Origin of the sequence: Bacillus sp. N12A5 (genome assembly GCF_026790125.1) — a bacterium.
Taxonomy (GTDB): domain Bacteria; phylum Bacillota; class Bacilli; order Bacillales; family Bacillaceae; genus Bacillus.
Genome location: NZ_JALAMR010000008.1, coordinates 342,756 through 400,426, shown reverse-complemented (window position 1 = coordinate 400,426; position 57,671 = coordinate 342,756). Strand labels below are relative to the sequence as shown.

General features: G+C 43.4%; 58 protein-coding genes (2 of these 58 cut by a window edge). 14 read left to right on the top strand and 44 right to left on the bottom strand.

Annotation, left to right across the window (positions count from 1 at the left end):
* The 6 genes from sacC to levR form a co-directional block, all read right to left on the bottom strand.
* Positions 1-1,911 carry the 5' portion of a levanase gene (sacC, locus tag MOC09_RS11365; RefSeq protein WP_268370535.1) on the bottom strand. It extends 123 nt beyond the left edge of the window, so the window shows 1,911 of its 2,034 coding nt (coding positions 1-1,911); its start codon is at positions 1,909-1,911; its stop codon lies off the left edge, out of view.
* 152 nt (positions 1,912-2,063) lie between these two features.
* Positions 2,064-2,891, bottom strand: coding sequence for a PTS fructose transporter subunit IID (levG, locus tag MOC09_RS11360; RefSeq protein WP_014114571.1), 828 nt, complete (start codon positions 2,889-2,891; stop codon positions 2,064-2,066).
* 21 nt (positions 2,892-2,912) lie between these two features.
* Positions 2,913-3,722, bottom strand: coding sequence for a PTS fructose transporter subunit IIC (levF, locus tag MOC09_RS11355; protein WP_268358282.1), 810 nt, complete (start codon positions 3,720-3,722; stop codon positions 2,913-2,915).
* Positions 3,723-3,738: 16 nt separating this feature from the next.
* Complete coding sequence (levE, locus tag MOC09_RS11350) at positions 3,739-4,227, bottom strand: PTS fructose transporter subunit IIB (protein ID WP_268358283.1); 489 nt, start codon at positions 4,225-4,227, stop codon at positions 3,739-3,741.
* Positions 4,227-4,667, bottom strand: a complete 441-nt coding sequence (gene levD, locus MOC09_RS11345; protein ID WP_268358285.1) for a PTS fructose transporter subunit IIA — start codon at positions 4,665-4,667, stop codon at positions 4,227-4,229. Before levD ends, levE begins: the two co-directional genes overlap by 1 nt.
* Before the next feature lie 190 nt (positions 4,668-4,857).
* Positions 4,858-7,662 (bottom strand): transcriptional regulator LevR, encoded by a 2,805-nt coding sequence (gene levR, locus MOC09_RS11340; protein ID WP_268358286.1) that lies wholly within the window; start codon positions 7,660-7,662, stop codon positions 4,858-4,860.
* Positions 7,663-8,285: 623 nt separating this feature from the next.
* On the opposite strand from levR, the gene MOC09_RS11335 reads away from it, so the two are divergent.
* On the top strand, positions 8,286-9,674 hold the full coding sequence (locus MOC09_RS11335) for an amino acid permease (RefSeq protein ID WP_268358288.1): 1,389 nt from the start codon (positions 8,286-8,288) through the stop codon (positions 9,672-9,674).
* A gap of 71 nt (positions 9,675-9,745) precedes the next feature.
* Here the strand turns inward: MOC09_RS11335 and MOC09_RS11330 are convergent, their stop codons facing one another.
* Complete coding sequence (locus MOC09_RS11330) at positions 9,746-10,378, bottom strand: LysE family transporter (RefSeq protein WP_268358291.1); 633 nt, start codon at positions 10,376-10,378, stop codon at positions 9,746-9,748.
* A 153-nt stretch (positions 10,379-10,531) separates the two neighbouring features.
* Between MOC09_RS11330 and MOC09_RS11325 the strand changes: the two genes are divergently transcribed.
* The 5 genes from MOC09_RS11325 (at position 10,532) to MOC09_RS11305 (ending at position 15,374) form a co-directional block, all read left to right on the top strand.
* On the top strand, positions 10,532-11,359 hold the full coding sequence (locus MOC09_RS11325) for a TrmB family transcriptional regulator (RefSeq protein ID WP_268358292.1): 828 nt from the start codon (positions 10,532-10,534) through the stop codon (positions 11,357-11,359).
* Positions 11,360-11,560: 201 nt separating this feature from the next.
* The gene (gene sigV / locus MOC09_RS11320; RefSeq protein WP_268358293.1) at positions 11,561-12,061 is read left to right on the top strand and encodes an RNA polymerase sigma factor SigV; all 501 of its coding nucleotides are present in this window, start codon (positions 11,561-11,563) and stop codon (positions 12,059-12,061) included.
* The gene (rsiV, locus tag MOC09_RS11315) at positions 12,061-12,918 is read left to right on the top strand and encodes an anti-sigma-V factor RsiV (protein WP_268358294.1); all 858 of its coding nucleotides are present in this window, start codon (positions 12,061-12,063) and stop codon (positions 12,916-12,918) included. The genes sigV and rsiV overlap by 1 nt, the downstream gene beginning before the upstream one ends.
* Positions 12,919-13,026: 108 nt before the next feature.
* The gene (locus MOC09_RS11310; protein WP_268370533.1) at positions 13,027-14,940 is read left to right on the top strand and encodes an acyltransferase family protein; all 1,914 of its coding nucleotides are present in this window, start codon (positions 13,027-13,029) and stop codon (positions 14,938-14,940) included.
* A gap of 146 nt (positions 14,941-15,086) precedes the next feature.
* A complete protein-coding gene (locus MOC09_RS11305; protein WP_268358296.1) occupies positions 15,087-15,374 on the top strand; it encodes a YrhK family protein in 288 nt (95 codons plus the stop codon).
* Between the two features lie 271 nt (positions 15,375-15,645).
* On the opposite strand, the gene cypB is transcribed toward MOC09_RS11305, so the two are convergent.
* The 7 genes from cypB to MOC09_RS11270 form a co-directional block, all read right to left on the bottom strand.
* Positions 15,646-18,807 carry a bifunctional cytochrome P450/NADPH--P450 reductase CypB gene (gene cypB / locus MOC09_RS11300; RefSeq protein WP_268370531.1) on the bottom strand — a complete coding sequence of 1,054 codons (3,162 nt, stop codon included), beginning with the start codon at positions 18,805-18,807 and terminating at the stop codon, positions 15,646-15,648.
* 15 nt (positions 18,808-18,822) lie between these two features.
* Positions 18,823-19,413: a TetR/AcrR family transcriptional regulator gene (locus tag MOC09_RS11295; RefSeq protein WP_268358298.1), complete on the bottom strand. Its 591-nt coding sequence runs from the start codon at positions 19,411-19,413 to the stop codon at positions 18,823-18,825.
* A gap of 223 nt (positions 19,414-19,636) precedes the next feature.
* Positions 19,637-20,179 (bottom strand): class I SAM-dependent methyltransferase, encoded by a 543-nt coding sequence (locus MOC09_RS11290; protein WP_268289310.1) that lies wholly within the window; start codon positions 20,177-20,179, stop codon positions 19,637-19,639.
* A gap of 187 nt (positions 20,180-20,366) precedes the next feature.
* On the bottom strand, positions 20,367-20,525 hold the full coding sequence (locus MOC09_RS11285) for a hypothetical protein (RefSeq protein ID WP_268289309.1): 159 nt from the start codon (positions 20,523-20,525) through the stop codon (positions 20,367-20,369).
* 156 nt (positions 20,526-20,681) lie between these two features.
* Positions 20,682-20,831, bottom strand: coding sequence for a YrzI family small protein (locus MOC09_RS11280; protein ID WP_003237348.1), 150 nt, complete (start codon positions 20,829-20,831; stop codon positions 20,682-20,684).
* Positions 20,832-21,219: 388 nt separating this feature from the next.
* Positions 21,220-22,020 (bottom strand): formate/nitrite transporter family protein, encoded by an 801-nt coding sequence (locus MOC09_RS11275; protein WP_268358300.1) that lies wholly within the window; start codon positions 22,018-22,020, stop codon positions 21,220-21,222.
* 260 nt (positions 22,021-22,280) lie between these two features.
* Entirely contained in the window at positions 22,281-22,649 is a 369-nt protein-coding gene (locus tag MOC09_RS11270) for a DUF2294 domain-containing protein (RefSeq protein ID WP_268358302.1), read from the bottom strand.
* A 315-nt stretch (positions 22,650-22,964) separates the two neighbouring features.
* On the opposite strand from MOC09_RS11270, the gene fdhF reads away from it, so the two are divergent.
* Positions 22,965-25,907, top strand: a complete 2,943-nt coding sequence (fdhF, locus tag MOC09_RS11265; protein WP_268370529.1) for a formate dehydrogenase subunit alpha — start codon at positions 22,965-22,967, stop codon at positions 25,905-25,907.
* An 18-nt stretch (positions 25,908-25,925) separates the two neighbouring features.
* Positions 25,926-26,408, top strand: coding sequence for a DUF1641 domain-containing protein (locus MOC09_RS11260; RefSeq protein WP_268358306.1), 483 nt, complete (start codon positions 25,926-25,928; stop codon positions 26,406-26,408).
* A 336-nt stretch (positions 26,409-26,744) separates the two neighbouring features.
* Here the strand turns inward: MOC09_RS11260 and MOC09_RS11255 are convergent, their stop codons facing one another.
* From MOC09_RS11255 to MOC09_RS11220, 8 genes are all read right to left on the bottom strand, one after another.
* Entirely contained in the window at positions 26,745-27,368 is a 624-nt protein-coding gene (locus tag MOC09_RS11255; RefSeq protein ID WP_268370555.1) for an FMN-binding negative transcriptional regulator, read from the bottom strand.
* Positions 27,369-27,396: 28 nt separating this feature from the next.
* A complete protein-coding gene (locus MOC09_RS11250; RefSeq protein ID WP_268362093.1) occupies positions 27,397-27,915 on the bottom strand; it encodes a GNAT family N-acetyltransferase in 519 nt (172 codons plus the stop codon).
* Positions 27,916-27,941: 26 nt separating this feature from the next.
* Positions 27,942-28,394, bottom strand: coding sequence for a MarR family transcriptional regulator (locus tag MOC09_RS11245; protein WP_268370527.1), 453 nt, complete (start codon positions 28,392-28,394; stop codon positions 27,942-27,944).
* 200 nt (positions 28,395-28,594) lie between these two features.
* Positions 28,595-28,825, bottom strand: coding sequence for a YrhC family protein (locus MOC09_RS11240; RefSeq protein ID WP_268362088.1), 231 nt, complete (start codon positions 28,823-28,825; stop codon positions 28,595-28,597).
* An 82-nt stretch (positions 28,826-28,907) separates the two neighbouring features.
* Positions 28,908-30,047, bottom strand: a complete 1,140-nt coding sequence (locus MOC09_RS11235) for a bifunctional cystathionine gamma-lyase/homocysteine desulfhydrase (RefSeq protein WP_268370525.1) — start codon at positions 30,045-30,047, stop codon at positions 28,908-28,910.
* A 1-nt stretch (position 30,048) separates the two neighbouring features.
* Positions 30,049-30,972: an O-acetylserine dependent cystathionine beta-synthase gene (locus tag MOC09_RS11230; protein ID WP_268362084.1), complete on the bottom strand. Its 924-nt coding sequence runs from the start codon at positions 30,970-30,972 to the stop codon at positions 30,049-30,051.
* Between the two features lie 61 nt (positions 30,973-31,033).
* Entirely contained in the window at positions 31,034-31,729 is a 696-nt protein-coding gene (gene mtnN, locus MOC09_RS11225; RefSeq protein WP_268362083.1) for a 5'-methylthioadenosine/S-adenosylhomocysteine nucleosidase, read from the bottom strand.
* A gap of 20 nt (positions 31,730-31,749) precedes the next feature.
* Positions 31,750-32,391 (bottom strand): class I SAM-dependent DNA methyltransferase, encoded by a 642-nt coding sequence (locus MOC09_RS11220; RefSeq protein ID WP_268362082.1) that lies wholly within the window; start codon positions 32,389-32,391, stop codon positions 31,750-31,752.
* A 191-nt stretch (positions 32,392-32,582) separates the two neighbouring features.
* Here MOC09_RS11220 and MOC09_RS11215 point away from each other — a divergent pair, with 191 nt between their 5' ends.
* Positions 32,583-32,786, top strand: a complete 204-nt coding sequence (locus tag MOC09_RS11215; protein WP_003225924.1) for a YrzA family protein — start codon at positions 32,583-32,585, stop codon at positions 32,784-32,786.
* Between the two features lie 37 nt (positions 32,787-32,823).
* Here MOC09_RS11215 and MOC09_RS11210 read toward each other — a convergent pair whose 3' ends face one another.
* From MOC09_RS11210 to MOC09_RS11150, 13 genes are all read right to left on the bottom strand, one after another.
* Complete coding sequence (locus tag MOC09_RS11210; RefSeq protein ID WP_268362080.1) at positions 32,824-33,537, bottom strand: YrrS family protein; 714 nt, start codon at positions 33,535-33,537, stop codon at positions 32,824-32,826.
* A 64-nt stretch (positions 33,538-33,601) separates the two neighbouring features.
* Entirely contained in the window at positions 33,602-35,356 is a 1,755-nt protein-coding gene (locus MOC09_RS11205) for a peptidoglycan D,D-transpeptidase FtsI family protein (RefSeq protein ID WP_268362078.1), read from the bottom strand.
* A 53-nt stretch (positions 35,357-35,409) separates the two neighbouring features.
* A complete protein-coding gene (gene greA / locus MOC09_RS11200; RefSeq protein ID WP_004399078.1) occupies positions 35,410-35,883 on the bottom strand; it encodes a transcription elongation factor GreA in 474 nt (157 codons plus the stop codon).
* A gap of 250 nt (positions 35,884-36,133) precedes the next feature.
* On the bottom strand, positions 36,134-36,769 hold the full coding sequence (udk, locus tag MOC09_RS11195) for a uridine kinase (RefSeq protein WP_003225916.1): 636 nt from the start codon (positions 36,767-36,769) through the stop codon (positions 36,134-36,136).
* Positions 36,770-36,775: 6 nt separating this feature from the next.
* Positions 36,776-38,044, bottom strand: a complete 1,269-nt coding sequence (locus MOC09_RS11190) for a peptidase U32 family protein (RefSeq protein WP_268362076.1) — start codon at positions 38,042-38,044, stop codon at positions 36,776-36,778.
* A gap of 18 nt (positions 38,045-38,062) precedes the next feature.
* On the bottom strand, positions 38,063-38,992 hold the full coding sequence (locus MOC09_RS11185; protein WP_268362075.1) for a peptidase U32 family protein: 930 nt from the start codon (positions 38,990-38,992) through the stop codon (positions 38,063-38,065).
* 5 nt (positions 38,993-38,997) lie between these two features.
* Positions 38,998-39,651, bottom strand: coding sequence for an O-methyltransferase (locus tag MOC09_RS11180; RefSeq protein ID WP_268370523.1), 654 nt, complete (start codon positions 39,649-39,651; stop codon positions 38,998-39,000).
* A 152-nt stretch (positions 39,652-39,803) separates the two neighbouring features.
* A complete protein-coding gene (mltG, locus tag MOC09_RS11175) occupies positions 39,804-40,886 on the bottom strand; it encodes an endolytic transglycosylase MltG (RefSeq protein WP_268362074.1) in 1,083 nt (360 codons plus the stop codon).
* Between the two features lie 137 nt (positions 40,887-41,023).
* Positions 41,024-41,305: a DUF1292 domain-containing protein gene (locus MOC09_RS11170; protein WP_003246199.1), complete on the bottom strand. Its 282-nt coding sequence runs from the start codon at positions 41,303-41,305 to the stop codon at positions 41,024-41,026.
* 17 nt (positions 41,306-41,322) lie between these two features.
* Positions 41,323-41,739: a Holliday junction resolvase RuvX gene (gene ruvX / locus MOC09_RS11165; protein WP_003229795.1), complete on the bottom strand. Its 417-nt coding sequence runs from the start codon at positions 41,737-41,739 to the stop codon at positions 41,323-41,325.
* 7 nt (positions 41,740-41,746) lie between these two features.
* Positions 41,747-42,013, bottom strand: coding sequence for an IreB family regulatory phosphoprotein (locus tag MOC09_RS11160; RefSeq protein WP_003225903.1), 267 nt, complete (start codon positions 42,011-42,013; stop codon positions 41,747-41,749).
* A gap of 84 nt (positions 42,014-42,097) precedes the next feature.
* Positions 42,098-44,734 (bottom strand): alanine--tRNA ligase, encoded by a 2,637-nt coding sequence (gene alaS, locus MOC09_RS11155; protein WP_268370521.1) that lies wholly within the window; start codon positions 44,732-44,734, stop codon positions 42,098-42,100.
* A gap of 333 nt (positions 44,735-45,067) precedes the next feature.
* Positions 45,068-46,129, bottom strand: a complete 1,062-nt coding sequence (locus MOC09_RS11150) for an AI-2E family transporter (RefSeq protein WP_268362070.1) — start codon at positions 46,127-46,129, stop codon at positions 45,068-45,070.
* 185 nt (positions 46,130-46,314) lie between these two features.
* On the opposite strand from MOC09_RS11150, the gene MOC09_RS11145 reads away from it, so the two are divergent.
* From MOC09_RS11145 to MOC09_RS11130, 4 genes are read left to right on the top strand one after another with little or no spacing between them, the layout of a single operon-like run.
* Positions 46,315-47,043, top strand: coding sequence for an amino acid ABC transporter ATP-binding protein (locus MOC09_RS11145; RefSeq protein ID WP_268362068.1), 729 nt, complete (start codon positions 46,315-46,317; stop codon positions 47,041-47,043).
* A 21-nt stretch (positions 47,044-47,064) separates the two neighbouring features.
* Positions 47,065-47,886, top strand: coding sequence for a glutamine ABC transporter substrate-binding protein GlnH (gene glnH / locus MOC09_RS11140; protein WP_268370519.1), 822 nt, complete (start codon positions 47,065-47,067; stop codon positions 47,884-47,886).
* A gap of 59 nt (positions 47,887-47,945) precedes the next feature.
* On the top strand, positions 47,946-48,596 hold the full coding sequence (locus tag MOC09_RS11135) for an amino acid ABC transporter permease (protein WP_268362063.1): 651 nt from the start codon (positions 47,946-47,948) through the stop codon (positions 48,594-48,596).
* Between the two features lie 16 nt (positions 48,597-48,612).
* Positions 48,613-49,269: an amino acid ABC transporter permease gene (locus MOC09_RS11130; RefSeq protein WP_268362061.1), complete on the top strand. Its 657-nt coding sequence runs from the start codon at positions 48,613-48,615 to the stop codon at positions 49,267-49,269.
* A gap of 36 nt (positions 49,270-49,305) precedes the next feature.
* Here the strand turns inward: MOC09_RS11130 and MOC09_RS11125 are convergent, their stop codons facing one another.
* From MOC09_RS11125 to cymR, 8 genes are all read right to left on the bottom strand, one after another.
* Positions 49,306-49,437, bottom strand: coding sequence for a YrzQ family protein (locus tag MOC09_RS11125; RefSeq protein WP_019715211.1), 132 nt, complete (start codon positions 49,435-49,437; stop codon positions 49,306-49,308).
* A gap of 21 nt (positions 49,438-49,458) precedes the next feature.
* The gene (locus MOC09_RS11120; protein WP_003225893.1) at positions 49,459-49,650 is read right to left on the bottom strand and encodes a hypothetical protein; all 192 of its coding nucleotides are present in this window, start codon (positions 49,648-49,650) and stop codon (positions 49,459-49,461) included.
* Between the two features lie 11 nt (positions 49,651-49,661).
* Complete coding sequence (locus MOC09_RS11115) at positions 49,662-50,186, bottom strand: PRC-barrel domain-containing protein (protein WP_268362058.1); 525 nt, start codon at positions 50,184-50,186, stop codon at positions 49,662-49,664.
* 41 nt (positions 50,187-50,227) lie between these two features.
* The gene (locus MOC09_RS11110; protein ID WP_268370517.1) at positions 50,228-52,630 is read right to left on the bottom strand and encodes an ATP-dependent RecD-like DNA helicase; all 2,403 of its coding nucleotides are present in this window, start codon (positions 52,628-52,630) and stop codon (positions 50,228-50,230) included.
* 24 nt (positions 52,631-52,654) lie between these two features.
* Positions 52,655-53,275: a tetratricopeptide repeat protein gene (locus MOC09_RS11105; RefSeq protein WP_268370553.1), complete on the bottom strand. Its 621-nt coding sequence runs from the start codon at positions 53,273-53,275 to the stop codon at positions 52,655-52,657.
* Between the two features lie 85 nt (positions 53,276-53,360).
* Positions 53,361-54,476 (bottom strand): tRNA 2-thiouridine(34) synthase MnmA, encoded by a 1,116-nt coding sequence (gene mnmA, locus MOC09_RS11100; RefSeq protein ID WP_268362054.1) that lies wholly within the window; start codon positions 54,474-54,476, stop codon positions 53,361-53,363.
* Positions 54,477-54,503: 27 nt separating this feature from the next.
* A complete protein-coding gene (locus MOC09_RS11095; protein ID WP_268367077.1) occupies positions 54,504-55,646 on the bottom strand; it encodes a cysteine desulfurase family protein in 1,143 nt (380 codons plus the stop codon).
* 18 nt (positions 55,647-55,664) lie between these two features.
* A complete protein-coding gene (cymR, locus tag MOC09_RS11090; protein ID WP_003225879.1) occupies positions 55,665-56,081 on the bottom strand; it encodes a cysteine metabolism transcriptional regulator CymR in 417 nt (138 codons plus the stop codon).
* 202 nt (positions 56,082-56,283) lie between these two features.
* Between cymR and MOC09_RS11085 the strand changes: the two genes are divergently transcribed.
* Positions 56,284-57,549 carry a replication-associated recombination protein A gene (locus MOC09_RS11085; RefSeq protein WP_268362050.1) on the top strand — a complete coding sequence of 422 codons (1,266 nt, stop codon included), beginning with the start codon at positions 56,284-56,286 and terminating at the stop codon, positions 57,547-57,549.
* Positions 57,550-57,592: 43 nt separating this feature from the next.
* Here MOC09_RS11085 and MOC09_RS11080 read toward each other — a convergent pair whose 3' ends face one another.
* On the bottom strand, positions 57,593-57,671 hold the 3' end of the coding sequence (locus tag MOC09_RS11080) for a tRNA threonylcarbamoyladenosine dehydratase (RefSeq protein ID WP_015384240.1). Its footprint extends 686 nt past the window's final position; 79 of the gene's 765 nt are visible here — the last part of the coding sequence; its start codon lies off the right edge, out of view; the stop codon is at positions 57,593-57,595.

Sequence of the window (57,671 nt, the reverse complement as noted above, 5' to 3'; positions counted from 1 at the left end):
AAAATGATCGCCCTCAGCCTGAGTTTTCAGATGATACTTTTTATTCACGTCTATCGGTGTTTTGTATTCGGCAATCACAGAGGCAACACCGTTCTCAAATTTAAAGAATTTCACTAGGTCATGCTTCGCATCCACGTTGGCTAGATAACCATTTTTGGCATCTTTGTCAGAGCGAAACATAAGCGCTCCTGCCCCTCTTCCGTTTCCATCCTTAATGGTGATATCAGATTCATAGGTGAAGTCTGACCCGGATGCTGAAGACAAGATAAACGAATCACCGTCCGACCTCCCTTGTTTCCCCTCAATTGTGTCGGCCCATGTGCCATTTACAGTCGTCCAGCCGGTCAAATTGGACATAAAAGGTGACGTTCCCCATACCTTTTTTAAAGGGTGTATCGTTAAAGATTTTACCTTTACACCGCCATTTGCAGCATATAATTCAAGCCCTTTGCTTGATCGGTCTGGGAGAATGATATCCGTTATGACCTGCTGTCCGTCATTTCCAAATACTTCAACCGAGGAGCGGTCAACAAAAATGCGCATCTTTAGCTTTCCATTTACCGGCTTCAACGGAGCTGATTGGTTTCCTGTGTTAAAGGTTGGATTAAAAGTGACGTTTCCCGACTCACTCCGGTCAACAAATAATTTGGCGTTCTTTCGGTCATAGCCGACTTTTGTGAATTGATTTCTGCCTGTTCGAACCTTAAAACCAAATTCAGCAGCTGAACCAGGGCTTACTTTGAATTCTGCATTTATTTCATAGGCATCTCCAGATAGCCCTGCCAACACATTATGACTTGCGGGCGATATGGCAAGATTCTTCCACTTCTTAGATGTCTCGCGAATGGTTTCCAGCTCTTTTACTGGTGTTTGGACGACTCTAACTCCTTCAGTAAACGCTTTCAATTTTAACTCTCTTGGAATGGACGTTGCACTTCTCCATGGGGATGTTGGAACATCATTCGCATATTGCCAATTGCTCATCCACCCTAACCACAGCCGCCGGCCGTCTGAGGATGGAATATCAGACCAGGATACTGCCGCATAAAAGTCTTTGCCGTAATCCGTCCAGAGAACTTGGTCTGACGGGTTTTCATTTTTAAAATGAGTTCCATCAAAGTCCCCTACAAAATATTGCATGCCTGATCCTCCCGAAACCGCTCCGTTTCCGACACTGACCTGCATCACCCATTTTTTTTGATTCGGATTGCCGTCTACCGGAAGCTCAAACAAATCCGGGCATTCCCATACTCCCCCATGGCTTCCTTGCCCCTGTCCAAATTCACTTGCATACGCCCACTGCTTCAGATTTTTGGACGTATAGATGAGGATTCGGTCACCGGCGGCAAGCACCATCACCCACTTTTTTTCTTTCTCATACCAAAAGACTTTTGGATCGCGAAAATCTTTTTTTCCCGGATTCGGAATGACAGGGTTGCCTGCGTATTTCGTCCACGTTCTTCCTTTGTCATTGCTGTAGGCAATGCTTTGCACTTGATGGCCTTCCCGATCTTGTGTATAAATGGCCACAAGCGGCTTCTCTTTGCCCGTTTGAAAACCGCTTGTGTTATTTTTATCTACAACCGCGCTTCCAGAAAAGATTGTGCCTTTTTCATCCGGATACAACGCAACAGGAAGGTGCTCCCATGTCACCAAATCTTTGCTGACGGCATGCCCCCAATGCATGGGCCCCCACTGAAGCCCGTATGGATGATATTGATAGAACAAGTGATATTCACCGGCATAATAGACCATTCCGTTTGGGTCATTCATCCAGTTTGCCTCCGGTGTGAAGTGATATTGAGGGCGGTAATCCTCATCATAATAGCTTGAATCGGCTGCATCCGCCGGAAATGCCATAGTCAACAGCAGGGTGAACATGATCATGACTTGAATAAATCTGTTTTTCATTTGTTCCTTCACTCCTCTCTTCATGTTAAAACACTTTCAAGAGAGACTGCTGCGCAGTTGATCCGTTTCTGGCAATTCTCTATGTTTCGCTGTTATCCGAATGGTTTATATAGAAAAACTGCTGCAGTTTCTCTCTTCTTCCTTCACACAGCTTATGCTAAGAATCCAGCCCAATACCCAAGAATCCCGATGATAAAGATGCCGCATATAATGAGAAGAGGATTCACCCCTTTGCGCAGCATCCAAGCCACCAATAACGTTAATCCGAGAGGCAGCGCACCCGGCATAATGCTGTCTAACACATTTTGTACGGTTTGAACATCCACTTTTCCGCTTTCATCCTTAATTCTGGACACAACGATTGGAATGTTGATTGTGGTCCATTTTGAAACGAGGGCTCCCATTACAAATAACCCCAGAATCGAAGCGCCCTCTGTCAGCTTTTGAATGCGATTCCCCGCTAAATCCTGAAGAATCTCCATTCCTTTCACATAGCCATACTTTAATCCGTAATATTTTGTGCTTAATCTTATGGCGTTCAGCAAGAAAAAGAAGAGCAAAGGGCCGGCAATGTTTCCTCCTAACGCAAGAGATGCCCCTAACGCAGCTAAGACCGGGCGAATCGTCCCCCAGAAAATCGGGTCGCCTACACCCGCTATCGGGCCCATCAAACCGATTTTCATTCCGCTTATCGCTTTACCATCAATTCCTTTATTGTTCGCCATTTCTTCTTCCATGGCAGCCGTCACGCCAAATATAGGCGCTGTCAGCCACGGGTGTGTATTAAACCATTCCAAGTGCCGCTGCAAGGCTTCGTTCCTTTTTGCTCCGGGACCGTACAATTTTTTGATTGCCGGTATCATGACATAGCAATATCCCATTGCCTGCACACGTTCGAAGTTAAAAGAGCCGAGCAAAAAATTTGACCGAATAAACATGCTGAAAATTTCTTTTTTTGTTAATCGTTTTTCCTTTTCCATCTTTTCGTCACCCCTCATTGTTTAGGCATCAAGGTCATCATCATCGTCATCATAGACAGCAACATGACCGCCGTCTGAAGCTGCGGCGACTGCTCCGTGGGCATTATGTCTTTGCATCACCTGCTGGTATAAAAGCGCCAGACAGAGACCAAGGGCTCCAAATCCTACTAAGTTGAAATCGGTAAACGCCGCTAATAAGAAACCGATATAGAAAAATGGCTTTAAGTAAGGGATATTCATCATATTGATCACCATGGCATATCCGACAACCACGATAATGCCGCCGCCTATTTGCAGCCCTTTTGTAATGACGTCCGGAATATTGCCCAGGAACGCCTGAACAGCGCTGACACTGATCAATGCAACAATTAATGTCGGTATCATCACGCGCAGTGCTTGAAACACCATCGCAGTAATATGCATAATTTCAATTCCTTTTATATTCCCTTCTTTTGCATAACGATCAGCGCGGTGAATGAAAAAGACAGTAATCGTCCGCACAAAAATGGTCAGCGCCTGACCCGCCGCTGCCAAAGCAACAGCGACGGCAATGCCTTCGCCAATTCCCTGATCTGCGGTAATAACTAAAATGGTTGAGATGACAGAGGCGATCGCTGTATCAGGCGCCATGGCAAGGCCGACGTTCATCCAGCCCAGCGCCATCAGCTCCAATGTGCCTCCTAGAATGATTCCTGTTTTTAAATCCCCGAGCACCAAGCCGACTAGCGTGCAGGCCACAAGCGGACGGTGTGTCTGCCCTTCATCCAATACACTTGCGATGCCGGTGATTGCTGCAATGATTAACAACAAAATAATTTGTAATGAAGACATTTTCTCATCCCCTTGATTATTTTGTTACGTTCCGTAAAATCTGGACAAAATCCTCACTGGCATCTGAAGGCAGCTGCCTCAATTCCAGTTTCACGCCCAGGTCACTTAATGTTTCAAATGCCTTTATATCTTGCTCTGTGACGCTGACTGATTTTGTGATTTGCCTGCGATGATTTTCAAAACGCATTCCCCCGACGTTCACTGTTTTGATCGGCACGCCAGCTTCGATAAGAGATACAATATCAGATGGATTTTCAAACAAGAGCATTGCCGTTACCCCTTCATAGCGCGGACTATGAAACGCTTTTGCCATTTTTGAAACCGAAACGGCACTCGCCTTTACATTTGAAGGCGCAACAGAAAGGATCAGCGTTTTTCTCATTTCGTCCTGTGCAACCTCATCAGAGACTACGATGATTCGGTCTGCCGCATGGACTTTAATCCATCTTGTCAGAATTTGCCCGTGAATAAAGCGATCATCAATTCTTGCTAACACAATGTTCATTACAATTCATCCTCTCTTGTTTCTTGATTGGCTGTTTTTACTTTTTCTAAATGCTCACTGCACACTTGAAAACTTTGCTGGCTCATTGCTTTTAAGTTGTTCAGCAAATCTTTGAGTGTCAGATGTTCTCTCAGGCTTAATACCTCCAGCAGAATCGGCAGGTTTACGCCGGCTGCCATATCCATTCTCTGCCCCTCAGCAATGAAGGAAGCAGCCGCGTTATATGGAGTTCCTCCAAAAATGTCAACTAAGAAAAGCACTTCATTTTCTTCCGGTATGTCTTTGAGAACCTGATGATATTTTTCTTGCAGCGTTTGGATCCCTTCTCCTTTGAAAAACGGCACTGCAATCAGATTATTTTCTTCACCGAATATCATTCCTGAAGACTCTTTTAGTGCTATGGGAAAATCTCCGTGACCGCTGATAATAACTGAAATCATATCCATTGCTCCTTTCCTTGTGTTGTACATTCATTTATAATGCAAGGATCGTGCCAACAAAGCTGTGTTAAGCGTTTTCATTTGAATGTCAGCCAATGACAGTCCGCTGTTGAAACACTTGAGATCAAAAAAATAAACCTGTATTAAAATGGCGTTCCATTTAATACAGGTTCACTTGAAAAAAACGTTTTTAAAACAGCTGGCCATACATTTCTTCAGCGAATATGGCGGCTATAAATAATTTTTCATCATCACTTATGCAGAATCCAAGCTTTTGTTCATATGGGGCCAATGTCCGCTCTGTCACGTTCACCATTTCTTTCAGCTGATCATTGATTTCTTCTTCCTCGAAAGCAATCGGGTTCTGCTTAATCACTCGTTCAAAGGCGAAAGATGTATGCATAATGACTTTGATCAAAACGGCATTATTAAAAATGACCCCGAGCTCATCTTGAACGGTTTGCAGCCACTCTAATAACATGTCAATCATATGGTGGGGGTTCAAGAAGACAAGGTACTTTTTCAAACTATCCTCACAAAGCTCCCTGACAATGATATTTGCTTCGTTTAATCCATTGCTCGGCGGGAAGCTGCCTTGGGTAATCGCCTGTTGAATCAGCTTCTCCCCCTCCCCTTCAATTAACACTTCTAAAGATACATGCGGAGCATTGATTTTAGGGTCTTTCGTTCCCACTGTCGCAAGAATCTCATACTCTTTTTCAATATTTTTTATCCTGTTTGCCAATTTAATCGATGAAACGGTCAATATGTGAATCGGGGTATCTGAGGCCTTGTTGACGATCGTTGTCAAGATGTCTTCCAGTTTTTTGGCCGTTCCGCTGCCTGTCGTGCAGATGGAGACCAACGCCTTCTTTTTGCCCGATGACGCTGGCTGCCGATCCCATAACTGAATAAAATCCTTCGTAACCGATTGATATATCGCATGCAAATTTAAATCTAAATAGTTCACCTTTCTGACAGCATCCAGCACCATTGAAGTCGTAACATTGCTGATTGTTTTGATGGTAATGCCTGTCTTCTCTTCCAGCTTGCTTTCCAGCATCGCAAGTGACCCCATGTCTACCAGCATTAAAACACCTTCGCCTTCGTCAACCTGCTTGATTTTTTCTGTTAAGCATTCGATAATGTCCGAAGGTGAAACAGTAAGCGGCATATCAACTGCTGCAATCGGCGTGCTTCCTAACAGTTCTGTCGCGACTTCAACCATTGAACTCGCCGTTGTGTTACCATGAGCAGCCACGATAATCCCCACTCTTTTGTTCTCTTTTAACGATTTGATGGAATGAATCAGCATCGTTAAGTAGATGACTTCTATTTCTGGAACAGCCACTTTAAAATGTTCCTGAATTTTATCTTTAAAAATCATCGCCACCCGATATTCTTTTACATGGGTCTCACGGATTTCATCAGTCTCCTGTGTATTTAAAACATCAATTTGTTTTCCTCGCTTTAAAAATGCGTCAATATGCATACTCAAGAAATAAATAAATTTACGGTCAAATGGGCAATCCAGCTCATGTTCCGCTATTTCTTTTAACTGTTTTGTCATTTGAATCACGTCATCTTCAACGAATGTCAGCAGGCTGTCCTTTTGAAACGCCTGCTGATGAAAAAAACTTCTGACATGCAAATGAATATCAGTCAAAATGTATTGGTTAATATCCTTTTTGGATAACCCTTCTTTCATGAGGGTTTTCACTTTTTCCTCGATCAAATGATACAAGTTAAAGGAGAGATCTTCATCAATTTTTGTTGTTTCATCTTCTATAATCGGAGAGATGATCGTTGTAATATTGACATATTCAGAAATGGCTTTGCTTCTTTGCATGTTTTTGCTGCTGGACATCCATTCTTGCTTGATTTCATCAGGCAAATCCCGAACAGTCAGTTCGATCACCTCATCCCGATCAAGGTTATGCAAAAATCCATGTGCGCAAACTAATTGGACATTTGATTTCAGCTGTCCCACATTCCCAAATTTTGCAGAGTGAATCAGCGCATTATAGACATCTATGTGCACACTCAAATTTTTTTTAATCCGCTCTGCTTCTTTCCCTAATAAAAACGTCGTCAGATCTACTCTTTCTTTAAGCGATCGTTCTTCAAGCGAAGGAATATGAATGGTCATTGGGATTCTACGCAAAAATGTTTTTAACAAGGCAGAACTTGGATTTTCTGTAGTAGCGCAAATAAACAATACATTCGATGTTCGTTTATGTTCAGATTCTCCCAGCCGGTTGTAAGAGCCGCTGTCAATAAAATAAAACAGCATTTCTTGTCCCTCTGGAGGGAGGCGGTGGATTTCATCCATAAACAGAATGCCCCCATTGGCCTGTTCGACCAAACCAGCCTTATCCTCACCGGCACCTGTAAAGGAACCTTTTTTATGTCCGAATAATTGAGAAAGCAATAGCTGGGGATTGTTGTAGTAATCTGCACAGTTAAATGTAATAAACGGCGCACCCGCCTTCAAAATGTCAGCGTAAATGGCATACTGATAAATCCGGTTCGCAAAAAGGGATTTACCGGAACCTGTCGGGCCAAGGAGGAGCATATGCAGACCGTTCGGCGGATAAAAGACAGCTGCTTTTGCCTGGGAGATTGCTTTCTTCAAACTGCCTTTTGCCCCAATCATAAGTTCTAGAGGATTCGTGGAAATAGGTTGATGATTCTGTTTCGAATCCCCGGAAAACAGCTCCAATCCTTTCACTTCCATCATCTCTGTATCCCATTTCTTGTTGAATAGCCTTTCTGCTATTTCGACTGGAATGTAGCGCACAGGAAACGTTTTAATTTTGATAACCTTTTTGGACCGGACAAGATTGTTCAATTCAAAACTGACATTGGACCGCTCCATTTTCAGCTGCTCAGCTATTTCCTTTGCTGAATTTCCCTGTACTTGTAATAGATGATCTAAGCTGGCGTCATGAAAATTATGCATGAGCTGAAGGTATATTTTATCTATTCTTTTCACGTCTATCATCCTTTGTCCTTAGTAGATAAGCTCTTAACAAGAATATTCTGAATCCTTATGGCGGACAGCCTTGAGAGGATCTATTAAAACAATTCTAAAAAGGTCTCTATAGCAGATTGACAAACTTTCCTTTATGCTTATGTGTTTATTACTTCGAAACATTTTCATCTTATATTAGGATTTTAGATTTGCAGTTCTTCAAGGCAGCATCCTTCAAAAGTAATAATCAGTAAACAGTTTATCATTCCTATGAAAGGTCATGATGGAAAAATCATGAATACCCAAAAATGAATCTTATAGATTAGGACAAATTCCCTAAAATGCATTCTCGCTCGCCCATAACATCCATTGAACACAAAAAATGGCGGACACTCAATGTGTCCGCTATCGTAATTTACAGATAAACAATCAAGATTCAGCAACTGCATTGACAATACGTCGGAGGGTGAGACAATCAGTGACACCATCTCCGTCTGTATCAGCCACCTGATTTTAAGACCTAGCTACGAACAAGTAAATGAATTTTTATTTTTTAAATTTAAAAATTAAACATTGCATTCTTTTAAATGTTATAATATCCGATAAAACTTTATTCATCTTTTTATTATTGGGGGAAAATAAAATTGACAGGCAATTCTAGCAAAGACAATTTTGGACAGCAACAGAAATTGTCTAGAGGCCTTAAAAACAGGCATATACAATTAATGGCGATTGGAGGTGCAATCGGTACAGGTTTATTTTTAGGTTCAGGTAAATCCATCCACTTTGCGGGACCATCCATTTTATTTGCTTACTTGATTACCGGTTTATTTTGCTTTTTCATTATGCGTTCGCTCGGAGAACTGCTCCTATCAAATACGGGATATCACTCTTTCGTTGATTTTGTAAGGGACTATTTAGGGAACATGGCAGCGTTTATCACGGGCTGGACCTACTGGTTCTGCTGGATTTCTCTCGCGATGGCTGATTTAACGGCTGTTGGGATTTATACGCAGTATTGGCTTCCCGCTGTGCCTCAATGGCTGCCGGGTCTTCTTGCGCTGATCATCCTGCTGATCATGAATCTTGCCACCGTTAAGCTTTTCGGGGAATTGGAATTTTGGTTTGCATTGATTAAGGTCATTGCCATACTTGCTCTTATCGTAACAGGTATTTTCTTAATCGCAAAAGGTTTTTCCGCAGCTTCCGGCTCAGCCAGCCTCACTAATCTTTGGAGCCACGGCGGCATGTTTCCAAATGGATGGCATGGATTTATTCTTTCATTCCAGATGGTCGTCTTTGCTTTTGTGGGCATTGAACTTGTTGGTCTGACAGCAGGTGAAACTGAAAATCCCCAGAAAGTGATCCCTAAAGCCATCAATCAAATCCCTGCACGGATTTTACTCTTTTATGTCGGTGCACTTTTTGTCATTATGTGCATCTATCCTTGGAATGTTTTGAATCCAAATGAAAGTCCATTTGTCCAAGTGTTCTCTGCTGTAGGCATCGTTGCCGCTGCCAGTTTGATCAATTTTGTTGTGTTAACATCAGCTGCATCAGCGGCCAATAGCGCTCTATTCAGCACAAGCCGCATGGTCTATTCTCTCGCAAAGGATCATCACGCACCTGGATTACTGAAGAAACTGACTTCGTCTAACGTTCCAAGCAATGCACTGTTCTTTTCAACCATCGCCATCCTGATTGGCGTTAGCCTGAATTATATAATGCCGGAGCAAGTCTTTACATTGATTACAAGTGTTTCTACAATATGCTTCATTTTCATTTGGGGCATTACGGTGATTTGCCATTTGAAATATCGAAAAACAAGACAGCATGAAGCGAAAGCAAACAAATTTAAAATGCCTTTTTACCCATTATCCAACTACTTAACACTTGCCTTTCTCGCGTTCATTCTTGTCGTATTGGCATTGGCGAATGATACACGTGTTGCTTTGTTTGTCACTCCGGTCTGGTTTGTTTTATTGATTATTTTGTATAAGGTGCAAACCCGCAGAGAACATAAAATGAAATAATATAAAAAAGACAAGGGATACTCACTCCCTTGTCTTTTTTGTGCGGGCCAAACACCCAAAGGCTACGAATATTAACTCAAACCAGTTTTGATGCCGAAACCAACTAATATAATGCCAGTTACTTTTTGAAAAGCTTTCTGGAACTTCGAGTTTTTCATCCATTTTTTTGCATAGTCAATAATATAAACGAGAAAGAGGAACCACAACACTGCTAATAAAGTTAAGATTGAAGCTAAAATAATGAGCTGCTGGTTTATATTTCCCTTCAGATTGATAAATTGGGGCATGATTGTAACATAAACCAAAACAGTTTTAGGATTGAGAATGTTACTAAGAGATCCTTGCATAAAGGACGTTTTATAATAACGTTTTGGAGAATTCACGATGGTGTTTGCCTGGGATTGCATGTCATCTATAGAAAACATGCTTTTCGCAAAAAAACTTTTTACACCTAAATAAATTAAGTATGCTGCTCCCAAATATTTGATCGTTGTGAAAAGAATCACTGACTTTGCAATCACCACCGATAGACCTAAAATGGCTATAACCGTCCAAAAGGAAAGTCCTGTTGCTAACCCTAGAATATTGTAGCGACCGGCCTTCGGGCCATACCTAAGCGTATTTTTCATCACTAGCATCGTATCTGCCCCTGGCATGATAACCATCATGGCAGCGATCGGTATGTATGCGAGTAAGCTGTGCATTGTTCTCTCCCCCTTTAAAAAATTCCCTCGGCATATAGTGACTACGAAAGTAACTACTTATAAAAGTGTATCAATACGTTTGGAATAAATCAATATGGTTTGTTAAAATAGCGATTACAAAGGCAGGCGACTGCTCTTTATATTGGAGGATATATGAAGGAAAATATGTTAGACATTTTAAAGAACCTCAATTTTACCGAATATGAATCGAAAGCATATCTTGCATTATTGCAAGAATCGCCTTTAACAGGCTATGCCGTCGCCAAAAATTCCGGAGTGCCCCGCTCAAAAATTTATGAAGTCTTAGAAAACCTTGTCATAAGAGGAGATGTCTTTGTCAGTCACGGAAATACGCCTCAGTATGTCCCTGTACCCGCTAAAGAACTGATTAAAAACCGACGGCTCAAAGCGGAAGAGCATTTTGACCAAGCTGAGAAATATTTTGAAAAATTCGAGCAGACCGCTAATGACCGGGAAAATATCTGGAATATCACCGGACGCAGTGAAATTCTTGAAAAGGTGAAGGCTTGTATCCTATCCGCAAAAAAAAGAATACTGTTAGAAATATGGAAAGAGGATTATGAAGAAATAGAATCTGAGCTAAGACAGGCGGCAAGCAAGGGGGTCATTGTCACCATTATTGCGTACGGAGACATTGCATCTGATTTTGCCACTGTGTACCTTCATGATATGAGCAGTGAAATTACAGAAGAGTATGATGGGCGGTGGCTTGTCTATAGCGGAGATGATTCAGAAGTAGTAGCAGGTATCGTCTCTCTTGGCAAAGACAGCCGTGCTGCATGGACGATGCATGTAGGTTTGGTTATGCCTATTACCGAAGTAATCATTCACGATCTGTATCTCATGGAAATTCTGAAAAAGCATAGAGGGCTTTTAGAAGAAAGCTTTGGGAAAAATCTCATCCAGCTGCGCCGCAAATTTTCTATCCACTCCGATTTCAAAAAACATTATCTGGAATAGAGCAGCAGTATAAAAACATGGCTTGTTGATACAAGCCATGTTTTTTTATGCATTCCTTTCTGCAACGTTTGCGATCCTCCCTCCTCTTAACAATCCTTTTAAAAAAATGTGATTCTGCGCAAACTATTTTTCAGCCTGCCGCGTCTATCCTAGGCAACAGCTTATGATATACGTATATTTAAAAAGGAGCCCTTTATTGCAATGAAGAAAAAACAAACAACAAAAGCGTTGCTTGTCACATGCATAACTGATCATAAACAAGATTTCTACAGGTTGGCTTTCAGTTATGTGAAAAATCAAGATGACGCATTAGATATTGTTCAGGAATCTATAAAAAAAGCGCTGAGCTCAGTTGAATCGGTCAGAAACCCTGAGACGATAAAAAGCTGGTTTTATAAAATTTTAGTACGGACAGCTATTGATTTTTTACGCAAACAAAAAAAGATAAAAGTGATGGATGACGAAACGATAGAGTTTTTAAGCAAAGGAAAGGAAGACCATTACAAGGATACCGATCTCCATGAAGCGCTTGACGAATTGCCGTACCGCTATAAAACCATTATTATTTTGCGTTTTTTTGAAGACCTCAAATTAGAAGAAATTGCGGAAATCACAGGAGAAAACACGAATACCGTCAAAACGCGCCTCTACAGAGCATTAAAACTGATGCGCATTCAGTTGACGAAGGAGGATCTTTCCTAATGGATAAGAGATTGCAGCAATTAAGAGAAGAATATAAAAATGTTCAGATACCGAAAGAACTTGATATCATTGTTGAAAAAGCCCTTCAGCAAAAACCAAAAAAGAAAAGAATCGTCATGTGGCCGACATCAGCAGCTGTCGCGGCGGCTATTTTATTCACTGCACTTGTCAACATCAACCCAGACGCAGCTCAAGCGATGTCAAGAATCCCTGTCATCGGCAAGATTGTCAAAGCCATCACTTTTATCGAGATCAAAGAAGAGAAAGATCAATCGAGCATTGATGTCAAAACACCTGCACTGTCCGGACTTTCTAATAAAGAGCTTGAAAACAGCATTAACCAGAAATACTTGAAAGAAAGCAAGCAGCTATACAAAGAATTTATACAGGCCACATCCAAAAACAAAAAAGGACATCTCAGTATCTATAGTGATTACGAGACAGTAACAGACACACCAGATTTACTCTCTATCCGGCGTGATATTGAAAAAACACAAGCATCTTCTTACACACAGAGCCGTTATATCACGATTGACAAAGAGAATGATATCTTACTTACATTAAAAAGCTTATTCAAGGATGAGCGCTATATCAACGTGATCAGCCAAAACATCAAAGAACAAATGAAACAGCAAATGAAGGAAGATCCAAATAAAATATATTGGCTCACTGACGATGATGCAGAACCATTTAAACATATTCTTCCTGATCAAACGTTTTATATTACTGAAGACCATAAACTTGTGATTTCTTTTGATGAATATGAAGTTGCCCCCGGCTATATGGGCGTTACTGAGTTTAAAATACCGACCAGCGTCATTTCAAACTTGCTCGTGGGAGAACGTTATGTTCGATAATTTCAAAAACATCCATCTCCTATCATGGATGTTTTCTCTCTTCTCGATTTGACATCGTACTTTGCATCAAAACAACGAGATTATCTGCACACAATTGGAGGAATACCCATGTATCACAAGACACAAAATCACCGATACATCCCTGGACTCGATGGCCTTCGGGCTTTTGCCGTCCTGTCCGTTATCGCTTATCATCTAAACTTCAATTGGGCTAACGGCGGCTTCATTGGAGTTGATCTCTTTTTTGTTTTATCCGGCTATTTAATTACATCCATTCTATTGCCGGCACATGGAAATGATATCAGCCTTGATTTTCGGGACTTTTGGGTGCGCCGTATTCGGCGGCTTCTGCCGGCGGCTTACCTTATGATCTTTTCTGCTGTTATTTGGATTGTATTGTTTGACAGGGAACTATTGCACACGGTTCGAGGAGATGCCATTTCCTCTCTCTTTTATATGAGTAATTGGTGGTTTATCTTTCATAAATTATCATATTTTGATAGTTTCGGTTCCCCGTCGCCGCTCAAAAATCTTTGGTCTCTGGCGATCGAAGAGCAATTTTATATCGTATGGCCAATATTCTTGGTTGTTGGAATGTACATATTCAAAAGCCGTGCCAAATTGGCGGCAGCGGTATCCTTGCTTGCGCTTTGTTCAGCCGTGATGATGAGCATACTATATGAACCTGGCGGAGATCCGAGCCGTGTGTACTACGGCACAGATACTCGTTCGTTTGAACTTCTCATCGGATGCGCCTTGGCTCTGGTATGGCCGATGAAAAGGCTGTCTTCCAACAGGCTGCCAAGCAAACTGAAGCACACTTTGCACGCCACTGAATTTTTGGCGTTTTGCATTTTAGTGTTATGTGTCTATTTCACAGATGAATACGAACCTTTTCTTTACAGAGGCGGAATGCTTTTGATAAGCATGGTTGCCGCCATCCTTATTGCATGTGTTTGCCATCCGAGCAGCTTTTTAGGCAATCTGCTTTCATGGAAGCCGCTCCGTTGGCTTGGAACGAGGTCTTATGGGATTTATCTTTGGCATTATCCTGTTATTGTGTTAAGCACGCCAGTTCAAGAAATCGGAAACCCTGTTTTATGGCATATCGTGCTAAAGGTCATTGTTACATTTATACTCGCTGAGCTTTCCTATCATTTTATTGAGAAGCCTGTACGGACACAGGGATTTAAATCATTTTTCCGCCGTACCTTTATACATAGAATAAGAGAATGGAAAACAACATCAGTCATCAGCAAAATGTCAATTGGCTTTATGATTCTCGCTATTATGGTTTTTGCGGGAGGACTGTCTGGTCTAGCCGGAGAGCAAAAGCACCCTACCAAATGGACGTATAGTTCACAAAAGAATGCTGATGCCAGCCAGGCATCTGACAATAGAAAAAGCACTGCAGCTGACAAAGACAAGGAAGACGCTCCTGATGAAAAGACAACAGAAGCCAAAGAAGCTCAAAAGGAAAACAAAAAGCTCGAAAACGAGTCTACTAAGCATAAAGACATGCAATCTCAACAGGCGAAAGAACCCGCAGACTCTGATAAAGAAGTGTTGGCTATAGGAGATTCCGTCATGCTGGATATTGCCTCATACCTCCGTCAATCCCTTTCAAATGTTACGATTGATGGAAAGGTGGGGAGACAAATGTCTCAAGCCCTGGAACTCACTCAGGATTACAAGTCATTTAATCAGCCGAACAAGGCTGTCATTATTGAGCTGGGTACCAATGGCTACTTTACAAACAGCCAAATCGAACAATTGCTTGAATCTTTCTCAAAAGCTCATATCTACCTTGTCAATACACGGGTTCCCCGCCAATGGGAAAGCAAAGTAAATCAATCTTTGCAGCAACAGGCAAGCGCACACCAAAATGTTACGTTAGTTGACTGGCATACAGAAGCTCTTCAGCATCCGGAATATTTCGCCCCAGATGGCGTACACTTGGTTCCTAAAGGCGCTAAAGCTTTGACTGGTCTTATCGTTCAGGCCATGAAGTCGTTTTTGTAAGAAATAGGCCCTATTTTTAAACATGGGCGTCATAAACATCCATTGAAAGCTGCCTGAAGTCTTTAATCATCTCCTTTTTCAAGGCAAACCCGATGTTTACATGTCGTTTACGTAAGGGTAAGCCAAAATAGAATGGAGGGATGATAGTGGCAGTGAACGAAGAACATGATATCAAAAGAGAACTCAATCGATACGAGCTTTTTTTCAAAAAACGATATAAAATTCTTTATACAGTCAATGATTTTATCATTGGTGCTTTGTTTCTTGTCGGAAGCTTTTTCTTTTTTTATGACCAGTTAATGTCGGCAGGGATATGGCTGTTTGCGATTGGGAGCTTGCTGCTGCTAATCAGGCCGACGATTCGTTTGATTCATGACTTTCATTACAGAAAACATGTGGAACACCAGTTTAAACATCGATCTTCAGCCGATTAATCCTTAGGCTTATGGCCTTTAGGGATTGAATATTTGTTATCGAAAACAACTGACAAGAAAAGCACAATATACAAAAACAATACTTTTTGACTATTTATTTTAAAAAATAAGGCAAAAAACCTAAACTTTTGTCCCTGTATGACGATATTAATCATAAGGCCGGCGCGATACTCCCTATAACATCCTTTTCAGTAGATTTCATTATCGTGCCGGTTTTCTCGCATGCAAAGCTATCCCGCCTATCTCATTGATGGCGGGATTTTATTTTTTATTACATTCCTGACCAAACGTCTTTAACATAGCGTTTTTGTTCTTGCAGCTTCTGCAGCCATGCGGCTGATTCTTCCTGATTTGCTCCTTTTTCAGTTTCATACGCCCGTCGCAAAGTATTCTCTACATCAGGAGCCATTCGCGATCCATCACCGCATATGTAAATGTGGGCCCCTTTTTCAATGAGGGTCATCAGCTTCTGTGCATCTTGTTTAAGCAAATGCTGAACATATTCTTTTTGTTCGGTTTCAACACGTGAATAGCATCGGCGGATTGTGACCAAGCCTTCCTGTTCCGCTTGATCCAGCTCTTCTCTATAAAGATCATCATGATCGGGGCACCGGCAGCCGAAGTATAAAAGAGCTTCACCAAGCGTGCTTCCTTCCTTCTTCAAAACAGATCTTGCCTGAATAAAGCCCCTGAATGGCGCAATTCCTGTACCCGGACCGACCATAATCAGAGGCGTTTCCGGGTCATACGGCATCTGGAACCCGGATTGCGGCGTTCGGATGAAACAGGCTGCTGCATCCCCGGTTTTCAGCTCTGCTAAGTAATTTGAAGCGACTCCCCGGTACTCTCCTCGCCCGCTCCAGGCCGAGGCTTTAATAACGCCTACTGTCATGCTCACGATATGGGCATGGACTTTCGGTGAGCTTGAAATGGAATAATATCTCGGTTTTAAAGATGGCAAAAGTTCTAAAAACCGCTCAAACGGCATTTCGCAGGCAGGATAATCCTCTAAAAGATCAAGCATAGTGAGACGCTTTGCCAATACCTGTTCTTTATAAATGCCATCATCGGAAACGAGCTGTTCCAGCTCTTTTTGATGCGGCGGACAGACTGTATAAGAAGCCAGTTCCCGAAGCTGAAGCCTTGAAGCCGGTTCCTGCAGCTCCACATAGGAAGACAACAAATCTCCCACTCTGATCGGCCGATTCATCGGCAGATGAGCCATATGAGCGCTTCCGCTTATTTTTATCACATGATTGGACTGAAAACCGAATCGGGTGAGAACCCGCTGAACAAGCTCCCGGCTGTTTTTCGGCAGTATTCCAATATGATCGCCTTCTTTATATGTTTTGTCATCAGGAAGCTGCAATTCAATATGTCGGGTGGAACGCGGACTATCAGCTGCCTGGAGCTCCCGGTTCTCCAGGACAATCCCTTCAAACGCGCCATAGGCCTTGGCAAGCGGCGTTTCCGTCGCCTCACTGAGAAAAGTAATTGATAATGAAGGCTTATCTTCTTTTTCTGATATTTCGTTTATATCAAATGCTTCCATCGTTTCCTTCCAGAAGCGGTTTTCCCAAGACTCGCGATGGCTTTCAAAATCATCAGCGGCATCACCTTCCCCAATCGGTGTTAAACGTGATGCCCCTTTCGCTTGCATCATGTTATCTATAAGGCGTGGAATCCGCTGATACGTTGATGCCCAGCTTCGGTTTCCGCAGCCGAATACCGCATAGGAGACACCTTTCAATCGGCCTTCCTCAAGCTCTTCCAGCCACTCTATAAAGCCGGCAGCATTATCAGGCGGCGCCCCATTATAAGAAGCCGTAACGATGACGACAGCACCTTGTTCAGGAAGCTTGCCAATGTAATCATCAAGCGGGGCTGTTTCGGCTGTAAAGCCCAGCTGGCGGCCGTAAGCAGCCAGTTCTCCGGCTATTCCTTCCGCTGTCCCAAGGTTTGAGCCGTAAAGAACAAGTAAAGGTGTACCGTGTTTAGGTTTTGTTTCTTTTGGCTTCGTTTCCGTTTTGATGTTAGCCTGTTCTTTTCTCTGTACACTCATTGCCGCTGTTTTCCGCGGTTTCACAGTAATTTTAAAATCATCCGGCTTGATCGTTAATGCTTCTTTGATTTTCAGTTCGTATCCAGTATGGTTGATCAAATCAAAATGCTTTAATACAAGACCGAGAACCATTGTCGCCTCTTGGAGAGCAAACTGCATGCCGATACAGGCACGCTGCCCGTTTCCAAACGGCTTATACGCATGGTGAGGAATACTCGAAGGATCTTCAAACCGTTCCGGGCGAAAATCTTCTGCATCCTCCCCCCAAGCGTTTTGATCCCGGTGCAGTTTTGGAATCAAAACAGTGACAGGCTGCCCTTTGCTTATCGGATATTCCCCGCCTAGAACAGTATCTTCCTTGGCATAGAGAGAAAAGGCCGGAGCTGTTGGATACAGCCTGAGTGTTTCATTTAAAACCATCCGAATGTATTTCAGCTGCTGGATTTGTTTATATTCCGGCGTGTCTGTTAACACACGATCCGCTTCTTCTTGCGCTTTTTTCAGTTTTTCAGGATGTGCAAGCAGACAGTAAATCGCAAAGGAAAGCAAACCGCTTGTTGTTTCATGCCCGGCAATTAAAAATGTGATAATTTGGTATCGAATGTTTTCATCATCAAGCGTTTCACCCGTTACAGGATCTTTTGCATAAAGCATGAGCGATAAAAGATCTTTAATGTCTTCATCCGGATTGGCTTTTCGCTCCGCTATCATTCTATCGACAAGGTCGTTCATGACATCTATATCCTTTTGAAATTGCAGCTTTGTTTTCACCATCACCTTATCTTGCAGGCCCAGTCTTTTCGATTGATTCATCGCCTCTTTTAAGGCACGGAGCATACTAGTGATAAACGGGTGCTGAGAGTCACGGTAAAAACTGTTAAAGCGATAGTTAAACCCGCATAGCCCGATCGTATCAAGCGTCAAACGGGTCATGTCGTCCGCCACATCAATTTCTTCATTGGGATTAAGCCGGCTCCATTTTTGAATCAGCTGGGTTGCAATATCGAGCATCATCGAATGATAGCCTTTCATCGCTTTTTGACTGAAACTCGGCAGTAAAATGCGGTGTGCTTTTTGCCAGTTCGGTTCGTGGGTCCAGCTTGTAAATAAACCGTCTCCGCCGAACTCACGCACCTTTAGCAAGCCTTTGCCAAGGTTTTTGTCAAAGCGTCTTTCGTCACACACTTCAGCCACGAGATTGTGGCCGGATACAAAAACACTGGACACCCCTGGAAAATCGAAACGGAAAATCGGCCCCAATTCATCAGCTATCCTCCACAAGGATTGAGAAAGCTGTTCTTTTTCCAGGTGCGGAAGATTTTTTAAAGGTCCGTATGTTTTCGGCTGAGGTATTGCGCTTGCCTGTTTCATTGACATCTTCCTTTCTTATTTTTGTGAAGTAAATGAATGAAGCCTAATGGCGTCCCAGCAGCATTGTTCTAATTCAGTAACTAAATCAGTATTCATCTCTATCTCACCCGTTTGGACGAGCTGATAGATCTTGAGAAATGCCCCTAACACAATGGCAATTAACACATTAGAGGGCAGGCTGCGAATCACACCTTCCGCCTTTCCCTTGCTAAAATAGTCATCAAACATGCGAGTCAAATTTTCTATCATTTTTTTGCTTGTATTATTTAAGTAATGAGCGTCTTTTTTCATTTCAAGAAAAAAAAGCGCATAGTCGCTCTCCTTCGTAAATTGAACAAGACAGCAAAATACGTGGCGAAAGCCTTCTCTGACAGGCAATTCCGAAAAATCCTGCTTCACCTTTTCCGTGAAACGCTGGATGCTTTCTTGAAACAATACGTTAACGAGCGTTTCTTTGCTGTCAAAATAGCGATAAATCGTGCCTGTCCCCACATGGGCTCGTTCAGCTATCATAGGGATAGTCGTAGCGTCAAATCCCCTTTCCGTAAATAGGGAGACCGACGCTTTCATAATCATGTCGTATTTACTGCTGGATGAGGATAGCATGTAATGTTAAAACCTCCGATTCGTTGCGGAATGAATATTCATTCCTTTTGTTCATAAAAAACGATTCCGATCTGTTTGGAACCACCTCTTTACCTTTGTTTATGGTATTAGTTTATATGATAAAAACTTTTTTTAATATAAAGTATATGCAAAAAATAAAAAATTAAGAAAATATACCCAAATCCCCAAATAAGGATTTGGATATATTTCCCGAGAAATTTTTTTATTTAACAGCTACAATGCAAAGACAGGTATCACGCCTGATGACGGAAAGATCCCTGAAATACTGATCTTTGAGCAGTTGAATATACGTTTTCTCCTTTTCACCGGTATTGGCATCAATGCTGATGTAAAACCGGCCGTCAATTTGAAGCACCCGGTAAATTTCTCTTAATGCAAGCCTTATATCAGTGCAGCTCTGTACCGTATGTAAGGAGAACACTTTATTAAAGGTACGGTCATCAAAGGGAATGTTTTCAGGGTAGCCATGAAAAATCTCTCCTTTTCCCATGTTCTTTTGATTCGCCCGTGATATCTGTCTTACTTTTCGTTTTGATGGGTCAATGCTTTTTAAGCTTCCCTTTTCTAGTTTCTCGGTTATGGTCTTAAAGACAGTGCCCTTTCCGATTCCAATTTCTAAAATTCTGTCATTTTCTTGTATGTCTATAGAGTCAATCATCATATGCTCAATGGTTTTTGTTTGCTTATATTTCCGAGAAAATAATTTCAAAAGATTCGATCGTTTATAGAGTCTATTTTCTAGCATTTTAAACACCTGCTTTTGGTTTCCTATACTTATTTATTATATTCATAAAATAAACATCACCTTCATTTTAAAAGGTGAATGAAGATATCAACTAGACGGCAATGTGTTTCAAAATGTTTCAATAGAACTGAACTTTTTCATTTTTTTCCGCAAAAGAAGCAGAAAACAAAGTGTTTTCTGCCTCTTTCTAATGCCAATGATAAGGGAATACATAAACCCTTTGCTGCTGCATGGCCATCAACCTCTGCTGACGGAACGGATTTCCGTAACCGTGTTTGAAGGAATGCGGCATGGACGCATAACCGTGGCCAATCGACGGCAGCCTTTTTTGATAATCGTTCATCATGCCATCACCTGCCTTACCGTAACGTTGATTTATCATATGCAGGCAGGCATTTTCTTGACAGTTGCTTCGCTAAACTTGGTCCTTCTCCATTGTATAATGCATCAATAATTCCATTCTAAGCATATGCCATTCCCCCTTCAGTTTTTTTTATAGCTGTTAGCGCCAGTTTGTTAAATAAAGATGCTTTAACTGAGACTCTTTCATTTCATCATAAATCTGCTCAATCTGCTGTTCTCGTTCGAATTCTTCCGGGCTTTTAAACCGTTTGTTAATCGTTAACGTTAAAAAGAACAGGTTAATCGTCATATCGCTCACCCCCTTTCAAAGTCCGCTTCAAGCGAAATAACCCGCGGCATTATTCCTTCTGCCGCGGGCAAATAAAAACCGCAGGCAAAAAAGACACCAATGCCTCTACTGCCTGCGGGGAGTTGCGTATGTCCGACTATTCCGAATTTAATGCGTGCGATAAGCATCGGTTAAGGAAGGACACGAACTCTTCCACAGGCTGAATAAACCATGAACTTTTACTTGTGTATCACGTACAGGTTGACGTCGTTGTCTCATTGTCATTTTGATTCAGCCTCCTTTGCTTTTTCTTACTTTGTAAGTATATCCACCAAATTCCATTTTGTAAACATCTTTTTCTAAAAATGGACGGAAATTATGCAAATCACCGAGTGGATTTGCCCTTTGTTCAGGATACCTGCTTCATTTCATTTCTGGAGCTGTCTTTCTTATGATATGCAATAAAATAAATGAGACCGACGAACACCGCTCCGCCGATGACATTGCCGATAAAAGCCGGAATGATGTTTCCGATAAACTGTCCCCACGTGAATGAGCCTGCAAAAATGGCAGCGGGAATCACAAACATATTGGCGACAACGTGCTGAAATCCGATTGCCACAAAAGCCATTATTGGGAACCAAATGCCAAGAATTTTTCCTGCTCCATCTTGAGCGCCGAAAGAAAGCCAAACGGCAAGACATACAAGCCAGTTACAGCCGATGCCGGAAACGAGAACCTTTCCGAAGCTCATATCGAGCTTTCCTTGCGCAACCGCGATTGTTTTTTCTAAATAAGGGCCTGTTTCAGTCAATCCAACCAAATGCCCGAAAAAATAGGCAACAAACAATGCGCCGATTAAATTCATAATCGTGACGATTCCCCAGTTAACCGCCAATTCTTTTACTGATATTTTTCTCGAAAATAAAGCCATGGCAACGGACATCATATTTCCGGTGATCAGTTCAGCACCAGCGAGAACGACAAGTATCAAACCGACAGGAAATACTGCAGCCCCAATAAAGCCGGACAAGCTTCCCCATTCTTTCGGAAGGTCGCCGATTACCCTGATATCAAGCAAGTACCCGAGCGCGATAAATGCGCCTCCTAAAAACCCCAGCACAAGCAGAGACGGCAGCGGGAGCTTTACTTTATTCATCCCTGCTTCAATTGCTGCATCCGCTATTTCATTCGGTTTCCGAAAAGCCATACTAAAACGCCTCCATCATCTCTTCTTTTTACAGTTTTTGTCAGAAGACAATAAAAAGGCAGCACTCAATTCACCTGTGTCCAACCAGGCTTTTGAATGCTGCCTAACTTGTATGCATACCCATACAACAATATCAAGCAGAATTAAGATATTGAAAGAGAATATATACAGTTCGTGCATACATTCCCGTCGCTTTTTGCCTTCTATAACTGTAGCAACATCATATCAAATGTGACAAATTTGTGTCAATGGCAAATATGCTAGCTTTGCAGAACTTCTTTTTGATCATCTATTTTTTTGTCAAAGACAAACACAGATACCGCAATATTTTCCTCAATTTTGATATCAGAAAACAAATGGACAAGCTTAGCTCCCATCAGCTCCTCCATTCCTTCCGGCGTTTGTTTGGAATAAAGATCTTGAATCAGGCTTGTGCGGGCTGCATGTACCATTTCTCTTCCTTCGGGCGTGCGGGCGATAAACTGCTCGCTTGCACTCAGATTTCCGTATAGTGTGGAGACGGCCATGTTTTCTACAAATACAGTATGAATCCGTTCAGGCCCTTTGCCGAACAATTCTTTGCGAAGTTTTCGAATAATATCATTGAACTCATGAATTTTTTTAGACATGCTGATTACCCCTTCCGATATTGCCTTATAAAGGCTTTTCCCGGTTCCCCTTAGGACATTTCACTTGGTTAAAATTTTCCTGCCATATTGTATTATAATAAATATCACTTTATAATAAAAGCAGTGTTGATGGATTTGTAATAGGATCTTGTTATGAGTCTATCGTTTTATAAAAATCAAGGATTGGTCTGTTAGTAAGACTTGCTAGTGAACTATTCCGCCATGTGTGTTTACACCTTCTTAGAAGTAAGGACAGGTGTATCTATACATGGCTTTTTTTGACTTCTTGAAAGAAAGATGGAGGGGAATATGAAGATGATGGACGTTAAGTCGATCAGTGTCCGTGTAGACGGAACAGAAATTCAAGCACGAGCAGGGGCCACAATTTTAGACATTTTAAATGAAAACGGGATTGAGTACCCGCAGATTTGCCACGTTCCAGAGGTTGACCCGATTCAAACTTGTGATACTTGCATTGTAGAGGCAAACGGGAAGCTGGTTCGTTCATGCGCTACAGTTGCAGAAAATGGAATGTCAATTGATCTATCCGGAAATCGGGTGAAAGAAGCACAAACCGAAGCGATGGACCGCCTTCTTGAAAATCACTTGCTGTATTGTACAGTTTGCGATAACAACAATGGGAACTGTACGCTGCATAATACAGCGGAAATGATGGGGATCGAGCATCAAAAATACCCATACACGCCAAAAGAAGAGCCTTCTTGCGCGGTTGATATGTCTCACCCGTTTTACCGCTATGATCCAAACCAATGTATCGCCTGCGGCCAGTGTGTTGAGGTGTGTCAAAACCTTCAGGTAAATGAAACACTCTCAATCGACTGGGAACGCGAACGCCCTCGCGTGATTTGGGATGAAGGAGTTCCGATCAATGAATCTTCTTGTGTCAGCTGCGGCCAGTGTGTCACAGTGTGCCCATGTAATGCGCTGATGGAAAAATCAATGCTCGGGCAGGCTGGCTTTATGACAGGCATCAAAGAGGATATCATGGAGCCGATGATTGACCTCGTGAAAAACGTTGAACCTGATTACGGCAGCATTTTTGCCATTTCTGAAGTCGAAGCGGCAATGCGTGAAACGAGAACGAAAAAAACAAAAACTGTATGTACGTTCTGCGGTGTCGGATGTTCTTTCGAAGTATGGACAAAAGGACGGGATATTTTAAAGATCCAGCCGGTTTCTGACGCTCCGGTTAATGCGATTTCGACATGTGTTAAAGGGAAATTCGGCTGGGATTTCGTAAATTCTGAAGAGCGGATCACAAAGCCTTTAATACGTAAAAACGGAGCTTTTGTTGAATCTTCTTGGGAAGAAGCCCTCGACCTTGTTGCAAGCAGATTAGGATCGATTAAGGAGCAGTACGGCAAAGGCTCTGTCGGATTTATTTCTTCTTCTAAAATTACGAATGAAGAAAACTACGTCATTCAAAAATTAGCGCGTCAGGTATTTGAAACAAACAACGTCGATAACTGCTCACGCTACTGCCAGTCTCCTGCTACAGACGGATTGTTCCGCACTGTCGGCATGGGCGGTGACGCCGGCACGATTAAAGATATTGCCAAAGCCGGTCTCGTCATCATTGTCGGCGCCAACCCGGCGGAGGGACACCCGGTGCTTGCCACACGCGTCAAACGTGCGCATAAGCTCCATGGCCAAAAACTGATTGTTGCCGACCTGCGTAAAAATGAAATGGCTGAGCGGTCTGATCTGTTCATCAGCCCTAAACAAGGCACAGACCAGGTTTGGCTGATGGCCGTTACGAAATATATGATCGACCAAGGCTGGCACGATCAGGCGTTTATTGATGAGAATGTCAATTACTTTGAGGATTATAAAGAAACGCTTAAAACCTATACGCTTGATTATGCAGAACGCATCACAGGCCTTTCAAAAGAACACATTATCCAAATCGCTGAAATGATCCGTGACGCTGACGGCACTTGTGTCCTTTGGGGAATGGGTGTCACACAAAATACAGGCGGTTCTGATACGTCAGCGGCAATTTCAAACCTGCTTCTCGCTACGGGCAACTATCGCCGTCCTGGTGCCGGCGCTTACCCTCTGCGCGGCCACAATAACGTGCAAGGCGCTTGTGATATGGGAACTTTGCCAGGCTGGCTGCCGGGATATCAGCATATTACAGATGACAAAGCCCGCGCTAAATTTGAAGAGGCATATGGTGTCGAGATTGATGGAAAGCCTGGTTTAGATAATATTCAAATGCTTCATGCCATTGAAGAAGGAAAAATGAAGGCGATGTATCTTGTCGGTGAGGATATGGCACTTGTCGATTCAAACGCAAACCATGTGCATGATATTTTATCAAGCCTTGATTTCTTCGTGGTACAGGACATCTTCCTGTCAAGAACAGCTCAATATGCCGATGTCGTCTTGCCGGCCACACCTTCACTTGAAAAAGACGGAACATTCACCAACACAGAACGCCGCGTTCAGCGATTATATCAGGCGCTTCCGACGCTTGGTGACGCAAAACCTGACTGGTGGATTATTCAAGAGGTGGCAAACCGTTTAGGAGCGAACTGGAACTATAGCCATCCAAGTGACATTTTCTCTGAAATGGCGAGTCTTTCTCCTCTGTTTGCCAAAGCAAGCTATGAGGTGCTTGAAGGCTGGAACAGCTTCCTATGGGGCAGCTTCACAGGTGAAAGCACACCGCTTCTGTATGAAGACGGATTTAATTTCCCTGACAAAAAAGCCCGCTTTGCTCTTTCTGATTGGACTGAACCAGCGGCATTTCCGGAAGAATATGACCTTCATATCAATAACGGCCGGATGCTGGAGCATTTCCATGAAGGTAACATGACAAATAAATCAAAAGGCATACAAGCAAAAGTGCCAAATGTATTCGTTGAAATCTCGCCTGAGCTCGCAGAGGAGCGAGGTGTATGTGACGGTTCGCTTGTACGTCTCGTTTCTCCGTTCGGAGCAGTCAAACTAAACGCGCTGATCACAGACCGTGTGCGGAAAAATGAACTTTATCTGCCGATGAACTCAACAGATAAGGAGTCTGCGATTAACTTCCTGACGGGTCCTGCAGCTGATAAACGGACGAATACGCCTGCTTATAAACAGACAAAGGTTCGCATGGAGGTGCTTGGGGGCTGCGAAACAGCGCCGCTTCCGAAAACAAATCCGCGCAACAAAAAACGGCATCCGCAAAACGGCGTTGAAGCAGAAAGAAAATGGAACCGCCCGGGCTATGTCCATCTGACTGATTAAACGAAAGGAGGAAAACGAATGGCCACTCCGATTACGACGATCAAAAAAGAAACAAAAACAGCAGAACAAATCAAGCTTGAAAAAATAGAAGAGCTGAAAGAGCTTCTGGCAGAAAATGAGGACGCCGTCTCTAAAACGATGACGTTAATGAATGAACTCAATGATCTTGGAATTTTTGACGCAGCCACAAGCATGCTCAGAGCGAAGGAAGACATTGCCAAGATTGCGCTTGGCCAAGTTTCCCGCGAGCCCGTCACCAATCTCATCAACACGATGATGGCCGCCGGAGGTGCATTGACAAAAGCCGATCCTGAGTTTACAGGAAAACTTTTAGAAAGCGTGATGGCTGGAACTGAACAAGCGCAGAGCTTTTTAAAAGAAGACAAGAAAGTCGGGATTCTCGACCTTTTAAAAGCAATGAACGACCCTGATATCAACAGAGCCGTCGGCTTCGGCCTTCAGTTTTTAAAAGGCATGGGAAAAGAACTGCAAGAAAAATAACAAAAAACAGCCATCGCAGATTGTATCACCGTTAAAATGGTTCATAATATGTTTGTTTTTAATGTATATCTTTCCGCCTGTTTTGGAGTTCAACCTGCGGGCGCTAAAAAATCCTTCTTTCGTTCATGAAGAACGCTTGAAGGATTTTTTTGTTATGCCTCTGCTCTATCTGAAGCATTCTAATATTGATTCAGTGTTAGTCCCCGCCTCAAAAGCAGAGTGTAACAAAAAGAGCATGCGCCGAACTAGGCTGAAAACTTTTTCACCATTTGATATTCTCACTTTCGTTGACAACATTTTATCTAGGAAAGAAATTCTGATAAGGAAATATAGCACTTACCTGTCCTTTTGGAACTTTCTCTCCATTACTTGTGCCATTTGCTGAGAATTCATATCCTTTTGTTCATAGAGCTTACTCACGATGTTCTGATAGTCCTCATCTTTACGATTTTGACTTAATTTATTGGCAGCTTGAACTTCCTGTACTTTAATCTTAAATCCAACAATCCCTTTAAGTTCTTTTTCTAATAATTGAGGTGAAAGCATATCCCATAAAACTGGATTCTCACGATGTTTTTCGTATTTTTGCAGCAACATTGCCAGGTCTTGTTTTAGCTCTTCTTCGTTTAAAGTGCTGGCCGTACCATATACATGTACAGCTTGATAGTTCCATGTCGGCACGTTTTCCTGCTTATACCAAGAAGAAGAGATATAAGCATGTGGTCCTTGGAACATCACCAGTACATTTTCACAGGTTTCAAATGTTCTCCATTGAGGGTTCCCATAAGCTATATGCCCTGTTATATAGTAAGTATCTCCTTCTCTTATTAACTGTAATGGCAAATGAGTAGCAATGGGTTTCCCCTGGTTTGTTGTAACGATTGTGCCAAAGGCGTTTTTTTGAACAAACTCCCATATTTCATCAACATTTGTAATCTTAAAATACCGTGGAATATACATAATCATCTTCCTCTCCTCTCAAAAGAAGTTATGTGAGTGTTTTGACCATGATAAAGTCTACCTGTTCTTCATCTCCCATATAAAAAGAGTGCGCCCCTGTTTGAACAAATCCCATTTTCTTATAAAAAGCAAGGGCATTTTCATTTTTCTCCCATACACCTAGCCAGATTTTCTTTTTATCAAGCTCCATTGCCATATCTATTGCTTTATGTAACAGGTGTTTGCCAAGCCCATGTTTTTGAAAGTTGTTCTTTATATAAATCCTTTCGATTTCAAGGGCTTCATTCCCCATCTCTTCAGACTGGGCATCATCTGTATTGACCTTTAAATAGCCTGCGATTTCATTATCAGCATAAATAAAAAAGAAGTGTGAAGACGGATTACATAATTCCATTTCTACTTGTTCTAGGCTAAAAGCCTTTTCCAAATAAGCCTCCATATTTTCAGGTGAATTCTGATGCTTAAATGTCTCATTAAATGTTTCATAACCAATTTCTTGAAGTGCGAGTGAATCTTCAAGGGTGCATTTTTTTATTTTAATCGTCATATTCATCAGCCACTCCCTTATTGTCATCAATAATTTCTCTTGTTGCCCTTTTTTACAAATTCCCAGTCTTTTTCTATATTTTTTCTTACTCTTTGAAGAAGGTTGAAAATGGTTTTCGCTTCTGTTTCAGAAAATCCCGCTAATGCGACATTATTTGAATAATCATGTTCTCTTTTGATAAATGGATATACATTTTTTCCTTTCTCTGTTGGAAACAGTTTTTTTATTTTCTTGTTATGTCTGTCTTCTTTCTTTTCAATAAATCCATTCATTTCAAGTTTTTTTATAGCACGAGATGCTGTTGCTCGATCTACTTTAATCATTTCGACCAACTGTTCTTGAATAATTCCCGGGTTTTCACATATTCGGACAAGGTACAGGTATTGCCCTTTTGTAAGGTCATGTTCTCTAAATTCTATATTGCTTATAGAATCTAATGCCCTTGCAATCATTCCGATCTCACGAAGAATTTCCTTCATTCCTACCTCCCAGCTATATTTTTATTGCAAATACAATAAAGATGACATACGTTCAATATAACCTAACTTTGTTGCATTTGCAATAAAACACTAAGTAAGAGGTTGTGAAAAGTGAGGTATGTTTCATTTAAAAAAGCTGTCGAGATGTTCTCGACAGCTTGGGGGTCTGCTTCTATTCTTGATAAGGCAAATGGCTGTTTTTATTCGTCAGCTTCATCCAGACGTTTCTTGTAAATCAGTGAACGATCAGCGCAGAAGAAGGCACCGGCTAAAAACACACAATCCGCTAAAAACATCATTGATTTCTGGCCTAACGTCAATCCTTGATCAGGGAGAACTGCGCCTATATATAAAAAAGTGCTGACTGCAAGCAAGGTAAAAGCAAAATGCTTGTAGTCTTCTTTTAAAGATTTCATTCTATTTTTGCTCAAAAGAATCACCTGCCAGATTCATAGTATACGACTATTATAATATAATCCGGCAGCTTACAGAGAAAGTAATTCTATCCATTTGTTATACATTTTCAAGCGCTTGCTTGATATCCTCCAGCAAATCTTCCGCATCTTCAATCCCTACAGAAATTCTGATCAAGCCATCTGTGATGCCCAGTTCAAGCCGGCGTTCTCTCGGAATAGAGGCATGTGTCATTCTTGCCGGAACAGAAATTAAGCTTTCGACCGCGCCCAGGCTTTCAGCAATGGTAAACAGTTTCAGATTGCCTAAAAACGCATCAACCCGCTCTTCACTGCCAATATCAAAGGAAATCATGCCGCCGAAGCCAGACCCTTGCGTTTTTGCGAGCTCATGTCCGGGATGTTTTGAAGAACCAGGATAATATAACGTTTGGACAGCAGGATGATTCTCAAGAAAGCTTGCGATCTTCCGCGCGTTTTGATCGATTGCTTCCATTCTGAGTCCCAATGTTTTGATTCCTCTCATTAACAGCCAGGAATCTTGAGGGCCGAGCACGCCGCCTGTGGAGTTTTGCACAAAATGCAGCTCTTCTCCAAGCTCTTTCGAAGCTGTCACAACTAAACCGCCGACGACATCACTGTGTCCGCCAAGATATTTTGTCGCACTGTGAAGCACAATATCAGCGCCTAGAGTGAGCGGCTGCTGAAAATAAGGGGTGTTAAAGGTATTGTCTACGATAAGCAGAACACCGGCTTTTTTTGCGATATCTGCCATGAGCGGCAAGTCGGTGATTTTGAGCAGCGGATTTGTCGGTGTTTCAATATAAATGGCTTTTGTGTTAGGGCGAATCGCGTTTTCAACCTCTTCCCTGCTGCTTGTATCAACAAATGTTGATTCAATGCCAAGACGATTAAGCACCTTTGTCATTACGCGGTATGTTCCGCCGTACACATCATCAGTCAACACGACATGATCTCCGCTGTTAAACAGCATCATCACCGCTGTAATGGCAGCCATTCCTGAACTGAACGCATAGCCTGCTTCCCCGCTTTCCAGCTCTGTCACAAGTGCTTCGAGAGCGGTTCTAGTCGGATTGGCCGTTCTTGAATACTCATAGCCTGTATGCTGCCCTGCTTTCGGCTGCTTGTACGTGCTGACTTGGTAAATGGGCACGGATACCGCGCCTGTTTTTTCATCACCTGTGATTCCGCCATGTATCATCAATGTTTTTTTCTTCATATCAGATGCCTCCTTCATATATTCGTTTGCTGATATATCGATCGCTGCTGTCAGGGAATACTGTGACAATGTTAGTTCCTGCAGATGCTTGTTTCGCTTCTTCCAACGCAGCGTAAAGCGCTGCACCTGAAGAGCTTCCGATCAGCAGGCCTTCTTTTTCTGCCGCTTCCTTCACAAGTCTAAACGCATTCTTGTCTGTTACGGTGTAAATCTCATCAAAATGGCTCTTATTCATATAATCGGGGATGAACTCCATGCCGATGCCTTCTGTTTTATGAGCGTGAGGCTCTCCACCGTTTAAAATGGAGCCCTCCGGTTCGACTATCACGGTTTTGACTGCTGGATTTTTTTCTTTTAAGAAGGAAGCAGTTCCTGCGAATGTGCCTCCTGAACCTGCTCCTGCGACGAACGTATGAATGTTGCCGTCAAGGGCTTCCCATATTTCTGGCCCAAGTGTCTTATAGTAAGTCGATGGATTTACTTGGTTTTTAAATTGCAAAACACAATAAGAATTTTCAATTTCTGTCTCCAGCTGAATGGCTTTTTGAATGGCTCCCTGCATACCGTCTTGACGCGGTGTATGAATGATGGATGCGCCAAGCGCTTGCATAATTTGCTGTTTCTCTGTGCTGAAATGTTCAGGGACACAGAAAATCGCTTTTAGCCCATATTTTCTGGCACTTAATGCAAGACCGATTCCTGTATTGCCTGCCGTAGCTTCTATAATCACTCCGCCGGGATTCACCTTTCCTGACTCCAGCGCGTCACGGATCAGCATGTCTCCCAGTCTGTCTTTAATGCTTCCCCCAGGATTCATCATTTCAAGCTTGGCATATACTGCGACTCCTTCAGGAACATCAAAGTTCTTCAGGCGGAGAAGCGGTGTGTTTCCAATCAGCTCGGTAATGTCCGTAATTACAGTCATATATGTCCTCCTCCTTGATAGAGGTTGTTTTTAGGGAAAACGGAGGAGAACTCTCCCCCGTTTAATGAATTCGTTTGATTGCTTTTAATACAAGCTCTGTTGAATTGACAGCCGCCTGCTCTAAAAATTGGTCAAATGATACATGTGATTCTTTTCCTGCGATATCAGATAAGGCTCTGATGACGACAAACGGCGTCTTAAATTGATGGCACACTTGGGCCACTGCCGCAGCCTCCATTTCAACCGCGTACAGATCAGAAAATCTCGCACGCACCTCTTCAACCCGCTTCGGATCGTTCATGAAAGAATCGCCTGTTGCGATCGTTCCTTTTGCAACCTGAATGCCATCGAGTTCAGAAATCGCTTCTTCAGTGATGCTGATCAGCTTTTCGTCCGCCGCATAGGCAGCCGGAAGACCCGGCACCTGGCCGTATTCATAGTCAAAGGCCGTTACATCTACATCATGGTGGCGAACATCAGTGGAAATGACGACATCCCCTACATTCAATGTATGATGAAATCCGCCCGCTGAGCCTGTGTTAATGACATAATCAGGCTTATAACGGTCAAGCAGAAGCGTCGTGCTGATGGCAGCATTCACTTTTCCAATTCCTGATTTTAACAAAATCACTTCGGTTCCTTCATATTCGCCTGTTGTAAATTCACAGTGTGCGATTGTTTCTGTTTTTGCATTTTCAAGTTTGCTTCTTAGGATGGTGACTTCCTCTTCCATTGCTCCGATGACTGCTAGTTTCATCTATTCACATTCCCTTCACTTTACCGTTTGATCGCCTCCATTATCCACACGAAATCGTTGTGCTGAGTGAATTGGACTGCAAAACCTTCAGCAGCAAACATTTCTTTCAACGCATCCAATGTGGGATAATGCTCCGTCTCTAAATCATTTGCCAGCTGATAGAAGCCTTGAGAACGGGCTTTATCAATTGCTTGTTGATACGTTTGTGAATCTTCAAAGACGGTATCGGCAAACACTATTTTATCATGCAAGTGAAGGTATTTGCTATATTGCTTTATGGCAGCCCGCTTTTCTTCGTCTGTTAAATGATGAAAAGCATATGAACTGACAATCGTGTCAGCCTGAAATGGCGGCTCAGGAAATGTCAGAAAGTCTCCGTCAACGATTTCTGCCCTGCCTGAAAGCTTGTCAGAAGCCAAATTCCGCATTGCGGGAGACGGTTCGATGCCAAATACCGATTTGCCCGCATCCAGCAGCTTGGCTGTCAAATTCCCGGTTCCCGGGCCAAATTCTAACACATGCGTTCCAGACCTGCTGACGATGGCATCAAGAATATCATCATAGCCTCTGAATGCTTCTTTATACTGAATATCAAAACCTTGTACTGTTTGATCATAAGTTGCTGCCCAATCTTCAAAGAGAGGGATAAATTCACGTCCCATATTTGTCACACTCCATATTTTATAATTCCTATAAGCATACTATGAATTAATGATGGAACAGTTCCTATGATACCACATCTTATGAAAAGCAGGTACTAAAACACTTTGTGTATTTTATGCCATCCATATTGCGCGTTTACCTCAAAAAAGCTTATACTTCATATGACTTGTGAAAGCTGGAGGGTCGAGACATGAATTTTCAATTAGATCTAATTAAAGACAAGGTAGAATTTTTCGAAGCGGCTTCATTGCAGGAGCTTGAAAAGAAAATCAATACACAAATTGAAAACAATAAAGCCATCATGCTCCGGGTAAAATCGGTTTCACACCAAACAGCTGTGGCAGACGGAAGAATATTGTACAGCGCGGTGGTTCATTTTGCAGCTGAAGCCTAAAAACAAAAGCAGCCGGTTTAGACCCGGCTGCTTTTGTTTATTTTAGTTTTTCTACTTTTGTCGGCTTCCAGCCTTTTTCATCAACCCAGGTAATCGTAACTTGATATTTATTACCCGTCGTCTTGTCTAAAATCTTGCCTTTGGCATCCTGAGGGCTGCCGTTATTTCCGAGCCAGAGCACCGTCATGTTATCTGTAGAAACACCGGTTGCATATGAAATGGCTTTCAGCATCTCAGCCCAGTCTTGTGAGCTTGAATCATAGGTGGCAGCATGCTCGCCTGTCTGCTCAGTTCCAACTGCTTTCCAGTCAGGGTTTTCATACGTTTTTTCCACATCGCTAGATGAACCGCCTTCTGTTACTTTTGCATCTTTTAGCGGGTCATCTGAATCTGAGCTTGAGTCTGAGTCTGAATCAGAATCATCACTTTTAGAAGAATCATCTTTTTTGGAATCTGTATCAGAATCTGAGTCAGAAGACTTCTTAGAATCCTTATCGCTGTCAGACGTTTCTTTCTTGCTGTCTTTTATATCCTCATCCGATTTCTTTTCCGTCTTTCCTGAAGCCGGAGCTTCCTGTTTTTGCGCCGTTTCAGAATCCTTGCCGACATCTTTGCTAGAAGGACTGTTAATGAAGAGATTCGCTGCTACTACGACAATTAGTATGGATACGATTGCGATTAAAATGTTAAGCACTAAATTAGCTTTCCTGCGCTTATCACGGTTTTCGTAACGAGATTGATTATTGCTCAATAATTCTGCACTCCTTTATCCCTCTTGGCTCAGCATATATTTTAACATGTGCTGAGAAGTTGTTCTATTTCTGATTGATTTCAATTTCGTGTACGTTTTTAACAATATCATAAAACACCGAATTTGTCAGAGCCTTATCCCCCGGCGTGTCCATGTGTAAAACGACTAGGGCGTATTTCGGCTTATCCGCGGGAAAATATCCGGCAAACCATTTTTCATACAGCGTTTCCTTCTCTTTTGAAAGCTTGCCTGTCTGGGCCGTTCCTGACTTCCCTGCTACAGGATACGGAAGATCCTGAAACCTTCTGCCCGTTCCGGAAGGAGATTCCACCACCCGCCGGAGCATTTTTTGCAGCTGCTGCGCCGTATATTTGTCTATCGTTTCTCCTTTGAGCTTCTGATCTTTAAACGTAACGAGCGTTGTGCCGTTTTTATATTCAATTTGTTCAGCGATTTTCACCTGCCGCTTTTCTCCGCCGCGGGCGATTGTCGCCATCATATTGGCTACCTCAAGCGGCGTTACCTTTACATTTTTCTGCCCGATCGCTGTTTGTGCAATGGCTTTTTTGACTGATTTGTCTTTTTCATCCCCCCAAATCACGCCGCTTTTTTCGTTATACAACTGGCGGAAATCTGTTTCGTGATACAGTTTTCCTTCCCAGCCCGCCCGATCTGTAAGTGCCAGCTTTTCGGACATCTCTTCAATCACCGAGCTGTCTTTTTTCATTAATTGTTCTGCAAGACTCGTAAATGTGTAATTGCAGCTTTGGGCAAAACTTTCATCAAAAGACAAGGTTCCTTTGTCATCGCCCGGTTCCCCGTACAGGTTTAAATTGCAATTGAAGGTTTGACTTGGCTTTACCGCATCATTTTCGATTGCAGCTGCGGCAATGACGGTTTTAAAAACAGAACCGGGATAGATTGGTGTCAGCATGTAATTTTGAAGCGTGTTTTGCCGAGATACATCGGCATTCGGTTTGCTTACAATTCCCAGAATACTGCTATTTTCGATGTCCAGCAGCACAGCTCCTCCTTTTTTCAGCCCCTGTTCATCCAATACCTCCTCCATCGCTTTTTGAATGCTTTGATCAATCGTTGTTTTGACCTGGAGCGGATAAAATGTATTGGCTTCAGCTGTATATTTGACGTCCATGCCAAACAAAGGGTTTCCTTTACCGTCCACATGATATAAAAGCTTTGTATCTTGTTCCGGAAGCAAAAATTCATCAAAGGTCCGTTCTAAACCGGTTGTTCCGATCTTCGTTGTAATCGGAAGGTTCTCCTGATCAGGATATTTCCTGCGGAGAAGCGCCGGATCTTGATTCGTGCTCCCTATCGTATGTGAAGCAAGGCTGGGCTTGTCTTCATTTTCCATATATACGCCGTAAATGCCAGGATATTTCAAAGAATTGATTTTTGTGATGGATTGTTTCGAAAGTGTTTTGATTTTTTGCTGACGCAAAATAACCGGTTTTTTGGCCTTTGCAAGTGTCTGATGCAATTCATCTTCAGGCATGCCGAGAATGTCTGCAACTTTTTTGATCGGCCAATCCTGTGTCAGCAGAAAAGGGAACAAAACAACTGCAGGCTCGCTTTGTCCGGTCAGCGCATTTCCGTTTCGATCTAAAAAGGACCCTCTTCCGTCAGAAATAAGCACTTCCTCCGTCCGCTGCTGCACACTTTCTTGGATTAAATTGATTTTCTTTTTAGAAAATGACTCTGTGAAAAACAGCTGGATTTCCGCCAGCCTCAGCAGAAGCAGAAAAAATACGATTAAAAAGGCGATGACTGCCAGCTTCATTCGTTTCGATATCTTCATAAAAAAACACCTCACCCACATTGTGGACGAGGTGTTTCTTTGCTAAACGGATCTTATGAAATTTTCACAATTTTCACGAGCATTTCTCCGCCCGGTGTTTGAACTGTGACTTCTTCATCTACTTTTTTGCCCAAGAGGCTTTTTGCAATTGGCGAATCGTTTGAGATTTTTCCTTCAAACGGATCAGCTTCGGCACTTCCAACGATCGTATATGACTCTTCATCACCGTCAGGAAGCTCGACGAAAGTGACGGTTTTACCCAAACCGACAACGTTAGAGCCGCCGTCATCTTCAATGATTTTCGCATTGCGGATCATATTTTCAAGGGTCGTCACACGGCCCTCTACGAATGCCTGCTCTTCTTTCGCTGAATCGTATTCAGAGTTCTCGGAAAGGTCTCCGAAACTTCTCGCTATTTTGATGCGTTCTACTACTTCTTTTCGTTTAACCGTTTTCAAATATTCTAATTCTTGTTCAAGTTTTTGTTTTCCTTCTGCAGTCATAGGAAAAACTTTCTCTTGTGCCATGTCCCTTCACTCCTTCTGGTTGTCCCTCAACATCTTCGATTATGTATGAGAGCATAAACTAAAAAATACAAGAATGAGAACACAGGGCAGTCCTCGTTCTTCTCTCCCATATAGGTACTGTTTATCTTAAACTGAATCTTGTCGTTCTGCAAATATTTCGCGTTTATAAACAGGGAAAGAAGGGAATTCGCACATTCCCTTCCTGCCTATACATAATATGGTCAGAGTTATTTATGTCTATGCTATGGTATTACAAAATCGCGTTTTGTTCAAGAATGGTTTGAATTTTTGTGACCATCAGATCAATTGCGACGTGATTCTGTCCGCCTTCCGGGATAATAATATCAGCGTACCGTTTCGTAGGCTCGACAAATTGGTTATGCATCGGACGGACAACTGACACATATTGTTCAATGACAGAATCAATAGAGCGTCCGCGCTCATTAATATCTCTCATAATCCGTCTGATGATACGCAAGTCAGCGTCTGTATCAACATAAAGCTTGATATCCATCAGATCACGAAGCCTTTTGTCTTCAAGAACAAGAATGCCTTCAAGGATAATCACATCCTTTGGCTCTACGTGAACTGTTTCTTCTGATCTTGTGTGAAGCTTATAATCGTAAATCGGCTTTTCAATCGGGCGGTAATTCAATAGATCCTGAATATGCTCGATTAAATAGTCATTATCAAACGCAAGCGGATGATCATAGTTTGTGTTCAGCCTTTCTTCAAATGGAAGATGGCTTTGGTCTTTATAATAAAGGTCCTGCTGGATCATTAAAATTGAGTGTCCTTTAAATTGTTCATAAATTGACCGTGTGACACTCGTTTTTCCTGAACCGGAACCTCCTGCGATTCCAATGACTACTGGATTCTTACCCATGGGCTGTTACTTCCCCTTTCTCATCATGTTGCTCGGATAAATCTTTTTGTCTAGTTTGAATTTGACAATTTGCAGGGGATGGCGGGCAGCATCTAGCTCATTTCCGTCTTCGTCCCAAATGGTTTCAATCGTATGTGTAAAGTTTTCGATTTCCGGACCGAAAAATTCGACTTCGTCGCCTTTTTTGAAGAAATTGCGCTGCTGAAGCGTGACCATTTGTGTGTCTTCATCATAATTCAGCACTAAGCCGACAAAATCAAATGTCGTTTTTTTCGCGTGCTCGCCGAACATTTGCTCTTCATAGCCTGGGATTCCTTCAAAGAAAGCTGTCGCAGTGTCCCGGTTGGCGCACTTATCAAGCTCTTCAAGCCATTCTTTTTGAATCACAAAGTTATCCGGATCAGCGCAATAAGCGTCAATTACTTTGCGGTATACACTGACAACTGTTGCTACATAGTGAATGGATTTCATGCGTCCTTCAATCTTTAAGCTGTCGATGCCCATTTCGATCATTTTCGGAATGGATTCAATCAGCTTCAAGTCTTTCGGGCTCATTGCAAATGGCGCATCTTCTTCACCATAAAGAGCAACGGCATTGGCACCGTCTGTTTGATAGAGGTCATAATCCCAGCGGCATGACTGGCAGCAGCCTCCTCGGTTGGAATCCCTCGCCGTCATGTGATTGCTCAGGACACAGCGGCCGGAATATGCGATACACATCGCGCCGTGAATAAAGGATTCGATTTCGATATCTACCTTTTCTTTCATTTCTCTGATTTCAAGCGCACTTGTTTCACGTGCCAGCACGACGCGGTCAAGGCCTTCTTCCTTCCAGAACTGGACAGCCTTCCAGTTTGAAAGAGACTGCTGCGTGCTCAAGTGAACCTCAACATTTGGCGCCACTCTGCGGCATGTTTCGATAATAAGCGGATCCGCCACAATGATGCCCGCAACGTTGGCGTCTCCTAGCGCTTTTAAATAGTCTTCAAGCCCGTCCATGTTTTCATTATGAGCGAAAATATTGGTTGTTACGTAGATCTTCGCGCCATATTTCTTTGCGAATTCAACGCCTTCTGCAATTTCTTCGATCGTAAAGTTATCGGCATTCGAGCGCAGCCCGTATTCCTGTCCTCCGATAAAGACTGCGTCCGCTCCGTAATGAACAGCAATTTTCAGCTTTTCAAGATTACCCGCAGGTGCAAGAAGCTCCGGCTTTTTCGTAATCACACGCTTTCCATTGACGATTGTGGATATTTTATCATTTACGGCAGTCATAGCTTAACCTCCTTATAATTAATAAACCGTTTCTTTGAAGAAGAAGCCGGTATCGATTTTTCTGTTTACTGGCTGGATGCTTTCAATGCGTTCAATCCAGTCTTCTTTTTTCGCTTCATATTCGTCACGGTTTTCCGCACACAGATCTATTGCTTCTCTGTACATTTTGGTGACTTCTATTAAGTATTCAGACGATTTCAGGACACCGTCGATTTTGAAGGAATCAATGCCTGCATCTATTAATTCTTCTAGCTCATCAATGATGCACACGTCGTTCGGGCTCATAATGTGCGTGCCGTTTTCATCTTCGAAAATCGGATATTTATTATCACGCTCTTTATCGTGCAAGAACATGCCTGATTCTTTTTTCTTTCTTTCAATATCCATCACTTTGCCTTGGTATTCAAAATAGTTTCCAATCAAAGAACGCTTCGACTGGAACATGCACGTCATTCCATGCACCTGGATTTCAATTTCGACTTCAGCGTTTTCTTTAATCTCCACAATGCTGTCCATGTTTAACTCTCTGGCAAGCACAGAACGCGCAGCGCCTTTGCGTCCCCAGTAGTTGCATGTATAGTAGTTGGTGCCTGTCGTTTCTGTGCTCCAATGAAGCTTCAGGTCAGGCGCAGATTCACGGGCAGCCATAAGCACGGCAGGATCGCCGAATACCGCTGCATCGACACCGGTTTCCGCTAAAAAAGCCAGATATTCGCCAAGTTCACCCACTTTATCGTTATGGAAAATTGCATTAACGGCAGCGTATACTTTCGCCCCTTCTTTGTGAGCGATCTCTACAGCTTTTGTTACATCTTCACGAGAAAATTCTCCGGCTAATCTCAAGCCGTATCTCTGTTCCCCAACTAAAAACGCAGTTGCCCCCGCCTGTATCAGCGGCAAAATGTCCGCTGTGCTCGTCGGCGTCACTAAGAGCTCTGGTTTTTTCATGACGTTCACCTCTTCTTTTTACTAATCGCAAGTCCGTCCCCGACAGGAATAATCGCAGTTTGATAATCCGGATGATTCATCAGCCAATGATTATATTCATCAATTTTCGTTACCAGTCTGCGCCTTCTTTTCGGTTCTATTTTGCTGTAATCCTCTGCCACCAGACCTTTAAACAGCACATTGTCTGTTAAAATCACCCCGTCCGGTGAAAGCATCGGTTCATATAAATGAAAAAAGTTTTGATACTGACCTTTTGCAGCGTCAATAAAAATGACATCATAAGGCGCGGTTACATGAACGGCGTCGGCTAATTCAACCGCGTCTCCGTAAAAAACATGAATCCGGTCATCAAGCTGAAACTCCTTGATATTGTTTACCGCTTCCTCATGCCGTTTCTCATTGCGTTCAATTGTATATATTTCAGCAGACGGCAGCTCCAGCGCCATTCGAATGGCGGAATAACCAATGGCCGTTCCGATTTCTAGTATTTTTTTCGGCTGCTTCACAGACAAAATTTGAAGCAGCACCTCCATGCCCGCTTTTTCCATGATTGGGACATGATGTTCTTCGGCATATGCTTCAAGCTTCTTCACGTTTTCCGGCCGAGGCTTCAATAATGCTTCTATATAGTCATTTATTTGTTCATACCGGTCAGTCACAACAAACAGCCTCCCGTTCTAAAAAGGAGTGCCCCAGTCTTTTGCATAGGGACACTCTCTGAATACATCATGATACATCGGTAAACAACCCGATATATTTTATCATAAAACCTTGCGGAAAGCGAATAAAAGGAGAGCTTTTTGCTCTCCTTTTATTTCTCGCTTTTTGAGGAAATGTATTTTTCTTTTGCTTTATTATGCTCTTTTAACGTTTTTGTAAATACGACCTCACCATTTGATTTGGCCAAGAAGTACAGATAGTCCGTTTTATCCGGATGCAGCGCTGCTTCCCATGACGACATGCCGGCATTGGCAATCGGCCCTGGCGTCAGACCCGTGTTTTTATACGTATTGTACGGTGAATCAATTTCCAGGTCCTTATAAAGAACCCGATCTTTATGTTTGCCTGCCGCGTACAGCACGGTCGGATCTGTTTGAAGCGGCATTTTCTTCTTCAGGCGGTTATAAAAGACGCTCGCGATTTTATGGCGGTCGACTTTTTCAGTCGCTTCTTCTTCAATCAAAGAAGCCATTGTCAGCAGCTTATGCACAGAAAGTTTATTTTTCTTCATTTCTGCTTTGTAAGTTTCCACATGAGAATTTGTCTGTTTGATCATTGCAGTAATAATGTCTTCAAGTGACGCGTCCGGATCATTAAAAGGGTATGTGGCCGGGAACAGGTACCCTTCCAGCGGATGCTTAATGTTTTTATTGAAAACATCATTTGTAATAGTGTCCGGGAACTCTTTCTTCAGCTGATCGATAAATGTTTCATCGTCCAGTTTCGCTATGACTTGCTTTTTAGAGTATTTCGTTTCATCAGCAATAGCAGCCGCGATTTGTGTCAATTGCGCTCCCTCGGTCACCGTAATTTGAAAGGCGTAGCCTGTAGCCCCGCTTGTCAGCTTATGAATAATGGCATCCAAGTCCATTCCTTTATTCAGGTGATAGAATCCCGCCTGAAACCCGGTAGCACCTTTATATTTCACATAATACTGAAATGCCTTCTCGCTTTTTATGACATCGTTTTTCTTCAATATCGAGGCGATGGCCGAAACAGACGATCCGCTCGGAATGTTAATGTTAACTGTCGTTTTACTGTTTTCCTCAACTGGTTCAAGTAATGATTTTCCATATAAAAATGCTCCGCCAATGATGAGAAGCAGCACAAGAATGGAAGACAGTATGATTCTTTTTTTATTGAAAAATGATTTTTTTTGCTGATTGATATACATTAGGTCTCCTCCCATCAGCTCTTATACTACATGATTCATTGTATTTCGGCAATTTATTACAAAAAAAGGGTCATAGAGGCCTTTACACAGCAGAAAAAAAGCCGGAGCATTATAGCTCCGGCTTTGGCGCGGTGTTTTTATTCTTCGTCTTCATCCGCTAAGAACGTGTTTAGTGTTTCTTCGATCATATCCCATTCTTCGTCAGTTTCAATAGGGAATAGCTCACCGTTTTCACCGTCTTCGTTTGGCGTGAAGCTGGAAGCAAGAATTTCTACTTCTTCGTCATCTTTTGATTCGATCGGGTAGTACAAGACATAAGACTTGCCAAACTCTTCGTTTTCAAATGTAAACAGCACTTCACAAAGCTGTTCATTTCCTTGATCGTCAACAATTGTAATATTTTTTTCGCCGTGTTCCATTTTCTTCACCTCTGGCTTTAATTTAAGCTGTCAAGATATCCTTGTAAAATCATAACAGCCGCCATTTTATCAATGACTTTTTTTCGTTTTTGCCTGCTGACGTCAGCTGCAATCAGCATTTTTTCAGCCGCCATTGTGGTAAGACGCTCGTCCCACAGCACAACAGGAACATTGTACGTTGTTTCAAGCACTTTAGCAAATGTTTGGCTGGCTTCGCCTCTCGGGCCGACTGTTCCGTTCATGTTCTTAGGAAAGCCGAGCACGATTTTATCTATAGTATAGTCCTTTATCAGTTCAGATAAACGGGATAAACCATAATCGCCTTCTGCTTCATTTATCTTTATGGTCTCAATGCCTTGAGCAGTCCAGCCCATTTCATCGCTCAGAGCAACACCGAGTGTTTTGGTTCCTAAATCGAGCCCTAATATTCTCATTCTATATTTACGCCTCTTTATGCTGTTCTAAATAAGACTTCACCAATTCCTCGATTAATTCGTCTCTTTCAAGTTTGCGAATTAAATTGCGAGCGTCACGATGCCTAGGAATATAAGCGGGATCACCTGACAGCAAGTATCCGACAATCTGATTGATTGGATTGTAGCCCTTTTCCTGAAGCGCGTCATACACTGTAATCAGCACCTCATTTACGTTAGTCTCAGCAGAATCATCGGAGAAATTAAATTTCATCGTTTTATCAAACGAGCTCACCGTTTTGCACCTCTTTCCCAAATTCGCAGGCAAAGTTCAGCCTGGGGTCCTTATCTTACCATCATTCTACACTACATGGGCAAATTATAAAACGGATTTCACCCAATCTTCTACAGAAGCCAAAGCTTCTTCTAATTTTTCCGGCTGTTTGCCGCCTGCCTGCGCCATATCCGGACGGCCTCCGCCGCCTCCGCCGCAAACTTCCGCAGCTTGTTTGACCAGCTTGCCGGCATGCAGGCCTTTCTCAATGAGATCCTTTGTGACTCCGGCAGAGATATTGACTTTATCGTTTTGTACCGCACCAAGCACGATCACCGCAGAGCCAAGCTTTGCTTTCAGTTCATCAACCATTGTGCGGAGATGGTTCATGTCTTTCGCATTTACCTTTTCCGCAAGGACACTCACGCCGTCAACTTCTTTTACTTTTGACAGGATCGCTCCTGCTTCAACGTTGCCGAGTTTCGCAAGAAGAGATTCATTTTCTCTTTGCGCTTCCTTCAGTTCAGACTGAAGAGCCGCAACTCGTTTCGGCACTTCTTTAATATTTGTTTTCAGCTCGTCAGCTGCCTGCTTCAGTACTGAGATCTGGCTGTTCATTTCGATGTAAGCGCCTTGTCCTGTGACAGCTTCAATCCGTCTTGTGCCTGCTCCGATTCCAGATTCAGAAACGATTTTAAACAGGCCGATTTCTGCTGTGTTTCTGACATGGCAGCCCCCGCACAGCTCTAAACTGTAATCTCCGACTTGAACGACCCGGACAATATCGCCGTATTTTTCGCCGAACAGAGCCATTGCGCCCATTTCTTTTGCTTCAGCGATCGGTTTCAAATCAATGCTGACCGGAATGCTCGCCCAGATCTTTTCGTTTACGATTTTCTCAATTTGTTCGAGCTCTTCTTTTGTCACTTGGCCAAAATGTGAGAAGTCAAAACGAAGACGGTTTTCCGTTACTAGAGACCCTGCCTGATTGACATGAGTTCCAAGAACATCTTTAAGTGCCTGATGCAATAAATGTGTTGCCGTATGGTTTTTAATGACGCCGCTTCTCATATGGTCTTCAACTTCAGCCGTAACATGCAGGCCTTTTTGAACAGTGCCGCTCTCCACAACACCTTCGTGCACATGCTGGCCGTTCGGCGCTTTTTGTACATCTTTAACTCTCACCACTGCCTGTTCGCTGCGAAGATAGCCTTTGTCGCCAATTTGGCCGCCGCTCTCTGCATAGAACGGCGTTTCATCAAGAATGATTTGAACGCTTTCTCCTTCATGAGCCTCTTCGATTAATTGGCCGTCCTGAAGAAGCACAATAATATTGGCATCATCTTTTGTTTGAGAGTAGCCGACAAATGTGCTTTCATCGGTCACATCGCGCAATGCGCCGCCCTGCACCTGCATGCTGCCGACGTCTTGGCGGGCGTTTCTAGCCCGTTCACGCTGCTGGTTCATTTCTTCTTCAAAGCCTTTATGGTCAACCGTCATGTTCTCGTCTTCTGCGTATTCTTCAGTCAGCTCAACCGGGAATCCATACGTGTCGTACAGCTTAAACACATCGGCACCTGAAATCACGCTGCTGCCCTTGTCTTTTTCTTTTTTGATCATTTCTGACAGGATCGCAAGCCCTTCATTAAGTGTTTCGTGGAAGCGCTCTTCCTCTGTTTTAATGACTTTCGCGATGAAATCCGCTTTCTCTTTCACTTCTGGATAGAAATCAGCCATGATTTCAGCGACAACCGGCACTAAATCGTACATAAACGGACGGTGGATGTCGATCGTTTTGGCATAGCGCACGGCCCGGCGCAATAAGCGTCTTAATACATAGCCGCGGCCTTCATTTGACGGAAGCGCCCCGTCACTGACAGCAAAGGCAACCGTTCTGATGTGGTCGGCAATTACTTTAAACGCAGTGTCTTTCACATTGTCTTTGCCGTATGTTTGACCAGAAATCGTTTCTGTTGCTTTGATGATCGGAACAAACAAATCGGTATCAAAGTTTGTCGGAACATTCTGGATGACAGATACCATTCTTTCAAGTCCCATGCCCGTATCAATGTTTTTCTTCGGAAGCGGCGTGTACGTGCCGTCAGGGTTATGATTGAACTCAGAGAACACAAGGTTCCATACTTCTAAGTAACGGTCGTTTTCTCCGCCTGGGTAAAGCTCCGGATCTTCTGGGTCATTGCCATATGCCTCACCGCGGTCGTAGAAGATCTCCGTGTTCGGTCCGCTCGGCCCCTCGCCGATGTCCCAGAAGTTCCCTTCCAAACGGATAATTCTTTCTTCTGGAATGCCGATTTTTTTCGCCCAAAACTCATACGCCTCTTCATCTTCAGGGTGAACCGTAACAGAGAGAAGCTCTTTGTCGAAACCGATCCACTTGTCACTCGTTAAAAACTCCCAAGCCCATGTAATGGCTTCTTCTTTAAAATAATCGCCGATGGAAAAGTTCCCGAGCATTTCAAAAAAAGTATGGTGGCGCGCAGTTTTACCTACATTTTCTATATCGTTTGTTCTGATCGCTTTTTGAGCGTTTGCGATTCTTGGATTTTCCGGAACGACACGGCCGTCAAAATATTTTTTCAGCGTCGCAACACCGCTGTTGATCCAAAGCAGTGAAGGATCCTCATGAGGCACTAATGACGCGCTCGGCTCTACCGCATGTCCTTTTTCTTTAAAGAAATCCAAAAACATTTGACGCACTTCCGCAGAAGTTAAGTGTTTCATTGTATTTCCTCCTCTATAAAAATCGAAATTCTCTTCAGTGACAGCAAAAAAGCCCTCCCCCTATGCAAACCACACGTTTACACAGGGACGAGAGCTGTCTCGCGGTACCACCCTGATTACGGGCATTATCATTCGCCCGTCACCTTTTACCCTGTAACGCAGGATGTGCGGCAGTGATTAACTGCACTCAGGATTAGCTTCCTCCGATCTTCTGATAAAGCTCCTTTCAGCTTACGGAGCTTCTCTCTTTAACAGGGCTTCGGCGTACTCAGATCCGTCACTCGAGATTCGTATGTATTCTACGAGAAATTATAGACAAGCGGCACGCCAATGTCAATGCTCCGTCCTCATCTGCAAAAAATGGATCATCATCACTTTTAAAACAGCCGTCGCTGGAACAGCCAGAATCATTCCGACGATTCCCGCAAGCTCTCCTCCGGCAAGGAGCGCAAGCATGATCACGACAGGGTGCATTTTAAGGCTTCTGCCGACAATGAACGGGCTGAGGATATTTCCTTCCATAAACTGCAGAATAAACACTGTAATGACCACAACGAGAACCGCCTTCACTGAGATCGTCATTGCGATTAACAGCGCAGGAACAGCTCCAATGAAAGGACCAAAATACGGGATAACATTCGTGATCCCGGAAATAAGGCCTAAAATCAGCGGATACGGGAGCCCAAATATCCAGAATGTAATACCTGCGATCACACCGAGAATCAAGCAGACCAGAAGCTGCCCGCGGACGTAATCTCCAAGAGAGTCATCCACATCGCGCAAAAAGGCGCTGCCCCGCTTTCTCCACGACTTCGGAGTCAAGTACCAGACCGTTTTTTTCATCAATTCAATATCCTTTACCATGTAAAACACCAGAAAAGGGATTGTTGCCGCAATTAAGAAATAATCAAGCACGCTGCGGATTCCGCTGATCGCGCCCTCGATTGTTCCCGCAAAAAACGCCTCCGTCTGGCGGATCATTTTATCTATACGATGATGCATGCCGTCAGGCCAGTCATCCGTATGGTTATGCACATGAAGAAGGAGCCCGTTATACGTTTCGGCAAACATAGGTATATTTTCTGATAAATCCGTCAGCTGCACGATTAAAACAGGCACGCCTTTATACAGCGCCCATCCAAGTCCGCCAAAAAAAAGAACATAAATCACCAAGATGCTCAAAGTCCTCGGTAACCCTTTGCCATGCAGCCATTCTGTGACCGGAAGTAATAAATAAGAAATAAAAATGGAAATAATCAAGGGAATAAAGATCGTTTTTATTACGAGCCAAAAGGGTGACCATAACATATCAAGCATAAAAAAGACATAGACTGTTAACAGAACCAGCAAACAAATGGCCACCCATAATAAAAGCTGCACCGGTTTTTGAAGCATCTGCTTTCACCTCTTCTATATCTTTTGAGGTTTACAAGGAATTATTCTTTCTGTTTCTTTAGTCGGCCAGAAGTCATGGACATTTTTTCATGTTAAGATTTCAGAAAAGTTTGACCATTTAAGTTTTAAATTTGTTTTATTTCCATTTCACACACCTTGTTCGAAGTTCTGATAGGAGGATTGCGATGATCACATTTCAAAATGTAAACAAGCATTACGGAGATTTTCATGTATTAAAACAAATTAATCTTCAAATCGAAAAAGGCGAAGTCGTTGTTATCATCGGCCCATCCGGTTCCGGTAAAAGCACATTGCTCAGATGCATCAACAGGCTTGAAACGATCAATGAGGGCACGCTCACAGTCAACGGCACTGTCATTAACGACAGAAAAACTGACATCAATAAAGTGCGGCGGAATATCGGGATGGTGTTTCAGCACTTTCATTTATATCCGCATAAAACAGTGCTGCAGAATATCATGCTGGCTCCGGTAAAAGTACTCAGACAATCACCTGAACAAGCAAAGGAAACAGCGCATTACTATCTAGAAAAAGTCGGCATCCCAGACAAGGCTGACGCTTACCCTTCCCAGCTTTCAGGCGGGCAGCAGCAGCGTGTAGCCATCGCAAGAGGGCTTGCGATGAAGCCGGAGGTCATGCTGTTTGACGAGCCGACATCAGCACTTGATCCCGAAATGATCGGCGAGGTGCTTGATGTCATGAAGAAACTAGCCAAAGAAGGCATGACAATGGTTGTTGTGACGCACGAAATGGGGTTTGCCAAAGAAGTCGCCGACCGAATTGTCTTCATTGACGGAGGAAAAATTTTAGAAGAAGCAGTGCCGGCTGAGTTTTACGCGAATCCGAAGGAAGAACGGGCCCGCTTATTCTTAAGCCGTATATTAAATCATTAAAACAGAAATGGGGGAGCTTGTATGAAAAAGATTTTATCTTTAGCATTCATTTCTTTATTGACTGTCATCTTGCTTGCCGCTTGCGGCAGCAAAGGGTCAAATGGAGAAGTCTCAAAGGAGAGCAAAAAAGATACGCTAGCCGCCATTAAAGACAATGACAAAATAGTATTCGGCGTCAAAACGGACACCAGACTGTTCGGCCTTAAAAATCCGAGCACAGGTGAGATTGAGGGTTTTGATATTGATATTGCCAAACAAATCGCTAAAGACATTTTAGGTGACGAAAAAAAAGCTGAATTTAAAGAGGTCACCTCAAAAACTAGGATTCCTATGCTGCAAAACGGGGATATCGATGCTATTGTCGCCACAATGACGATCACTGAAGAAAGAAAAAAGGAAGTTGACTTTTCTGATGTGTATTTCGAGGCTGGGCAATCGCTTCTCGTAAAAAAAGGCAGCAACATCAAGAGTGTTAAGGATCTTGGCAAAGGCTCAAAAGTTCTTGCAGTAAAAGGCTCAACCTCCTCTCAAAACATCCGTGAAAAGGCGCCTGATGCATCTGTTTTAGAATTTGAAAACTACGCAGAAGCCTTTACGGCGCTCAAATCAGGGCAAGGCGATGCCCTCACGACGGATAATGCGATTTTATACGGGATGGCTGATGAAAATAAAAATTATCAATTAACAGGAGAGACTTTTACAGATGAGCCTTACGGGATCGCTGTAAAAAAAGGCCAATCTGCTCTCACGAAAGAAATTAACGCTTCACTCAAAAAGATGAAGTCGGATGGCAGATATGATGATATTTATAAAAAATGGATTAAAGAAGACCCAGCTGAATAACGACCATCCCGGGATGAGCAGGTGATGCTCATCCCGATTTGATAAGGAGTGAATAGGCGATGAATGTGTCAATTCTTTTCGATAACTTCGATATGTATATGGACGGTTTTTACCATACCCTGCTCGCTAGTGTCATCGCGCTGGCCGGCAGTTTTGTTCTCGGCGTTGTGGTGGCGGTTATGAGAATTACAGTCTTTAAGCCGCTGCAATGGCTCGGGACCGCATATGTGGAATTTATCCGCAACATCCCCCTTCTTTTAATTACCTTTGTATTCTATTTCGGCCTTCCAAACGCAGGGCTGAGGCTTGACGGTTTTCAAGCGGGAACGGTTGCCCTCACCATTTATACCTCAGCGTTTATAGCTGAAGCCATCAGAGCGGGCATCCAGTCTGTCTCAAAAGGACAGATGGAAGCGGCGCGATCGTCAGGCTTTACCTACAGCCAGGCCATGCTCCACATCATTTTGCCGCAGGCAATCAAAATCGTCATTCCGCCCTTGGGCAATCAATTTTTAAACTTAGTCAAAAACTCTTCGATTCTTGGGGTTGTGGCCGGGTTGGACCTTATGTATCAGGCCGATTTGGTCTCGTCGAGTACACTCGTTGTATTTGATGTTTATATTTATGTGGCGCTTTTTTACTTAGTGCTGACCATACCGCTTAGCATCGGTGTTAACTATTTGGAAAAACGGCTGGAAAGAAGCTATTGATAAGGAGTGAGTTATTTTGGATTTCATCGGAGCTTATTCGCAAGAGCATTTAATGTTTTTATGGGATGGCTTTCTCGTCACTCTGTACGTTGCTTTCATCTCCATCATTCTGAGCTTTTTCTTCGGTTTAATCGCAGGCACCCTGCGTTATGCGAAAGTTCCCGTTCTTTCTCAATTGATTGCGGTTCTCGTTGAAACGATCAGAAACCTCCCCTTGCTATTAATTATTTTCTTTACGTTTTTTGCCCTTCCGGAAATCGGGATTAAGCTTGAAATTACGGCTGCAGCAATTACAGCATTAACGATTTTCGAGTCCGCCATGCTATCTGAAATTATCCGGAGCGGGCTGAAATCAATTGACAAAGGACAAATTGAAGCGGCGCGCTCCTCCGGGCTGAGCTATACACAAGCCCTGTTCCTAATCATCATGCCGCAAGCGCTTCGCCGCATGGTTCCTCCCATCGTAAGCCAATTCATTTCTTTATTAAAAGATACATCGCTCGCTGTTGTGATCGCCCTGCCCGAACTGATTCACAACGCGCAGATTATAAACGGCCAAAGCGCAGACGGCAGTTATTTTTTTCCGATCTTTTTATTTGCGGCACTCATGTATTTTGCAGTCAATTACAGCCTTTCACTCGCAGCAAGGCGCCTGGAGGCACGGCAAACATAGAAAAGGATACTCTCTGGAGAGTATCCTTTTTTCGCATTAAAACATTTTTGTTATTCTTTTTCTCATTCGCTTCATGCTTCGATTATTCAGCATGTCGGATTGAGTCGCCATTCTGTACACGAGAGCCCCAGCTCCCAATGCCAAAAGAGAAGTCATCGTCCGATTCATCCTGCGCATCTCCTTTCATGGTTAAAAATTGATGCTGCGTTCATCCTCAGAAAACAAATCATCCAAGCTGCTTAACGTTCCGTCTTCTTCCACTTGATGAGTTGCAATCTTCCCTTTCGCCACTGTCAGCTCAATAAAACAGCCCCAGCAATAATATTGGTTCACGCCGATTTTCCCGATATCCTTACTTTTGCAGTTCGGGCATATAAGCATATTTCACACCTCTATCCGTTCAGAACGATCTCGTCTTTCCGCACCTCGACAAGCGAATCCGCTCTTTGGATCTGGCGCTTGCTTCCCGCCAGGTCAGAAAAGAAACCGTCCGAGAGTTCATATGCTACGATTATGCCCCTGTCCAAACAAAAGTATACATCTTCCAGCATCCCCAATATATCTCCCTCTTGCGATTTCACAAGCTTCATTTTCATCTGTTCGTATGTGAAGCATAATTTCGGAAGAGGCAGAAGCTGTTCTGAACTGACCGAGGCCATTATGCGGTCATCAAGAATGGAAGAGATATCACACGCCCGCAATAGCGCATGATGATGATGCAAAAACCGTTTTTGTGCAAGAATAAACCCGAGACAATCTCCCTGCAGAGAAAAACAAATATCAGAAATTGTCCCTAGATAACAAGAAGTTCGTTCTGAGTATACTGGGAATCCTTCTACCTCATGGCATGTTCTCAAAGTGTGATCAACCACCTTTTGTTGAACAGGCTTAGGTTTTGCTTTGCGCCCTTGACTCATACGATGAAATCACTTCCACCGCAAATAAAAGACCCCCGCTGTCACGGGAGCCTTTGTTCTTCCTTCATAAAATCGAATGGTGTTATGCCTTCCATGCCAATATTGGCATCGAGTACGCTGAATGGGAGCTCTTTTTGCAAAGCTTCAAGCTCTGCATCCATTTCCTCAACCTGCATTGATAGCCTGTTTTTCAAAGAAGTCTGTCTGACAGTTGCATCATTATTCTTTACGCCCCACTCCAGCGCCTCCTCTTCTCCGCATAAAATGAGAAATTTCTTTGCTCTCGTAATCGCGGTATAAAGAAGGTTTCTTCTGAGCATTCTATAGTAGCCTTTCACAACGGGCAAAACCACAATCGGAAATTCACTTCCCTGCGATTTATGAATAGAGCAGCAATACGCATGGGTAAACTGGTTAAAATCTTTTTTCGTAAACGTCATTTCGTTGCCGTCAAAAGAAACGACGGCCATGTCTTCTTTTTCTGTGTTTTCCTTCGCATAAAATATTGACGTGATTTCGCCAATATCTCCGTTGAACACATTGTTTTCCGGCTGATTGACGAGCTGCAAAATTTTGTCTCCGGTTCTGTAGACAACATCCCCGAACTTGATTTCTCTCCGCTTTTCTTTAGGAGGATTCAAAATGTCCTGAAGCATCACATTCAGTTCATTGATCCCGGCTTTTCCTCTGTACATCGGGGCGAGGACCTGAATGTCCTTTGCCGTATAGCCTTTTTTCAATGCATTGGCGACAACCTTCTCAACTACTTCTTTAATTTGTGAGCCTCCACAGCGAATAAAGGAACGGTCCTTCGTCGGTGCAGTCAAATTGTTCGGCAGCAAGCCATTTTTCATTTGGTGGGCAAGCTCGACGATTGATGACCCCTCTGCCTGCCGGTAGATATCTGTCAGTCTCACAGTCGGAATCACCTGGGATGCCAAAAGGTCTCTCAGCACTTGGCCCGGACCGACAGAAGGCAGCTGATCTTCGTCACCGACGATGATAATTTGAATATGATCAGGAATCGCTTTGAACAAATGGTTCGCAAGCCATATATCAAGCATACTGGCTTCATCGATTATTAACAGCTTCCCTTCGATCGGCTGATCCTCTGTATGGGTAAACCCTTCAGCGCCGTTCCAGCCAAGGAGCCTGTGAATCGTAACTGCCGGAAGCCCCGTTGATTCACTCATTCGTTTCGCCGCTCTTCCTGTCGGTGCTGCCAATACAACTGGAAAAGCTTCATCCTTTTTATAAGCTGACGGGTCGAGTGACACACCATGAAGCTCTCCGTACAGTTCAACAATTCCTCTGATTACCGTCGTTTTCCCCGTTCCCGGCCCCCCAGTTAAAAGGAGCATCGGTGAGGAAAGAGCTTTTTGAATCGCTTCCTTCTGGCTGGGGGCATATTGAACGTTCATCCGTTCTTCCAGCTCCCCTAAAGCGAGCAGAAATTCTGATTCAGGAAACTGGTCGTCGTATTCGGTTTGGCTAGCGATATGTTTCACCCGCTTTGCCACGTTTTGTTCTGCGTAAAACAGCGATGGAAAATAACAGCGTCCATCCTCTATGACAATGTCTTTATTTTCTCCAAGAGCAATAATTGCGTTAGCGGCATCCATTTCTGTGATGCGCTGCCCTTCCCTTGCTGACTGGTTCAACAGTGATTGGGTGTCAATAATCAACTGCTCCGTTTCTATGTACGTATGCCCTTCTGACAGACAAGTCGTTTCAAGCGTGTACAAAATGGCGGCTTTTACGCGCTCAGGATGATTACCCGAAAGCCCCATTCTGCTGCCCAGCTCATCCGCTTTTCCAAACCCGATGCCTTCTACATCCTTTACAAGCTGATAAGGGTTTTCCTGGATCTTTTCAAGGGTTTCGGATTCATAGGCTTGATAAATTTTCATAGACAGCTGCGGGCCAAAGCCAAACTGATTTAGGGAAATCATGATTTGTTCCAGTCCCTGATGCCGCTGCAAGGCGCCGGCTAACGTATCAGCTTTCTTTTTTGAGAGCCTCGGAACATCATAAAGGACTGAAGCGTCAGCCAATATTTTATTAATGGCATTGTCACCCAGCTTTTTGACAATTTCTTCAGCTGTTTTTTTGCCGATTCCCTCGAATAAATCACTCGATAAATATTGAATAATGCCTTCCTTAGTCGTCGGTATCTCTTTTTTGAAATGCTCCGCTTGAAATTGGAGCCCGAATTTCGGGTGGGTTACGATCTTTCCGTAAAACGTGTAGGTCTCTTCTTCTTGAAGCGCAGGGAAGTAGCCCGTCACGGATACGGCTTTATCTTCAATGGCTTCGGAGGTCTCTGTGACTTTCACTTTCAGAACCGTATATAAATTGGCGTCATTATGATAGATGACTGTGTTGACTGTCCCTTTTAAATAGGGCTCTTCCTCCAGTTTAAGCTGATCCGGATGCTGCTGCACGAGCTGTCCCTCCTCCTGTGCCTGTTATGATGGGTCGATCAGTTTTTTAGCATGAAGCGCCAGCATATGATCCGGCTGAATGTCGATCGCCTTGTTCAGCATTTCCAGCGCTTTTTCTCGGTTTTCTTTATAAGCATAAGCGACACCGGCATTATAAAATGCATCAGCGTGGCCCGGTTCTTGTTCTGTTACAGCTGCAAATTGGCTGAGTGCTTCGTCCAGCATGCCCTCGTTCGCTAAGCACATCCCAAATTGAAAGCGTGCTTCTGTATCGTTCTCATTCAGTTCGACCGCTCTTTGTAAATATGGCAGTGCAAGCTTAGGCTGTTCGAGCTTGACCAGAACCGTTCCGAGCATATAAAACAGGTCGCCGTTTTCCATCCCGGCACGAAGCGCTTTTTCAAACATGTCTTTCGCTTCTTTGTACATTTCTTTTACGACATAGACATTTCCTGCTCCATAATAAGCAGTGGCGGCGCTGCTGTCTAATTCAAGCGCTTTATCATAAAACGCTAAAGCCCGTTCCAGCTCGTTTATAGATGAAAGCAGGTTGGCAAAATTGATATATGGAATGGCGTCTTCTTTATTTTCTTCAATCGCTTTTGTAAATGCCTCTGCCGCTTTCTCGTAATCACCTTTTTGCATCGCCTCTATACCGAGTTGATTATAATCCACCGACTATCTTCCTTTCATTAAAAAACCCCAACTCAGTGTTGAGGTTTTTCATCTTTTATACGTACCACAATTTTGTTCCGTCTTTGTACACATCATCAATTGTTCCGCCGCCAAGGCATTCTTCGCCATTATAGAAAACAACGGCTTGTCCCGGTGTCACGGCGCGGACTTGTTCATCAAAGATGACTTCCGCTTCGCCTTCACCTGTCATGCGCACCGTTACTTTATGGTCTTCTTGGCGGTAACGGAATTTAGCCGTGCAGGAAATCTCTTTGCCCTTCATGATATCCGAACGAACCCAGCTGATATTCGTAGCTGTAATTTTGTCGGAATAAAGAAGCGGGTTATGGAACCCTTGATCCACATAGAGAATGTTCTTTTCAAGATCTTTCCCCACCGCAAACCACGGCTCGCCGCTTCCGCCGATGCCAAGGCCGTGACGCTGTCCGATCGTGTAGTACATTAACCCGTCGTGGCGTCCTTTTACTTCGCCGTCCATCGTCATCATATCGCCCGGCTGTGCAGGGAGATATTGGCTAAGAAACGTTTTGAAGTTGCGTTCGCCGATAAAACAGATGCCCGTACTGTCTTTTTTCGTCGCCGTTGCAAGATCCGCTTCTTTGGCAATCTCACGTACTCGGCTTTTTTGAAGCTCGCCGATCGGGAACATGACTTTGCTTAGCGTATCTTCCGTCAGCTGATTCAAGAAGTACGTTTGATCCTTGTTTTCATCAAGGCCGCGCAGCATTCTGACTTTGCCGCCGCTTCTGTCTACCCTTGCATAGTGGCCGGTCGCTAAATAGTCGGCGCCTAGTGACAGGGCATGCTCCAAAAATGCCTTGAATTTAATTTCTTTGTTGCATAGAACATCCGGGTTTGGTGTTCTGCCTGCTTTATATTCATCAAGGAAGTATTGAAATACCTTCTCATAATATTGCTTTTCAAAGTTTACGGCATAATACGGAATTCCGATTTGGTTGCAGACGCGGATCACATCTTCATAATCCTCTGTCGCCGTGCAAAAACCGTTTTCGTCCGTATCATCCCAGTTTTTCATAAAGATTCCGATTACATCATAGCCCTGTTCTTTTAACAGCAGGGCCGCCACAGATGAGTCTACTCCGCCGGACATGCCGACGACGACCCTTGTATCTTCCGGCCGTTTTTCCATTTCATTCACTCCAATTACTAAGCCGCCTTATTGTGTCAGCCGTTTGACAACGTCGGCCACATGTTTGGCAGCAGTTTTCACTTGCTCAGCCGTATTGCCGAGGCCGAAGCTGATCCGAATCGAGGACGTCAGCCGGTCACTCTCTTCTCCGAACATGGCAGTCAAAACATGTGACGGCAGGACTGAACCAGCCGTGCACGCTGAACCGCTGGAGACAGCGACACCCGCCATATCAAGATTGACCAGCAGCGCTTCCACTGACACACCGGGGAAATAAAGATTCAGAACATGCGGCAGACTATGCTCTTTGTCCCCATTGATCTCGAATGCCACACCTGCATCTCTAAGCGTGTCGGCAAAGATTGCTTTAAACGATTGATACTTCTCGTTTTTTTCGTCCCGTTCTTCACCTGACAGCTTGATCGCTTCTTTCAGCCCGACAATGCCTGGAACATTTTCCGTTCCGGCACGGCGTTTTCTCTCTTGCTCTCCTCCGAATAAAAGCGGTGAAAGCTTCACATCTTTACTAGCATATAAAAAGCCTGTCCCTTTTGGCCCGTTGAGCTTGTGCCCGGAAACAGACAGAAGGTCAATATGGCTGTTTTTCACATGAATTGGCAGCAACCCGAATGCCTGAACAGCATCCGTATGAAAATAAGCCTGGTGTTCCTTCAACAGCTCACCGATTTCATTGATCGGCTGCACTGTTCCGACTTCATTATTCCCATACATCACTGTCACAAGGATTGTATCATCACGCAGTGCTTCTTTCACCTGTTTTGCATTGACTCTGCCATTCTGGTCAACGTCCAGGTACGTTATTTCAAATCCGTCTCCCTCAAGCTTTTCACACGTGTGAAGGACGGCGTGATGCTCAATTTTTGTCGTGATAATATGTCTGCCCATATCTTTTCTTGCAAGCGCGGTTCCCATGATAGCCAAGTTATCGGCTTCCGTTCCCCCGCTTGTAAAAATGATCTCCTGCTCTGACGCTCCGATTTCAGCTGCAATCTGCGCTCTTGCTTCGTCCACCCATTTTCGAGATTCTCTTCCAAATGAATGAATGCTGGATGGATTGCCGAAATTGCCGGAGAAATGCGGAATCATTTTTTCCAGCACGCGCTCATCCATCGGAGACGTTGCGGCATGATCTAAATAAATCCGTTCCATTATGTTTACACCTCTGATCTAAATATAGAACATATAAGCTTCTTGCTCTCCGTCTGTATAGCTGGCAAGATCCTCTAATGTTGTACTGTCTAAAACCTCTTTCACAGCATCCCGGATGCGAATCCAGAGCTCACGCTTGGCAGGCTCCTCGTCTTCCAGCACTTCAACAGGACTGATCGGCCCCTCGAGTACACGGATAATATCTCCCGCCGTTATCGCGTCCGGCTCACTGCCTAATACATATCCGCCGTATGCGCCTCTGATGCTTTTCACTAAACCGGCATTTCTGAGCGGCGATACCAGCTGCTCCAAATAATGCTCGGACAAATTATTCGTCTGTGCGATGCTTTTTAATGAAGTCGGGCCCTCACCATGTTTTTTTGCAAGCTCGATCATAATGGTGAGTCCGTATCTTCCCTTAGTTGATATTTTCAACATGAACACCTCTGTTATTTCATGATTTTCCACATTTATAATGGTAATTTCTATATGATTCGTCCGTTTATTATCTAATAGACCAACTGTTATTATAACATACCTTCAGCTAATTTTCATTGAGGCAGGCGGAAAACGGGGCTTTCCCCTTTTCTAATGTCCGTTTTTCCGTTACCCTGTAATTATGTAAGGAGAGATGATGATGAAGCCATTGGCATATCGGATGCGTCCGACAAAAATAGAGGATATTATCGGCCAGCAGCATCTGGTGGCTGAAGATAAAATTATCGGCAGAATGGTCCAGGCAAAACATTTGTCATCCATGATTTTGTACGGGCCGCCCGGAATTGGAAAAACATCAATCGCAACAGCAATCGCCGGATCAACAAGTATTGCTTTTCGAAAGCTGAATGCTGTCATTAACAATAAAAAAGATATGGAAATCGTAGCCCAGGAAGCCAAAATGTCCGGCCAGGTGATTCTGATTCTGGATGAAGTTCACAGGCTTGATAAAGGGAAACAAGATTTTCTTTTGCCCTACTTAGAAAACGGGATGATCATTTTGATCGGAGCAACCACGGCTAATCCGTATCATGCCATTAATCCTGCGATCAGAAGCCGGACACAGATCTTTGAGCTTGAGCCGTTAACACCGGAGCTGATTAAACAGGCTCTGGAACGGGCTCTTCATGATGAGCACCGGGGCCTTGGCACCTATTCTGTATCCGTTGATGATCAGGCGATGGAGCATTTTGCCCATGGATGCGGGGGGGATGTCCGCTCTGCTTTAAATGCGCTTGAGCTGGCCGTCTTATCAACAAAGGAATCAGCCGATGGCGTGATTCACATTACATTAGAAACCGCGGAAGAATGTTTGCAGAAAAAGAGCTTTTCTCACGATAAAGACGGTGACGCGCATTATGATGTTTTGTCCGCTTTTCAAAAATCGATCCGCGGCTCTGATGCCAACGCCGCTCTTCACTATTTGGCAAGATTAATTGAAGCTGGAGATCTGGAAAGCATCGCGAGAAGACTGCTGGTCATTGCCTATGAAGATGTCGGCTTAGCAAGCCCGCAAGCCGGCCCGAGGGTGCTGCACGCTGTTCAGACCGCGGAGCGGGTCGGTTTTCCCGAAGCGCGAATTCCGCTGGCCAACGCTGTCATTGAACTTTGCCTCTCTCCGAAATCAAACTCAGCCATTCTGGCAATCGATGAGGCGCTGGCGGATATCAGAGCCGGAAAAATTGGGGATGTCCCGAAGCATTTAAAGGACGCGCATTATAAAGGAGCTCAGGAATTAGGAAGAGGAATCGACTATAAATACCCGCACAATTACGACAACGGATGGGTCGAACAGCAATATCTCCCTGACCCTTTAAAAAACAAGCAATATTACAAGCCGAAGCAAACGGGCAAGTTCGAATCCGCGTTAAAGCAGGTATACGACAAATTAATGAGAAGAAAATAAGACAAAAACAGCCTTGATGATACTCAAGGCTGTTTTTTATGCGTTATTTATCTTTCACACGTTTGATTTCAATGTCTTTCAATAGATCCATGACCACATGTCCGCCCATAATCAAACCGGCC

What these genes read in the sequence shown, in the direction of transcription:
- levG (WP_014114571.1), bottom strand. Translation starts at nt 2,891, where the DNA reads ATGGAAAAGGAAAAACGATTAACAAAAAAAGAAATTTTCAGCATGTTT.
- levF (WP_268358282.1), bottom strand. Translation starts at nt 3,722, where the DNA reads ATGTCTTCATTACAAATTATTTTGTTGTTAATCATTGCAGCAATCACC.
- levE (WP_268358283.1), bottom strand. Translation starts at nt 4,227, where the DNA reads ATGAACATTGTGTTAGCAAGAATTGATGATCGCTTTATTCACGGGCAA.
- levD (WP_268358285.1), bottom strand. Translation starts at nt 4,667, where the DNA reads ATGATTTCAGTTATTATCAGCGGTCACGGAGATTTTCCCATAGCACTA.
- MOC09_RS11330 (WP_268358291.1), bottom strand. Translation starts at nt 10,378, where the DNA reads ATGCACAGCTTACTCGCATACATACCGATCGCTGCCATGATGGTTATC.
- MOC09_RS11325 (WP_268358292.1), top strand. Translation starts at nt 10,532, where the DNA reads ATGAAGGAAAATATGTTAGACATTTTAAAGAACCTCAATTTTACCGAA.
- sigV (WP_268358293.1), top strand. Translation starts at nt 11,561, where the DNA reads ATGAAGAAAAAACAAACAACAAAAGCGTTGCTTGTCACATGCATAACT.
- rsiV (WP_268358294.1), top strand. Translation starts at nt 12,061, where the DNA reads ATGGATAAGAGATTGCAGCAATTAAGAGAAGAATATAAAAATGTTCAG.
- MOC09_RS11310 (WP_268370533.1), top strand. Translation starts at nt 13,027, where the DNA reads ATGTATCACAAGACACAAAATCACCGATACATCCCTGGACTCGATGGC.
- cypB (WP_268370531.1), bottom strand. Translation starts at nt 18,807, where the DNA reads ATGAAACAGGCAAGCGCAATACCTCAGCCGAAAACATACGGACCTTTA.
- MOC09_RS11295 (WP_268358298.1), bottom strand. Translation starts at nt 19,413, where the DNA reads ATGCTATCCTCATCCAGCAGTAAATACGACATGATTATGAAAGCGTCG.
- MOC09_RS11290 (WP_268289310.1), bottom strand. Translation starts at nt 20,179, where the DNA reads ATGCTAGAAAATAGACTCTATAAACGATCGAATCTTTTGAAATTATTT.
- MOC09_RS11285 (WP_268289309.1), bottom strand. Translation starts at nt 20,525, where the DNA reads ATGATGAACGATTATCAAAAAAGGCTGCCGTCGATTGGCCACGGTTAT.
- MOC09_RS11280 (WP_003237348.1), bottom strand. Translation starts at nt 20,831, where the DNA reads ATGACGATTAACCTGTTCTTTTTAACGTTAACGATTAACAAACGGTTT.
- MOC09_RS11275 (WP_268358300.1), bottom strand. Translation starts at nt 22,020, where the DNA reads ATGGCTTTTCGGAAACCGAATGAAATAGCGGATGCAGCAATTGAAGCA.
- MOC09_RS11270 (WP_268358302.1), bottom strand. Translation starts at nt 22,649, where the DNA reads ATGTCTAAAAAAATTCATGAGTTCAATGATATTATTCGAAAACTTCGC.
- fdhF (WP_268370529.1), top strand. Translation starts at nt 22,965, where the DNA reads ATGATGGACGTTAAGTCGATCAGTGTCCGTGTAGACGGAACAGAAATT.
- MOC09_RS11260 (WP_268358306.1), top strand. Translation starts at nt 25,926, where the DNA reads ATGGCCACTCCGATTACGACGATCAAAAAAGAAACAAAAACAGCAGAA.
- MOC09_RS11255 (WP_268370555.1), bottom strand. Translation starts at nt 27,368, where the DNA reads ATGTATATTCCACGGTATTTTAAGATTACAAATGTTGATGAAATATGG.
- MOC09_RS11250 (WP_268362093.1), bottom strand. Translation starts at nt 27,915, where the DNA reads ATGACGATTAAAATAAAAAAATGCACCCTTGAAGATTCACTCGCACTT.
- MOC09_RS11245 (WP_268370527.1), bottom strand. Translation starts at nt 28,394, where the DNA reads ATGAAGGAAATTCTTCGTGAGATCGGAATGATTGCAAGGGCATTAGAT.
- MOC09_RS11235 (WP_268370525.1), bottom strand. Translation starts at nt 30,047, where the DNA reads ATGAAGAAAAAAACATTGATGATACATGGCGGAATCACAGGTGATGAA.
- MOC09_RS11230 (WP_268362084.1), bottom strand. Translation starts at nt 30,972, where the DNA reads ATGACTGTAATTACGGACATTACCGAGCTGATTGGAAACACACCGCTT.
- mtnN (WP_268362083.1), bottom strand. Translation starts at nt 31,729, where the DNA reads ATGAAACTAGCAGTCATCGGAGCAATGGAAGAGGAAGTCACCATCCTA.
- MOC09_RS11220 (WP_268362082.1), bottom strand. Translation starts at nt 32,391, where the DNA reads ATGGGACGTGAATTTATCCCTCTCTTTGAAGATTGGGCAGCAACTTAT.
- MOC09_RS11215 (WP_003225924.1), top strand. Translation starts at nt 32,583, where the DNA reads ATGAATTTTCAATTAGATCTAATTAAAGACAAGGTAGAATTTTTCGAA.
- MOC09_RS11205 (WP_268362078.1), bottom strand. Translation starts at nt 35,356, where the DNA reads ATGAAGATATCGAAACGAATGAAGCTGGCAGTCATCGCCTTTTTAATC.
- greA (WP_004399078.1), bottom strand. Translation starts at nt 35,883, where the DNA reads ATGGCACAAGAGAAAGTTTTTCCTATGACTGCAGAAGGAAAACAAAAA.
- udk (WP_003225916.1), bottom strand. Translation starts at nt 36,769, where the DNA reads ATGGGTAAGAATCCAGTAGTCATTGGAATCGCAGGAGGTTCCGGTTCA.
- MOC09_RS11190 (WP_268362076.1), bottom strand. Translation starts at nt 38,044, where the DNA reads ATGACTGCCGTAAATGATAAAATATCCACAATCGTCAATGGAAAGCGT.
- MOC09_RS11185 (WP_268362075.1), bottom strand. Translation starts at nt 38,992, where the DNA reads ATGAAAAAACCAGAGCTCTTAGTGACGCCGACGAGCACAGCGGACATT.
- mltG (WP_268362074.1), bottom strand. Translation starts at nt 40,886, where the DNA reads ATGTATATCAATCAGCAAAAAAAATCATTTTTCAATAAAAAAAGAATC.
- MOC09_RS11170 (WP_003246199.1), bottom strand. Translation starts at nt 41,305, where the DNA reads ATGGAACACGGCGAAAAAAATATTACAATTGTTGACGATCAAGGAAAT.
- ruvX (WP_003229795.1), bottom strand. Translation starts at nt 41,739, where the DNA reads ATGAGAATATTAGGGCTCGATTTAGGAACCAAAACACTCGGTGTTGCT.
- alaS (WP_268370521.1), bottom strand. Translation starts at nt 44,734, where the DNA reads ATGAAACACTTAACTTCTGCGGAAGTGCGTCAAATGTTTTTGGATTTC.
- MOC09_RS11150 (WP_268362070.1), bottom strand. Translation starts at nt 46,129, where the DNA reads ATGCTTCAAAAACCGGTGCAGCTTTTATTATGGGTGGCCATTTGTTTG.
- MOC09_RS11145 (WP_268362068.1), top strand. Translation starts at nt 46,315, where the DNA reads ATGATCACATTTCAAAATGTAAACAAGCATTACGGAGATTTTCATGTA.
- glnH (WP_268370519.1), top strand. Translation starts at nt 47,065, where the DNA reads ATGAAAAAGATTTTATCTTTAGCATTCATTTCTTTATTGACTGTCATC.
- MOC09_RS11135 (WP_268362063.1), top strand. Translation starts at nt 47,946, where the DNA reads ATGAATGTGTCAATTCTTTTCGATAACTTCGATATGTATATGGACGGT.
- MOC09_RS11125 (WP_019715211.1), bottom strand. Translation starts at nt 49,437, where the DNA reads ATGAATCGGACGATGACTTCTCTTTTGGCATTGGGAGCTGGGGCTCTC.
- MOC09_RS11120 (WP_003225893.1), bottom strand. Translation starts at nt 49,650, where the DNA reads ATGCTTATATGCCCGAACTGCAAAAGTAAGGATATCGGGAAAATCGGC.
- MOC09_RS11115 (WP_268362058.1), bottom strand. Translation starts at nt 50,186, where the DNA reads ATGAGTCAAGGGCGCAAAGCAAAACCTAAGCCTGTTCAACAAAAGGTG.
- MOC09_RS11105 (WP_268370553.1), bottom strand. Translation starts at nt 53,275, where the DNA reads ATGCAAAAAGGTGATTACGAGAAAGCGGCAGAGGCATTTACAAAAGCG.
- mnmA (WP_268362054.1), bottom strand. Translation starts at nt 54,476, where the DNA reads ATGGAAAAACGGCCGGAAGATACAAGGGTCGTCGTCGGCATGTCCGGC.
- MOC09_RS11095 (WP_268367077.1), bottom strand. Translation starts at nt 55,646, where the DNA reads ATGGAACGGATTTATTTAGATCATGCCGCAACGTCTCCGATGGATGAG.
- MOC09_RS11085 (WP_268362050.1), top strand. Translation starts at nt 56,284, where the DNA reads ATGAAGCCATTGGCATATCGGATGCGTCCGACAAAAATAGAGGATATT.